The 57671-nt window shown below is 39.3% G+C and carries 57 protein-coding genes and 2 tRNA genes (1 of these 59 running past the window's edge); 49 read left to right on the top strand and 10 right to left on the bottom strand.

The window, feature by feature from the left end:
• Nucleotides 1-1015, bottom strand: partial view of a translation elongation factor 4 gene (gene lepA / locus G6Q00_RS04245; RefSeq protein WP_163532150.1) — the 5' portion only. Its footprint begins 779 nt before the window's first position; only the first 1015 of its 1794 coding nucleotides appear in the window; the start codon lies at nucleotides 1013-1015; its stop codon lies off the left edge, out of view.
• A gap of 26 nt (nucleotides 1016-1041) precedes the next feature.
• On the opposite strand from lepA, the gene G6Q00_RS04240 reads away from it, so the two are divergent.
• From G6Q00_RS04240 to acpS, 4 genes are read left to right on the top strand one after another with little or no spacing between them, the layout of a single operon-like run.
• Nucleotides 1042-1410 (top strand): hypothetical protein, encoded by a 369-nt coding sequence (locus tag G6Q00_RS04240; protein WP_240330980.1) that lies wholly within the window; start codon nucleotides 1042-1044, stop codon nucleotides 1408-1410.
• Nucleotides 1410-2009, top strand: a complete 600-nt coding sequence (gene rsmD, locus G6Q00_RS04235) for a 16S rRNA (guanine(966)-N(2))-methyltransferase RsmD (protein ID WP_163532149.1) — start codon at nucleotides 1410-1412, stop codon at nucleotides 2007-2009. The genes G6Q00_RS04240 and rsmD overlap by 1 nt, the downstream gene beginning before the upstream one ends.
• Before the next feature lie 2 nt (nucleotides 2010-2011).
• Nucleotides 2012-2557, top strand: a complete 546-nt coding sequence (gene fliL, locus G6Q00_RS04230) for a flagellar basal body-associated protein FliL (protein ID WP_205426500.1) — start codon at nucleotides 2012-2014, stop codon at nucleotides 2555-2557.
• Entirely contained in the window at nucleotides 2554-2907 is a 354-nt protein-coding gene (gene acpS / locus G6Q00_RS04225; RefSeq protein ID WP_163532148.1) for a holo-ACP synthase, read from the top strand. Before fliL ends, acpS begins: the two co-directional genes overlap by 4 nt.
• A gap of 273 nt (nucleotides 2908-3180) precedes the next feature.
• Here the strand turns inward: acpS and G6Q00_RS08570 are convergent, their stop codons facing one another.
• Nucleotides 3181-3966: a hypothetical protein gene (locus G6Q00_RS08570; protein WP_240330979.1), complete on the bottom strand. Its 786-nt coding sequence runs from the start codon at nucleotides 3964-3966 to the stop codon at nucleotides 3181-3183.
• Between the two features lie 144 nt (nucleotides 3967-4110).
• On the opposite strand from G6Q00_RS08570, the gene G6Q00_RS04215 reads away from it, so the two are divergent.
• The 19 genes from G6Q00_RS04215 (at nucleotide 4111) to mfd (ending at nucleotide 26171) form a co-directional block, all read left to right on the top strand.
• Nucleotides 4111-5904: a M3 family oligoendopeptidase gene (locus G6Q00_RS04215; RefSeq protein WP_163532147.1), complete on the top strand. Its 1794-nt coding sequence runs from the start codon at nucleotides 4111-4113 to the stop codon at nucleotides 5902-5904.
• Nucleotides 5882-6352: a hypothetical protein gene (locus tag G6Q00_RS04210; protein WP_163532146.1), complete on the top strand. Its 471-nt coding sequence runs from the start codon at nucleotides 5882-5884 to the stop codon at nucleotides 6350-6352. The genes G6Q00_RS04215 and G6Q00_RS04210 overlap by 23 nt, the downstream gene beginning before the upstream one ends.
• Nucleotides 6349-7854: a DUF5644 domain-containing protein gene (locus tag G6Q00_RS04205; RefSeq protein ID WP_163532145.1), complete on the top strand. Its 1506-nt coding sequence runs from the start codon at nucleotides 6349-6351 to the stop codon at nucleotides 7852-7854. The genes G6Q00_RS04210 and G6Q00_RS04205 overlap by 4 nt, the downstream gene beginning before the upstream one ends.
• Nucleotides 7855-7863: 9 nt before the next feature.
• Nucleotides 7864-8172, top strand: coding sequence for a hypothetical protein (locus G6Q00_RS04200; protein WP_163499209.1), 309 nt, complete (start codon nucleotides 7864-7866; stop codon nucleotides 8170-8172).
• Nucleotides 8173-8928, top strand: a complete 756-nt coding sequence (locus G6Q00_RS04195) for a TerB family tellurite resistance protein (protein ID WP_163532144.1) — start codon at nucleotides 8173-8175, stop codon at nucleotides 8926-8928.
• A gap of 419 nt (nucleotides 8929-9347) precedes the next feature.
• On the top strand, nucleotides 9348-9479 hold the full coding sequence (locus G6Q00_RS08725; protein WP_275896766.1) for a hypothetical protein: 132 nt from the start codon (nucleotides 9348-9350) through the stop codon (nucleotides 9477-9479).
• Between the two features lie 170 nt (nucleotides 9480-9649).
• A complete protein-coding gene (locus tag G6Q00_RS04190) occupies nucleotides 9650-12358 on the top strand; it encodes a UvrD-helicase domain-containing protein (RefSeq protein ID WP_163532143.1) in 2709 nt (902 codons plus the stop codon).
• A gap of 2 nt (nucleotides 12359-12360) precedes the next feature.
• A complete protein-coding gene (gene nhaA / locus G6Q00_RS04185; protein ID WP_163532142.1) occupies nucleotides 12361-13674 on the top strand; it encodes a sodium/proton antiporter NhaA in 1314 nt (437 codons plus the stop codon).
• Between the two features lie 43 nt (nucleotides 13675-13717).
• Complete coding sequence (gene yajC / locus G6Q00_RS04180) at nucleotides 13718-14029, top strand: preprotein translocase subunit YajC (protein WP_163532141.1); 312 nt, start codon at nucleotides 13718-13720, stop codon at nucleotides 14027-14029.
• A gap of 6 nt (nucleotides 14030-14035) precedes the next feature.
• Nucleotides 14036-15646 carry a protein translocase subunit SecD gene (gene secD / locus G6Q00_RS04175; RefSeq protein ID WP_205426499.1) on the top strand — a complete coding sequence of 537 codons (1611 nt, stop codon included), beginning with the start codon at nucleotides 14036-14038 and terminating at the stop codon, nucleotides 15644-15646.
• On the top strand, nucleotides 15633-16598 hold the full coding sequence (secF, locus tag G6Q00_RS04170; protein ID WP_163532140.1) for a protein translocase subunit SecF: 966 nt from the start codon (nucleotides 15633-15635) through the stop codon (nucleotides 16596-16598). The genes secD and secF overlap by 14 nt, the downstream gene beginning before the upstream one ends.
• A gap of 18 nt (nucleotides 16599-16616) precedes the next feature.
• Nucleotides 16617-16958 (top strand): DUF6394 family protein, encoded by a 342-nt coding sequence (locus G6Q00_RS04165; protein ID WP_163499204.1) that lies wholly within the window; start codon nucleotides 16617-16619, stop codon nucleotides 16956-16958.
• A complete protein-coding gene (gene leuS, locus G6Q00_RS04160) occupies nucleotides 16958-19399 on the top strand; it encodes a leucine--tRNA ligase (RefSeq protein WP_205426498.1) in 2442 nt (813 codons plus the stop codon). Before G6Q00_RS04165 ends, leuS begins: the two co-directional genes overlap by 1 nt.
• A complete protein-coding gene (lptE, locus tag G6Q00_RS04155) occupies nucleotides 19396-19902 on the top strand; it encodes an LPS assembly lipoprotein LptE (protein ID WP_163532139.1) in 507 nt (168 codons plus the stop codon). The genes leuS and lptE overlap by 4 nt, the downstream gene beginning before the upstream one ends.
• Nucleotides 19899-21089 (top strand): bifunctional folylpolyglutamate synthase/dihydrofolate synthase, encoded by a 1191-nt coding sequence (locus tag G6Q00_RS04150; protein WP_163532138.1) that lies wholly within the window; start codon nucleotides 19899-19901, stop codon nucleotides 21087-21089. The genes lptE and G6Q00_RS04150 overlap by 4 nt, the downstream gene beginning before the upstream one ends.
• Nucleotides 21079-21981 carry a M23 family metallopeptidase gene (locus G6Q00_RS04145; protein ID WP_205426497.1) on the top strand — a complete coding sequence of 301 codons (903 nt, stop codon included), beginning with the start codon at nucleotides 21079-21081 and terminating at the stop codon, nucleotides 21979-21981. The genes G6Q00_RS04150 and G6Q00_RS04145 overlap by 11 nt, the downstream gene beginning before the upstream one ends.
• Nucleotides 21968-22906, top strand: a complete 939-nt coding sequence (locus G6Q00_RS04140) for a M23 family metallopeptidase (protein WP_163532137.1) — start codon at nucleotides 21968-21970, stop codon at nucleotides 22904-22906. The genes G6Q00_RS04145 and G6Q00_RS04140 overlap by 14 nt, the downstream gene beginning before the upstream one ends.
• Complete coding sequence (locus tag G6Q00_RS04135; RefSeq protein ID WP_163499200.1) at nucleotides 22819-23211, top strand: bactofilin family protein; 393 nt, start codon at nucleotides 22819-22821, stop codon at nucleotides 23209-23211. The genes G6Q00_RS04140 and G6Q00_RS04135 overlap by 88 nt, the downstream gene beginning before the upstream one ends.
• Nucleotides 23211-26171, top strand: coding sequence for a transcription-repair coupling factor (mfd, locus tag G6Q00_RS04130; protein WP_163532136.1), 2961 nt, complete (start codon nucleotides 23211-23213; stop codon nucleotides 26169-26171). Before G6Q00_RS04135 ends, mfd begins: the two co-directional genes overlap by 1 nt.
• On the opposite strand, the gene waaF is transcribed toward mfd, so the two are convergent.
• The gene (gene waaF, locus G6Q00_RS04125; RefSeq protein ID WP_163532135.1) at nucleotides 26149-27153 is read right to left on the bottom strand and encodes a lipopolysaccharide heptosyltransferase II; all 1005 of its coding nucleotides are present in this window, start codon (nucleotides 27151-27153) and stop codon (nucleotides 26149-26151) included. The two genes, mfd and waaF, sit on opposite strands and share 23 nt — an antisense overlap.
• Nucleotides 27154-27273: 120 nt before the next feature.
• On the opposite strand from waaF, the gene G6Q00_RS04120 reads away from it, so the two are divergent.
• The 3 genes from G6Q00_RS04120 (at nucleotide 27274) to G6Q00_RS08450 (ending at nucleotide 32037) form a co-directional block, all read left to right on the top strand.
• The gene (locus tag G6Q00_RS04120) at nucleotides 27274-27822 is read left to right on the top strand and encodes a YtfJ family protein (RefSeq protein WP_205426496.1); all 549 of its coding nucleotides are present in this window, start codon (nucleotides 27274-27276) and stop codon (nucleotides 27820-27822) included.
• A gap of 1102 nt (nucleotides 27823-28924) precedes the next feature.
• Complete coding sequence (locus G6Q00_RS04115) at nucleotides 28925-29617, top strand: outer membrane beta-barrel protein (protein ID WP_163532133.1); 693 nt, start codon at nucleotides 28925-28927, stop codon at nucleotides 29615-29617.
• A gap of 5 nt (nucleotides 29618-29622) precedes the next feature.
• Nucleotides 29623-32037, top strand: coding sequence for an outer membrane beta-barrel protein (locus G6Q00_RS08450; RefSeq protein WP_346265332.1), 2415 nt, complete (start codon nucleotides 29623-29625; stop codon nucleotides 32035-32037).
• 73 nt (nucleotides 32038-32110) lie between these two features.
• On the opposite strand, the gene G6Q00_RS04105 is transcribed toward G6Q00_RS08450, so the two are convergent.
• Nucleotides 32111-32287, bottom strand: a complete 177-nt coding sequence (locus G6Q00_RS04105; RefSeq protein ID WP_163532132.1) for a hypothetical protein — start codon at nucleotides 32285-32287, stop codon at nucleotides 32111-32113.
• Between the two features lie 54 nt (nucleotides 32288-32341).
• Nucleotides 32342-32920: a DedA family protein gene (locus G6Q00_RS04100; protein WP_205426494.1), complete on the bottom strand. Its 579-nt coding sequence runs from the start codon at nucleotides 32918-32920 to the stop codon at nucleotides 32342-32344.
• A 53-nt stretch (nucleotides 32921-32973) separates the two neighbouring features.
• Here G6Q00_RS04100 and G6Q00_RS04095 point away from each other — a divergent pair, with 53 nt between their 5' ends.
• The 3 genes from G6Q00_RS04095 to G6Q00_RS04085 are packed head-to-tail and all read left to right on the top strand — an operon-like array spanning nucleotide 32974 to nucleotide 34913.
• On the top strand, nucleotides 32974-33789 hold the full coding sequence (locus G6Q00_RS04095) for a flagellar hook-basal body protein (protein ID WP_205426493.1): 816 nt from the start codon (nucleotides 32974-32976) through the stop codon (nucleotides 33787-33789).
• 10 nt (nucleotides 33790-33799) lie between these two features.
• Nucleotides 33800-34438 (top strand): outer membrane beta-barrel protein, encoded by a 639-nt coding sequence (locus tag G6Q00_RS04090; RefSeq protein WP_205426492.1) that lies wholly within the window; start codon nucleotides 33800-33802, stop codon nucleotides 34436-34438.
• A 49-nt stretch (nucleotides 34439-34487) separates the two neighbouring features.
• Nucleotides 34488-34913: a DUF4149 domain-containing protein gene (locus G6Q00_RS04085; RefSeq protein WP_240330978.1), complete on the top strand. Its 426-nt coding sequence runs from the start codon at nucleotides 34488-34490 to the stop codon at nucleotides 34911-34913.
• On the opposite strand, the gene fliP is transcribed toward G6Q00_RS04085, so the two are convergent.
• A complete protein-coding gene (gene fliP, locus G6Q00_RS04080; protein ID WP_163532128.1) occupies nucleotides 34884-35636 on the bottom strand; it encodes a flagellar type III secretion system pore protein FliP in 753 nt (250 codons plus the stop codon). The genes G6Q00_RS04085 and fliP overlap by 30 nt on opposite strands.
• 75 nt (nucleotides 35637-35711) lie before the next feature.
• On the opposite strand from fliP, the gene glmU reads away from it, so the two are divergent.
• The 6 genes from glmU (at nucleotide 35712) to G6Q00_RS04050 (ending at nucleotide 41954) form a co-directional block, all read left to right on the top strand.
• On the top strand, nucleotides 35712-37028 hold the full coding sequence (gene glmU / locus G6Q00_RS04075; RefSeq protein WP_163532127.1) for a bifunctional UDP-N-acetylglucosamine diphosphorylase/glucosamine-1-phosphate N-acetyltransferase GlmU: 1317 nt from the start codon (nucleotides 35712-35714) through the stop codon (nucleotides 37026-37028).
• A gap of 64 nt (nucleotides 37029-37092) precedes the next feature.
• A complete protein-coding gene (locus G6Q00_RS04070) occupies nucleotides 37093-37773 on the top strand; it encodes a F0F1 ATP synthase subunit A (protein ID WP_163532126.1) in 681 nt (226 codons plus the stop codon).
• An 8-nt stretch (nucleotides 37774-37781) separates the two neighbouring features.
• Nucleotides 37782-38003: a hypothetical protein gene (locus tag G6Q00_RS04065; RefSeq protein WP_163499189.1), complete on the top strand. Its 222-nt coding sequence runs from the start codon at nucleotides 37782-37784 to the stop codon at nucleotides 38001-38003.
• Nucleotides 38004-38008: 5 nt separating this feature from the next.
• Nucleotides 38009-38566, top strand: a complete 558-nt coding sequence (locus G6Q00_RS08565) for a thiamine phosphate synthase (protein WP_163532165.1) — start codon at nucleotides 38009-38011, stop codon at nucleotides 38564-38566.
• A gap of 83 nt (nucleotides 38567-38649) precedes the next feature.
• Nucleotides 38650-40308, top strand: a complete 1659-nt coding sequence (locus G6Q00_RS04055) for an L-lactate permease (RefSeq protein WP_163532125.1) — start codon at nucleotides 38650-38652, stop codon at nucleotides 40306-40308.
• A gap of 89 nt (nucleotides 40309-40397) precedes the next feature.
• A complete protein-coding gene (locus tag G6Q00_RS04050) occupies nucleotides 40398-41954 on the top strand; it encodes a flagellin A (RefSeq protein ID WP_163532124.1) in 1557 nt (518 codons plus the stop codon).
• Here the strand turns inward: G6Q00_RS04050 and hemW are convergent, their stop codons facing one another.
• Entirely contained in the window at nucleotides 41955-43013 is a 1059-nt protein-coding gene (gene hemW / locus G6Q00_RS04045) for a radical SAM family heme chaperone HemW (protein ID WP_163532123.1), read from the bottom strand.
• A 65-nt stretch (nucleotides 43014-43078) separates the two neighbouring features.
• Here hemW and G6Q00_RS04040 point away from each other — a divergent pair, with 65 nt between their 5' ends.
• From G6Q00_RS04040 to G6Q00_RS03995, 10 genes are all read left to right on the top strand, one after another.
• Nucleotides 43079-43381, top strand: coding sequence for a c-type cytochrome (locus tag G6Q00_RS04040; protein WP_163532122.1), 303 nt, complete (start codon nucleotides 43079-43081; stop codon nucleotides 43379-43381).
• A gap of 103 nt (nucleotides 43382-43484) precedes the next feature.
• A complete protein-coding gene (locus G6Q00_RS04035) occupies nucleotides 43485-43955 on the top strand; it encodes an RNA pyrophosphohydrolase (RefSeq protein ID WP_163499184.1) in 471 nt (156 codons plus the stop codon).
• Nucleotides 43956-45158, top strand: a complete 1203-nt coding sequence (locus G6Q00_RS04030; RefSeq protein WP_163532121.1) for an aspartate kinase — start codon at nucleotides 43956-43958, stop codon at nucleotides 45156-45158. It begins immediately after the preceding gene.
• Between the two features lie 2 nt (nucleotides 45159-45160).
• Nucleotides 45161-45682: a HobA family DNA replication regulator gene (locus tag G6Q00_RS04025; RefSeq protein ID WP_163532120.1), complete on the top strand. Its 522-nt coding sequence runs from the start codon at nucleotides 45161-45163 to the stop codon at nucleotides 45680-45682.
• On the top strand, nucleotides 45679-46311 hold the full coding sequence (locus tag G6Q00_RS04020) for a DNA polymerase III subunit delta' (protein WP_163532119.1): 633 nt from the start codon (nucleotides 45679-45681) through the stop codon (nucleotides 46309-46311). Before G6Q00_RS04025 ends, G6Q00_RS04020 begins: the two co-directional genes overlap by 4 nt.
• Nucleotides 46311-47444: a dihydropteroate synthase gene (gene folP, locus G6Q00_RS04015; protein WP_163532118.1), complete on the top strand. Its 1134-nt coding sequence runs from the start codon at nucleotides 46311-46313 to the stop codon at nucleotides 47442-47444. The genes G6Q00_RS04020 and folP overlap by 1 nt, the downstream gene beginning before the upstream one ends.
• 94 nt (nucleotides 47445-47538) lie before the next feature.
• Nucleotides 47539-48783, top strand: coding sequence for an aromatic amino acid transport family protein (locus G6Q00_RS04010; RefSeq protein WP_205426491.1), 1245 nt, complete (start codon nucleotides 47539-47541; stop codon nucleotides 48781-48783).
• Between the two features lie 11 nt (nucleotides 48784-48794).
• Nucleotides 48795-50183, top strand: coding sequence for an L-serine ammonia-lyase (locus tag G6Q00_RS04005; RefSeq protein WP_163532116.1), 1389 nt, complete (start codon nucleotides 48795-48797; stop codon nucleotides 50181-50183).
• A gap of 42 nt (nucleotides 50184-50225) precedes the next feature.
• Nucleotides 50226-50300: transfer RNA gene (locus G6Q00_RS04000), tRNA-Gln, on the top strand.
• 4 nt (nucleotides 50301-50304) lie between these two features.
• A tRNA-Met gene (locus tag G6Q00_RS03995) sits at nucleotides 50305-50381 on the top strand.
• A 2-nt stretch (nucleotides 50382-50383) separates the two neighbouring features.
• Here G6Q00_RS03995 and G6Q00_RS03990 read toward each other — a convergent pair.
• A complete protein-coding gene (locus G6Q00_RS03990) occupies nucleotides 50384-50692 on the bottom strand; it encodes a thioredoxin family protein (protein WP_163532115.1) in 309 nt (102 codons plus the stop codon).
• A 98-nt stretch (nucleotides 50693-50790) separates the two neighbouring features.
• Between G6Q00_RS03990 and kdsB the strand changes: the two genes are divergently transcribed.
• Entirely contained in the window at nucleotides 50791-51507 is a 717-nt protein-coding gene (kdsB, locus tag G6Q00_RS03985) for a 3-deoxy-manno-octulosonate cytidylyltransferase (protein ID WP_163532114.1), read from the top strand.
• Entirely contained in the window at nucleotides 51482-52438 is a 957-nt protein-coding gene (locus tag G6Q00_RS03980) for a CpaF/VirB11 family protein (RefSeq protein ID WP_163532113.1), read from the top strand. The genes kdsB and G6Q00_RS03980 overlap by 26 nt, the downstream gene beginning before the upstream one ends.
• A gap of 238 nt (nucleotides 52439-52676) precedes the next feature.
• Here G6Q00_RS03980 and G6Q00_RS03975 read toward each other — a convergent pair whose 3' ends face one another.
• Nucleotides 52677-53507, bottom strand: coding sequence for a sulfite exporter TauE/SafE family protein (locus G6Q00_RS03975; protein ID WP_163532112.1), 831 nt, complete (start codon nucleotides 53505-53507; stop codon nucleotides 52677-52679).
• Nucleotides 53508-53709: 202 nt separating this feature from the next.
• On the opposite strand from G6Q00_RS03975, the gene G6Q00_RS03970 reads away from it, so the two are divergent.
• A complete protein-coding gene (locus G6Q00_RS03970) occupies nucleotides 53710-55461 on the top strand; it encodes a sulfatase-like hydrolase/transferase (protein ID WP_163532111.1) in 1752 nt (583 codons plus the stop codon).
• Between the two features lie 85 nt (nucleotides 55462-55546).
• The gene (locus G6Q00_RS03965) at nucleotides 55547-56602 is read left to right on the top strand and encodes an alpha/beta hydrolase (protein ID WP_205426490.1); all 1056 of its coding nucleotides are present in this window, start codon (nucleotides 55547-55549) and stop codon (nucleotides 56600-56602) included.
• Here the strand turns inward: G6Q00_RS03965 and G6Q00_RS03960 are convergent.
• Nucleotides 56547-57671: DDE-type integrase/transposase/recombinase (locus G6Q00_RS03960; RefSeq protein ID WP_163532110.1), on the bottom strand; the 1125-nt coding region annotated here is incomplete at its 5' end. The two genes, G6Q00_RS03965 and G6Q00_RS03960, sit on opposite strands and share 56 nt — an antisense overlap.

Genomic DNA, 57671 nt, shown 5'->3' with positions numbered 1-57671 from the left:
AACCAAAACCCAAAGCCATGCTACTTTCAGGTTCAAATTGTAAAGAAGAGTCGTTAAGCTGTAATTTATACAACGCATCGCGCAATTCTTCAAATTGATCGCTCTCTATAGGATAAAGCCCGGCAAAGACAAAAGGCTTAGCCGGTTTAAATCCTTCTATAGGGTTTTGTGTGGGGTTTGTAGCATCGGTGATCGTATCGCCTACGGTGATGTCTGTTAAATTTTTAGAGCCTAAAGAAATAATGCCAATTTCGCCACATTCAATGGTATCTGTAGGGATTTTATGCAAGGGATTAGGGTAGTAAAGAGCTAGCACTTGATGAATTTTTTGATTGCCCATGACTAATACCTCTTGGTTGGCACACAAACGGCCCTCTTTAAGACGCACCAAAGCCAAAGCCCCTAGATAATTATCAAACCATGAATCATAAATAAGGGCTTTAGTGGGGGCATTAGGGTTACCATTAGGTGGGGGGATTTTAGTAATAAGTGTTTCTAACAATGCTAAAATCCCTAAACCTGATTTTGCGCTCACACAATTAGCCTCACTACAATCTAACCCAATGGTATCTTCAATATCTTCTTTAACTGCGCTAATTTCAGCGTTAGGCAGATCAATTTTATTAATCACGGGTAGAATTTCTAGGTGGTTATCTAGGGCTACATAGACATTAGCAATGGTTTGTGCCTGCACGCCCTGCGTGGCATCTACAACTAAAAGTGCTCCCTCACAAGCAGCTAGTGAACGAGAGACTTCATAGCTAAAATCTACATGCCCGGGGGTATCAATAAGATTTAAAATATAATCTTGCCCTTGAAAATGATATTGTAAGCGCACAGATTGGGCTTTAATGGTGATTCCTCTTTCTTTTTCAATGTCCATAGTGTCTAACACTTGGCTTGTCATTTCCCGTGTGCTTATGGCTTTACAGGCTTGAATCAAACAATCAGCTAAAGTACTCTTGCCATGATCAATATGGGCAATGATAGAAAAATTGCGGATACGCTGTTGCATAGCCTCCCTTAAAAGTATTTTTGAACATGGAATATGCAATAATAGCATTTGGTGCGCAAAAAATGGAAACGATGAAGATTTTTATCAACTGTCGCTCTTTATTGTTAAAACAAGTTTTAGAGCGCTATTTGCATGATTTTTTATCCACTCAAGAGGCTTGTGATTTTATTTTAAGCGATTGGCCCCTTAAAAACCCACTAAAGGCCACTTGTTTGATTGGATCGCAAAAAGAGGCGCATATTCAAACCCCCTTTACAAAAGAAGAATTATTAGAAAAATTACAAGATTTCTACCAAAATAAAGCCCAAAGAGAGAGTTTAGAGTATAAGGTACAAACCCTGTTACAAGAGTACACGCATAAGTTGCTTGAATTATTGCAGGATTATAAACGCTAATGCCCCCCTCACTTTTAAAAATCTTAGGGGGGGTGTGCAAGGGTCTTTCTTTACATTTGCCCCCTAAACAAATCACGCGCCCCACTAAGGCTATTGTTAGAGAATCCTTTTTTAATGTGTTGCAAACTTCTATTATTCATAGCGTGTTTATTGAGGCTTTTTCTGGTAGTGCGAGCATGGGTTTAGAAGCCCTAAGTCGGGGCGCTTCTGAAGCCTACTTTTTTGAACAAAACCCCCATGTTTTTTTGGTATTAGAGCAAAATATCCAAGCCTTTAAAAATAGATTTAAAGAGGCACAGATTTACGCTGTTTGTGCAGATGTGTTTAAATTACTCCATTCTTATTTAGAAACATTAAAACCTAAAGGCTTAGTGGTTTTATACATGGACCCGCCCTTTATGGAGGGGATTTATACGCGTTGTTTGCATTTTTTAGAGAACTTAACAATTCCCCCGCTTCTTTTAGAGCATGGATTTTTAATTGTATTTGAGCATAAAAGCACGCAGAGCATGCCAAGAAATATAGCCGGCTTTAGTATAATCAAGCAAAGAAAGTTTGGTAAAACAAGCTTGAGTTATTATTTTTTATCAAAGGAATAAACATGGCTGATGAGGTTAAAGAGGCCAAAAAGAGCAGCAAGGCGTTTTTGTTTGTGGTGATTGGTGCGGTTTTGGTGATGCTAATTTTGGTGGGGGTGATTGCTATTTTATTACTCGGTAGAAATGAGAAAAAACCAGAGGGAGATACGGGAAATCGCATGCGCCAGATCAGAGAGGCCAGTAAACTCAATGATAATGGGGGGCAATCAGATTTAATGGTTAAATCATCAGATTATTTATCCTTAGGGCCTTTATATCCCTTAAGCGATCCCTTTGTGGTGAATTTAATTGCCCAAAATGGACGCCGTTATCTTAAAACTAGTATTAGTTTAGAGTTAAGCGATCCTAAGTTAGTAGAAGAGGTTAAAGTTAAAGAAACGGCGATTAAAGACACCATTATTGAAATTCTTTCTTCTAAATCTATTGAGGAGATCAGCACACTTAAGGGCAAAAACAAGCTTAAAGAGGAAATCCGTAGTAATATCAATAGCTTTTTAATTGATGGCTTTATTAAAAATGTTTTCTTTACCGATTTTGTGATTCAATGATTGGGGTTGATATTGTTTGTATAGCGCGCATTACAGACAATATATCCCGCCACAAACACCGCTTTTTAAATAAATTCCTTTCAGCTTACGAACAAGCTCTATTTATAAAACCCCAAAGTATTGCCGGAGCTTGGGCGGCTAAAGAGGCTTGTTCTAAAGCTTTAGGGGTGGGGATTTGTGCGCAGTTGAGATTTTTAGATATGTGCTTGTCTAAAAACACATTAGGCGCGCCTATTTTACAACTCACCCCTGAAAAACAGACACTTTTTAAGATCCAAAATTTACATGTAAGCATTAGCCATGATCGGGGTTTTGCAATCGCTGTTGTTTTAGTGCAGTTTCTTTCTTGATTTTAAAAAAGGGGCAAAAAATCCATGATTATTATTTTTAGTAGTAGTAGTAGGGGCTGTGAAAATGTGAATTAAGCCTATTTAAGTGCGCTACAAAGGGACTTGCTAGCATGGGGAAAAAAACTTCTTTGTTCACATGAGAGCACAAAGCATGTGCTAATGATAGGTTAAAAAGTGGGGTTTTTAACTTAAAATTGCAGGTTTTAGGCACATATAGGCACAAAAAGCAATCACTGTGCCTAACATGTGAATAAATGTGCCAATAGGTGATTATTAGTGTAAAGTATCCTCGTTTTGCATCGTATAAATCAAGCGATCAATGACATGTCTTTGTTGGTTTGTAAAATTATACTGGACGCGTACTAATTGTCTAATGCGCTCTAAAACATTGCTATCTACTAAGAAAAGCCCTAAGATTTTGCGATAAAAGGGCAAAAAGATAAATTTCTTTTCTTTATAAATTTCGGTACTATCAATGGCCTTATCAATGGTGAAGAGTAAAATATTTCTAAGATGATTAGATTTTAAGTGATTATCTTGTAGAGCCTGACTAAATCTTTTATAAATAGAGAAAGTGAGCATGCGTCTTGCATTAAAATAAGCGGCTTCTCTTGCATCACTATTTTGATCAGATTCTACCTTCGTATCGCTTATGCCATATCCAATGAGGAAACGATCAGATTTTTCAACATTTTTTGGTAGTGTATTTTGTGGCGGTTGTTTTTGTGCTTCTTGTGTGTTAAATTTAGCATCTAAGGCATCTACTTTTTCAGCATTCGTAGCTATAGCCGCACTGAGTTTTTTAATCTCTTCTGTTAAAGCGGTGTTAGATTCTGATCTTTTGGGAGTCTCAGGGGCTTTAGAAACGGGGATTTCTTTGTGGGGTTTGTTTTTCACATCTTTTTCTTTAGGGTGTTTGTTTTTGTCTTTGCTAGCTTTTTTAGCCTTTTCCTTCTTATAAATATTCTCAGAGGGTAGATCCGTACTCTCATACACACTACAAGCTATAAAAAAATACCCAACTAAAAATGTGAGTAACGCGGTGTACCTATTTTTCAAAATAGTCTCCTTAAAGTAAAAATGATTTAGATATTATAACACACGCTTTTTTTTCTAACTTCTTAATAACTTGGCTAGAATTAGAGCCAATCGAGCCAAACCATGCTAAAATATCCTTAGTTTTAACTTTAAAAGGAGTATGCCATGCCAAATAAACAAACCCAACCCTCTAAAGAGCTTGAAAACCAGTGGGATTTGAGTGCGCTGTTTGCAAACCAAGAGGCTTTAGATCAACATGTCAGTGAATGGGATCAAAAGGTAAAGGCTTTTGAAAAAGAACATGCGGGTAGTTTTGCCCAAGTACAACCGGAGGCTTTTGAGAAAATTTTGGAAGGATATGAAGTCCTAAGCGAGGGGATTTCTAGGGCGATGAGTTATGTTTTTTTGATTTTCTGTGTTGATTCTAAGCGCAGTGATTTGTATTCAAAATACCAATTATTATGCGCCGACATGGGCCAACACCTGCTCTTTGTGGAAAATGAATTTTGCGCTTTAGAAAGCGCTAAACAAGAGGCTATTATCAAGGCTAGCGCTAAATACGCTTATTATTTGCGCCTACTTCTGCACCAAAAACCCCATATGCTGAGTTTACCGGAGGAAAAAGTGCTACTGGCCACCTCTGGGGTTGGTGTAGAGGCCTTTTCTAATCTTTTCGATCAAGTGATCACCTCGCTAAAAATGCCTTTTCAAAATAAGATGATTAGCGAGGAAGAAATTTTATCTGAACTACACAATCCGGATCGCAAATTGCGCAAACTTGCCCAAAAAACCTTGACTAAGTCTTTAAAGAAAAATAGGCTAGTTCTAACTTATGTTTTAAACATGGTGCGCAAAGATTCACATATTGATACTAAGTTGCGCCACTATGAAAAACCTGAGAGCTTTAGGCATCTGTCTAATCAAATCCCCCAAGAAAGCGTAGATAGCATGCTAGAGATTGTGGAGGAAAATTATCCTTTAGTGCACCGCTATTATAAAAGTAAGGCCAAACTTCTAGGTTGTAAACTCAAGGATTACGATCGTTATGCCCCTATTGAGCAAAAAGAAACACCTCTGAGCTACAAAGAGGCATTAGATCTAGTTTTTAAGGCTTATCAAGACTTCTCACCTAAATTTTATGAGATTGTGAGTCGTGGGGTTAAAGAAGGTTGGGTGGATTCGCATCCGCGCCCGGGCAAACGAGGGGGGGCATTTAGCGATAGCACCGTGCCTAGTGCCCACCCTTTTGTGTTGCTTAATTTTACCGGTAATCGCCGTAGCGCCTTTACCATTGCCCATGAATTTGGGCACATGATCCACCAGACATTAAGTAGGCAAGTAGGCTATCTTAATGCTAATACCCCCCTAACCACCTCTGAAACCGCCTCTGTTTTTGGGGAAATGCTCTTGTTTGAAAGTTTAAAAAAGGATTTGGATAAGAAAGAATTGCGCGGGATTTATGCCGGCAAATTAGAGGACATGTTTTCTACTATGTTTAGGCAAGTGGTGATGACTAATTTTGAAAGACGCATCCATAGCAGTGGGGGCGAGTTTGAGGAATTAAAGGCTAAGGATTTTGATCGCATTTGGCAAGAGGAAAACGCTAAAATGTTTGGTAAAAGCGTTAAACTAAGCAAGAATTACGCCCGCTGGTGGAGTTATATCCCCCATTTTATCCACTCACCTTTTTATTGTTATTCTTATAGCTATGGACAGTTATTAGTTCTAGCTTTATTTGGTCTGTATCGCAAAAAGAAAACTACAGCAGAAAAACAGGCATTCGTGGATACCTATACAGCGTTTTTAAGCAAGGGGGGCAGTGTAAGCCCTGAGGAACTAGTGGGCATGTTTGGGTTTGATATTACAGATAAGGCATTTTGGAAAATTGGCATGGACGAGGTGGAAAAAATGCTTGAGGAATTTGAAGGGTTGCTTGATGGATGCGCTACAAAGGTATAAGGCAATGTCTAACCAGCATTGTCTGGATTGTTTGCATTTTTTATACCACCACCGCGTACACTTTAGCATTTTTTGCGATCTTTGCTGTGTGCGTTTTGAACCTCCCTTGCCACAAGAACAAATCGAGAGTTTTGGTAATTTTGTACTCTTTGTTTTAGCGGGCTATACTTTTGATAGTTTAAAAATCCATGGAGAAATCCCAGAAATTCACTTTGAGGCAGGGTTAGGCGATCACATTGAAACCACAGTTAAAATTGTTCTTGAGGGGATTGTACAGATCATCGTTAAGGATAAAAACGATTCAAATGTGGTGTTGTTTAACCGCTGTGATCCTAGCCTCATTTTTGTAGATAACACAGCCGAGCAACTCCAAAGTTCTAAAGATGCAATTTTATCCGATCCAAGAAACCAGCAAGTTATTGCAACCTTGCAGGGAAATTTGAAATGAGTCTTTTAAAATTACAAATCCGGGCGTTTCGCTTTTGTGCTAAAGAGGATTACAACCCTGCTTACCCGCTTTATGTGGTGGAGTACCAACTAGATTGGACTTTAAGAGATGTTTTAGCCCATATCCCCGATCTGAGCTATGATCAAACACATTTGGGTTTACGGATTAACCGGGTTGTTGTGTTTGAAAATTTAAGTATTGATACGCTGATTAATCGTTTTGGTAAAGAATGGACATTAGAACCCCTAGCTACCAAATATGTTTTAAAAGATCTGTTAATGGATACAGAGAACATGTTAAAACCCTACCAAAACTTTTTTAAAAGCGCATCTTTTGTAACGGAGGCAGAAAAAAGCGAATTAGTCCGCTACATTCATATCAATGCCATTACTCCTAAAAGCGATTCAGATTACTTTGGAGATGGCTTTTTTCTATACACTAAATGGCTCATGAGTCGTTACCCACACCGCACATCAGATCTATTACAAAGCCTAGCAGACAAACACCATGGGGCCATGCATTTTGTAAGTCTCAAACACTATATTTTTCCTAAGAATGATGTAATTGATACAGAAATCTATAGTTTGCAACAACAATTACTCAATACCTCCAATCCCTCAGCTAATAACCCTTGGGCTCACTTAGGCAAAATCAATTACACTTTTAACAAACCTCAAATCCCTAGTAAGCAAGCGCGCTTTTTAATGTATAACGCCTATAGCTCTGCTTTTAATAGCGCGCCTTTATTGCAAAGTAGCCGTTTGCTTTTGCAGCATTTGGGGGTGGATTTTTTAGAGTTAGCTTGTTGTTTTGATGGGGGTTATTGGGGACGATTTGGGGATTTAAAACAATTTCTAACGGCCAATGCTTATAATTTGAGTTTAGCGCATAAAGTGGGCGCGGTGTTGCTCTTATGCGATGAAGATGCTTACGCTAATGCGTGCTATGCTAAAGCTATTTTAGATCGTGATGAAAAATTAAGAGAAGAAGTACAGCAAAATTTAGCCACATACGATTTAGAGTATCACCCAGATATACAAATTGCCTATCTTAACCATTTTTTAAATAAACGAGCAGAATCTTTAGAAATTAAGCACTCTTTTAAAGATTTTTATACAAGTTTGTTTCAAGATTACCACCTAGATCAGCCCACAGATTGCAATGCTTTATTAACTAAACTTAATCTTCGCTGCAATAGCCCGCTTTTTACTAAGGAATCCTATGCGCATTTATTAGATATTGATATGGATTCTGCCTTGTATGAATCAGCGCGTATCCGCTATGAGGCTATTGATCTAGGGGTGGATTTTTTACTAACAAGCTCTGTAAGCCAATTTCATATGCTAGATACTTTGGCTAAAAAGGCTTCTAAAATTTATCAAAGAGATCATGACAGCACTAGCGTGTTATTTCTCCCACAGGTAATACTGCTAGCCTTAGGCCAAGATGATTCTAAAGCGCTAGGTTTAAACACCCATCAAAATGCCTTTACATTTCTCTAAGGTTTTTGTTTGAAAGCCGGGCTTAAAATCTTATTTGCAATGGCGTTGGGTTTTGCTTGGTATATTGTCAATGATGAGACTTCTGGGGAATTAGCCTTGATGATTTTCTTTTTTGTGGCCTTTATTTTGCTCATCAAGCCTCTTTCTTTCCAACCCCCTGAAAAACGCGAGGATTATATCAAACAACTTCAAAGGAGTTATGAGCGCAAGATGGATTTAAAAAACAAAGAGAAAGAAGAGAAACGGCGTTTAAATCAAGTGGCTAACGAGTGGGATTTTAAAAACCGCAAACAACAAAACCAAACAGGCTCACTTTAAATGTTAGAAGTGATTTTGATTTTAGGGGTGGCCGTAGTACTCATTTATCTTTATTACACTTTACAAGAATATCTCAAAAATCCTCTAAAAGACCCGCCTGAATTTAATAAGCCAAAAGAAGCGCTAGAGGTTTATGTACTCCCTAATCCTTTAGAAACTTTAAAAGCAAGTGAGGCGGGGGTATTAGCTAGTCTTATGGGTAGTTTTACTAAACATCTTGAACCCACAGCTCTTAGCCAAGCGCTTTTAGAGGTGTTTTTACAAGATTTAAGCCAGATAGAAAACAAAGATTTAGAATCTTTGCAAGAAATTTATCATAGCCCCCCTCCACCCCTAGATCAGATTTGTACACAGCTTTTAGAATGCGGGCATGGGGAGTATAAAAAGCGCTTAAAGTGGGTGGAATTTCTCTTTGTTTTGGCTTATAGTGATGGCAATCTAGGCACACAAGAAAAAGAGGCGTTATTAGATGTAGGGGCATTTTTAAACTTAGAAAATGTGGATTTTAATAATCTCTATGATGGTTTTGCAAACTTAAAATTAGAACCGCTAAATTTAGAGCCAACCCAAGTCAGTACGATTTTACGCGCAGAAAAAGTAGATTTTAAGGGATTTAAAGCACTAGTTCAGGAGTGCTATATCAATGTGTTAGAACCTAAAAATTGGAATAAAAGCTACTTGCCAGATACCATGAAAACTTTATGGCAATTAGAACAGGCTTATAATACGCTGAATTCTAAGGTCCAAAGCGATTAAAATTTACAAAGGTACTCAATAGAGTGTAAAATAAAATAGACAATTTCTAAGGACGTACAGACGATTCCGTACTTTTCTTGCTACTTTTTATAAACCCCTTGCACAAAGCTTTCATGCACACTGTTTAGAAGTTTAACTTCTTTGATAGCGCCATAATTGAAAATGCCTTAAACGAGGGCACAGGCATGAGTGTACTGGATCAAAAACTCTACGAAATACTAGCCAACTTGCGCTTTAATATTGAAAACTATAAGGGTCTAAGTGTGCGATCACTCAAGAGACTTTAAAAACAGAGGATGTGAAGGTAGTTCTATTAAGAATATTGGTAGAAATAGAGTAGATATAAAAAGTAAATTAACGGGCATTATGGAGTTATAAAGCAGGCTTTAACAAGCCAAAACAAGCTAAGACTAGTAACAATGTGGAAAAGCAAAGGAGAGATTGCGACCCCAGAAGTCCCTAATTATTGCCGTTTAGAAAAGATGTTAGATTTTACAAGAATTTACATGGAAAATGTGGTGGCAACGGATAAGCGTGCCAGTCTTTTATAAATGGGCTATATGCTCACCTTAGAACTTTAACCAGTGTACCCGTGCTACTATCAATCCAGCCTATTATGATTTTCCCTAAAAAGAATAACGCTTTTTTATAGAAATGATAAAAGTTAAGCCTACAAAATTACAATCTTTTAAAATAGTGGGTTTTTTGCTACAATCAAGGAATGAAAAAACAAGCCTATAACCAACCCTACTTAGCTTTAAAAGCTTCTGCTGGCAGTGGTAAAACCTTTGCTCTCACTTTGCGCTACATCGCCCTACTCTTTGAAGGAGCTAAGCCTAACACCATTTTAACCCTCACCTTCACCAACAAGGCGGCATCAGAAATGCGCGAGCGCATTTATAACACCCTTGCTAGTCTGCATACAGAAAGCCAGATTTGGGCTAAAAATAAAAAATATACCCCCAGTGATAGCAAAATCCAAGCTATCTTAGAGGATTTGCAGAAAAATTATAAGCTTTCTTGGAGTCAAATTGCCCCCAAAAGTGAAGATATTTACACGCAGTTTTTACAAGCAGACCCGGCAATTCAAACCATAGATGCCTTTTTTAAAAAAGTGTTGCGCAAATTTAGCTATTTTGTGGGGGTGCGATCCCAGTTTCAAGTGAGCAATGTTTCTAAGGAGGATAAACTCAGCTCTTTTTTACAAACCCTAAAGCCCCAAGAGTTAGAGAGAATCCGCTCCCTTTGTTTTTCTTTACTTGGTGATGGTTTTAGCGCTTTTTATGTCCTTGATCTTATTTTAGATTTGCTTGAAAAAAGCGGAATACGCGCTAACTCTCTTCCCTCTACAACAGCCTATGAAAAAGAGGCCATTATTTTTAAAGATTTAGCTTTTTTTCTTGATCGCTACAAAGACCATATAGTCCATCCTAACGCCCTTGATTTTGCCACTATCACTTTAAAAGTACAGCAACTTTTAAATAACCCCTTTGATATGGATTTCTTTTATTTTAGACTTGATAGCCAGATTCGCCATATTCTTATTGATGAGTTTCAAGATACTAGCCCCCTACAGTACCAAATTCTTAAGCCTTTAATTGAAGAAATTAAGGCGGGTAAGGGGCAAAAATGGGGGGATAGGAGTGTGTTTTTTGTGGGCGATAGCAAACAAAGCATTTATCGCTTTAGGGGGAGTGATAGCGCTTTATTTGAACAGATTTGTCAAGAAAATCCGAGCCAATTTTTAGAGCATAATTATAGAAGTACGGGCGCTGTATTAGATTTTGTTAATAAAACTTTTGCTGACTATCTGGAAGGCTATGAACCCCAAAGCCTGCCTAAAAGTAGGTTAGATTGCCAAGATCAAGGCTATGTACGGATCAAAACGATTAAAGTGGGGCAGTATAAGCAAAGCTCAAGAAGTTATGGCGAGAAGGGCGAGAAGGAGAAAGATAAGGCTATTTTTAAGGGGGTTTTAGAGGAAATAGAAATTTTACTTAAAGGGGGGGTATTTGCTGAGGATATTGCTATTTTATGCCTTAATAATAAAGATGTTAATGGGCTAAAAGATTTTCTTATAGAATCTAAAGAAAATAACCCACTCTTACAAAATGTACAAATTGTAAGTGAAACAGATTTATCGTTACTTGCCCAGCATGAAGTTAAAATTTTAGTCCACGCTTTGTATTGTGATCTAGAGCCTGAATACCAAAGTTACCACCTTGCTTGTATCTCTAAATTACTAGGCTACCCGCTAGATTACCCCTTAGAAGAAAAACTCCCCGCTAAAAATTCCCATTTAAGTACCTATATTTTAGATTTAATGCGCGCATTAAAGCTTTATAGCCAAAGTGCCCAGTACCTTTTAGAACTCTCGCTTAATTACTATGACAAACAAGAATTCTTAGAATATTTAGAAAAAGAAGATATTAAGATCGCCTCAAGCCAAAAACAAGGTCTGCAAATCATGACTATACACAAATCTAAGGGAATGGAATTTGGGCATGTTATTTTAATGGATCGTTTGGCAAGCAGAGAACAAAGTGATAAAAATAAATTATTCGTTGATTCAAATGGGCGTGTTTTTTACAAGCCAAGTAACCAGAACAAGGAGAGCGATAAAAGAGCGGCAGTAGATCCAGAATACAAAAAAGCGCTGGAGGTCTATCAAAAGGAGATTGAAAAAGAGAAAATTAATAAGTTGTATGTGGCCTGTACACGGGCTAAGGAGGGTTTGAGTATTATTAAAAAAGATGGGAGTGTAATGGGTTCTAATAAGAAACCTACAAGCACTGAAAGTGCTTTTAAGATTACTAAGGATTTAAATCTTTTTCCAGACAACCAAGAAAGAAAAGAAGGGTGGCAACCTAAGACCTCTAGCCCACAACCACCCCCTAAAATCCCCGATCAAACCTGCCTGCTTCTTAGCCAAAGAGCCTTTGGGAAACAAGAGGATTATCAAAAACCAGAAGAGTCTTTAAAGGCGAGTAGATCTGCGCGTTTCTTTGGAATTGCCATGCACAAGGCTTTAGAGTTTTTCTATGGCTATGGTATACCTCTTGAAACAATCAAAGCTTATTTAACGCACTATTACAGCTTACAAGGCGTTTTAGTGGAGGGGGTTTTAAAACGACTCTTAGCCCTAGATAATTTTCCAGAATTTCAAAATCTTTTAAAACAAGGGCGCATCGCAACCGAAATTAGTTTTAAATCCCAACAATCCTACATGCGCTTAGACATGCTAGTTTATCAAGATACACAGTTTTATATCCTTGATCACAAAAGCGGTAAGGGAAATGAGAAAGCATATAAAACACAGGTTAAAAACTACGCCACCGCCCTTAAAAAAATCTATCCACAACAGGAAATAAAAGCCTACTTAATTTATGCTCTTAAAACACATATAGAAATACAACCTATCAAAGAATAAAAATGCATTTTGTTAAAAAGAATATTTTTTTAGATTTTGTTAAAAGTGAATCTTTTGGGGGTATTTTTCTCTTTATTAGCGCAGTGTTAGCGATGATCTGTGCTAACTCTGCTTTAGCGCCCTATTATTTTGAGTTATGGCATACCCAAATAGGGTGGGTTTTTGGAAAAACCTTTGTGGGGTTTTCTTTGCATGAATGGATTGATGATGTATTCATGGCCTTCTTTTTTCTATTAGTTGGGTTAGAAATTAAGCGAGAGGTAATGTATGGGGAATTGTGTGGTTTTCAAAAGGCAGCTTTCCCGGTTATTGCTGCTTTAGGGGGCATGCTTGTCCCCGGAATAATTTATTATAGCCTTAATGCTAACACAAGTAGCGCGCATGGATTTGGTATCCCTATGGCTACTGATATTGCCTTTGCCTTAGGCGTTATTTTATTATTAGGCAAACGGGTACCCACTTCTTTAAAAGTATTTTTAGTTACCCTAGCTGTAGCAGACGATCTAGGTGCAATTATTGTTATTGCTATTTTTTATAGCACTAATTTACAAATAGCTTGGCTTTTAGGTTCGGGGGTTATTTTAGCCATGCTCATTGGTTTAAATAAAATAGGGGTGCGCCATTTATTGCCCTATTTATTATTAGGGGTTTTACTGTGGATCACAACCTATAATAGCGGTGTCCACGCTACTATCGCCGCTGTAGCCCTTGCATTCACTATTCCTATCAAAGTTTCCCAACAATCTGAGTTGCTCCAAACCTTTTATCAATCCTTACAGCGCTTTAAAGAGAGTTTAACGCATTCCCCCCCCCTTAATAAACCCCTAGATCAAGAACAACGCGATTCTTTATATGCCCTGCGGAGTGCCACTAGGTCTTTACAAAGCCCCTTAGAGCGCTTAGAGCGTGTTTTACACCCTTATGGCGCCTATTTAATCATGCCTTTGTTTGCCCTAGCTAATGCTGGGGTGCATATTGGAGCACAATTACATTTTGATGTAGATGAGATTTTATTAGGGGTGATGTTAGGGCTTATTGTGGGTAAACCTGCAGGGATTTTTCTTATCACCTTTTTAGCCGAGAAAATCAAGATCGCTAAACGGCCTGATGGTGTGAGTTGGTGGCAGATTTTAGGGGCGGGCATGTTAGCAGGCATTGGCTTTACGATGTCTATGTTTATTTCTAATATCGCCTTTAGCAACAAAGAAGCCATGGAGGTCTCTAAGATCGCCATTTTGCTAGGTTCAATGGCCTCAGGCATTTTAGGTACGCTTTATCTTTTAATCTTAGGGGCATTTTTAAAAGCCAAAAATTAGAAAAAGTAGCTATAATGCTAGGTTTATGCTATGAAGGAACAAAATGAATCAGAGCCGGGAAATTTTAACCTCTTTGTTGCCCTTATTGGTGCTTTTTTTGATTTTCTACTTTTTAATTATCCGCCCACAACGCAACCAAGCCAAAAAACACAAAGAAATGTTAGAGGGTCTGCAAAAAGGGGATAAAATTGTTTCTCAGGGAGGGTTGATCTGTGAGGTGATCAAACCGGAGAGTACTTTTTTTAAGGTGAAGATTAATGATACAACAGAGGTGAAACTCTCTAAAAACCATGTCGCCTACAAACTTGAGCAATTAGAGAGCGAAAAAACCACTTTGCAAAAAGGGAGCAATTGATTTTGAATGTCTCGAATCTTTAATGCGAGATTATTGGTTTTTATGCTGGCTTTTATCTTTGGGGTGGGCTTTTCTTTGCCTAGTTTTTTACAAACTAAGGGGCCTAAAATCACTTTAGGGTTGGATTTAAGGGGGGGGTTGAGTTTGCTTTTAGGGGTGCAAGTACAAGAGGCGCTTAAAAGCAAATACGCCTCTATGGCCACCTCTTTAGATTATGCTTTCAAACAACAAAATTTGTTGATCCAAGATTTGCGCTCTTCATTGCAAGGTGTTTCTTTTACTTTGCTAGATAAAGATGATGCTAAGGGCGTTGCGCATGTCTTAGAGGATTTGCGCAAAGATGGAATTGAAATTTTTGTCAGCCAAAATAGCTATAACTTGCATTTTTCCTTTGAAAAAGCCCAAGCGCTTAAACAACAAACCGTAACACAAGTTATTAGCACGATTAGAAACCGCCTTGATCAATTTGGTCTAGCCGAACCCACTGTTTTACAGCAAGGTAAAGATGCGATTTTAGTTCAGTTGCCCGGTATTAAAAGCATTGAAGAAGAACAACGGGCAAAGGATTTAATCACCAAATCCGCGCACTTGCAGATGATGGCTGTAGATGAACAAAAAAATGAATATTTAGATCAATTAAGCAGTGCAGAGATAGAAAAACTAGGCGATGTTGTGTTATCTTATACAGGCGATCGTGGTAAGTTATTATTAAAAGCCGTCCCTATTTTAGATGGGGAAATGTTAACAAATGCCCAAGTTGTTTATGATAAGGATAATCGCCCCGTTGTGAGCTTCTCATTAAATGCACAGGGGGCTAAAATCTTTGGGGATTTTTCAGGGGCTAATGTGGGCAAACGCATGGCCGTTGTGTTGGATAATAAAGTGTATTCAGCCCCCTATATCCGCGAACGCATCGGCGGGGGGAGTGGGCAAATTAGCGGGAATTTTACCGTAGCGCAGGCAAGCGATTTAGCCATTGCGCTTAGAAGTGGGGTTTTAAGCGCGCCACTTGTTGTACTTGAAAAGCGCATTATTGGCCCCTCTTTAGGGGCAGATAGCATTAAAACCTCTATTGTAGCCCTTATTTCTGGCTTTATTTTAGTAATGCTCTTTATGATTGCCTATTATGCTCTAGCCGGAGTCATTGCTAGCATGGCTTTAATTGTCAATTTATTTTTAATCGTTGCGGTCATGGCTATTTTTGGCGCGACTTTGACCCTACCGGGCATGGCTGGAATTGTACTCACTGTGGGCATGGCTGTAGATGCTAATATTATTATTAATGAGCGTATTAGAGAAGGGCTTAGGGCTAATGAGAGTGTAGCACAGGCTTTATTTTCAGGCTATGCCAATGCCTCGCGCGCTATTTTTGATTCAAATTTAACCTCTTTGATTGCCTCTTTATTACTCTATGCCTATGGTACGGGCTCTGTTAAGGGTTTTGCACTCACTACTGGCATTGGAATTTTAGCCTCCATTCTGACAGCTATTATCGGTACGCAAGGCTTTTATCAGGCTATCTTGCCTAAACTCTCACGCAAGAAAAACCTTTATCTTTGGTTTGGGGTAAGCCAAAGTATCAAACACTCTAAAAGGATAGCCCGTGGAACTCTTTAAACGGGTTAGAATTTTAAATTTTATGGAGTATTCTAAATGGGGCTTAGCGGCCTCTTGCATCGTTCTTTTGCTTTGTTTGGCTTTGATTATTTTTAAGGGTTTTAATTTGGGGGTGGATTTTGCAGGGGGGAGTGTAGCACAGGTGCGTTTTGAGAAAAAAGCGCCTTTAGTACAAATCCGCGAAGTCTTTGCAAAGGCTCATTTAAATGGAGTACAAGTAAGTGCCTTTGGCTCCGATCAAGAAGTGGTGATTAAAATTCCTGTAGGCAAACAAGAAATTAAAGATTTGGGTAGCAAAATTACAGAGATTTTAAGCCCCTTAGGCAAATTTGAAATCCGTAAATTAGATAGTGTAGGGCCTAAGGTGGGCGATGAGCTCAAACAAAGGGGTATTTTATCTTTGGTATTAGCTATTGTAGCGATGATGTTATATGTAAGTTTTCGCTATGAATGGCGCTTTGCCCTAGCTAGTGTCTTAGCATTAGTCCATGATAGCCTTATTACCGCCACAAGTGCCATTGTTTTTAACATTGATTTAAACTTAGAGGTGATCGCTGCGGTTTTAACCTTGATTGGTTACTCTATTAATGATACGATTATCATTTTTGATCGCATTAGAGAAAGAATGCTTGCTGGCCGTTCTAATGATCTTAATTTTGTGATTAATGAGGCTATCTCTAGTACCTTGACTCGTACGCTGCTTACTTCTTTAACCGTCTTTTTTGTACTGTTAGTACTCTATCTCTTTGGGTCTAGGATTTTAATCGGTTTTTCTTTGCCCATGCTTATTGGTACTGTTGTAGGGACTTATAGCTCCATTTTTTTAGCGCCCCGTATTGCGGTGCTCTTAGGCTTTGATTTGGCCAAATACCATGATAATGAGCTCAAAAAAGCCAAACGCAAACAAGAAAAGGAACGCTTACGGCGCTTGTATGAACATGGAAGAGTCTAAACCACAGAAAGGATAGCCATGGATTGGGGTCGGGTTGTTTTTACGGTCTTTAGTTTGGCTAGCACCACCTCTATTGCGGGCTTTCTTTATGAACCTAATGTGGTGGTTTTATTTGTGGCTATGGCGCTTAATTTCATTGTTACAACCCTTAAAATCGGGGTACAAAAACAATTTGCTTCTGAGTTAATGGGGGGGTCTTTGGTAGCGCTTCTTCATCTCATGCCTGCCTTTGTATTTTTACAAATTTTAAATAATCTAATTCTAGCCTACACTCTTATGATTGGGGCGCTAATTAGTAATGTCTTTTGTTTGATATTACTCATCATTGATAGCATTAAAAATACAGATGTGGAATACTAATGCAAACCTATAATCCTAAAATCATTGAAAAAAAATGGCAAGAAATTTGGGCTAATGATTTGGCATTTGAACCTAGTTCTGATTTTTCTAAACCCAAAAAGTATATTTTAAGCATGATGCCCTATCCTAGCGGCGAGGTGCATATGGGGCATGTACGCAATTATGCAATCGGGGATGCTTTAGCGCGTTACTACCGCCAAGTGGGCTATAATGTATTACACCCGATGGCCTTTGATGCTTTTGGCATGCCCGCAGAAAATGCGGCTATCAAACACCAAATCCACCCTAAAATCTGGACAGAAAAAAATATAGCCAACATGCAAGAGGAATTTAAAGCGCTAGGGTTTTCCTTTAGTAAGACTCGCGAATTTGCTACCTGCGATCCTAACTACACCAAAGTTGAACAGCAATTTTTTATTGAAATGTTTTCTAAGGGACTAGTGTATCAAAAAGAGGCGTGGTTAAACTGGTGTCCTTTAGATCACACGGTTTTAGCTAATGAACAAGTTATTGATGGGAAATGTTGGCGTTGTGGTTCTGCTGTAATCCAAAAGCAAATGCCACAATACTACCTTAGAATTACAAAGTATGCTGAGGAACTTTTAGCCGAACTTAAAAATTTAGAGGACTCTTGGCCTACACAAGTGCTAAACATGCAAGAACAATGGATTGGCAAATCAGAGGGTTTAGTTTTTAGCTTTGCACTAGAATCTGAAAGTGTAGCGCGCTTAAACAGATCAGACTTAACACACATTGAAGTATTTACAACCCGTATTGATACGATATTTGGGGTAACTTTTGTAGCGCTCTCTCCCGGGCATGCATTGGTTCAAGCCCTATTAAAAACAGATTTACTAAGCATAGAGGATAGAGAAGAGATTTTAAGTATCCAAAATACCAACATGCGTACGCGTTCTTTAGAAAAAAGAGGGGTTAAATTACCGCTATCTGTTTTACACCCTTTAACTAATGAGTCTATCCCTGTTTATATGGCTAATTTTGTACTAGATAATTATGGGAGCGGGGCGTTAATGGGGGTACCCGGGTGTGATCTTAGAGATCATGCCTTTGCTATTCTTTTAAATATCCCCATTAAAGAACTCATTGTAGGAGGAGTGGCACCTTGTCCGGTGGGTGTTTTAAAAAATAGCGGGGAATATAACGGGCTTAGCACTACAGAGGCTAAAGAAAAACTTAGCACACTTTTTGAGCAAAAGGGATTAGGAAAGCGCATTATTAATTATCGCTTGCAAGATTGGGGTATTTCACGCCAGCGCTACTGGGGGGCGCTCATTCCTATGGTGCACTGTGCACACTGTGGCTTAGTGTGTGAGAAAGTAGAAAATTTGCCTATTTTATTACCCGAAGATGTGGTATTTGATGGCGAGGGCAATCCTTTAGATAAACATAAAAGTTTTAAACACTGTCTTTGCCCTAAATGCGGGCAAGAGGCGCGCCGAGAAACCGATACAATGGATACCTTTTTCCAATCTAGTTGGTACTTTTTGCGCTACACCACCCCGCCTAAACTTTGGGACAAACAAGCCTTTGATTCAAACGCGCTAGATTATTGGATGGAAGTAGATGAATATATCGGCGGGATCGAACATGCCATTTTACACCTGCTTTATGCGCGCTTTTTCACTAAGGCTCTTAGAGATTTGGGTTATCTTCATATCAACGAACCCTTTCAGGCTCTCACCACTCAGGGCATGGTGCTTAAGGACGGCGCTAAGATGAGTAAATCTAAGGGTAATGTGGTTACGCCTAAGCAAATTTTAGAAAAATACGGGGCAGATATTGCTAGGGCATATATCCATTTTGTCGCACCGCCTAATAAAGAATTAGAATGGAACGATCAAGCACTAGAGGGTGCAGCGCGTTTTTTAAAACGATTTTATGAAAAGTCATTTTTAGCAAAAACCTGCGAACAACTCCCCTTTTTAGATGTAAATAACCTAAGCGATGCAGAAAAAGAAGCGCGCAAAAAGATCTATTTAGCCTTACAAAAATGCCATGATATTTTTGATAAAGTCCAGCCACATTATCCTTTTAATACTTTGCTTGCCTTTTGCATGGAAGCACTCAACGCCCTAGAAAAAACCACAAATAGCGCCCTTTGGACTGAGGGGTATTATATTTTAACCCATGTTTTAGAACCCATTATTCCCCATGTTTGCCATGAAATTTCCAAACGGCTTTTTAATTTGAGTAATTTTAAAACCCTCCATGTAGATCCACGCGCATTAGAAGAAGATCAAATTACAATGGCTGTTACGATTAATGGTAAAAAAAGAGGGCAGATTGTGATCTTAAAAGATTTGGATCAAGAAGCGCTTTTAAAAGAGGCTAGAGCTAGTGTAATTAAATGGCTCAATCAAAAACGCGTGGTTAAAGAAGTTGTTGTACCCCATAAATTAGTGAATTTTGTCGTGCAATGAAGGCCATTAGCGCGCTTTTTGCATTGGTTTTATTAACAGGTTGTGGTTATAAACCCATTGCCGCCCTTTCAGATAAGGTTTTAGGCAAAGGTATATATGTGCGCTTAGTGGTGAATTTACCCAACCCTAAAAACTCTGTGGCTTTTAAGGACATGCTTAATCGCGTGATTGTACAGCGTTTCCAAAATACCCTAACTAGTGAAAAACAAGCCGATTCTATTATCACCATTGAAATCACGCGGGTAGCCGATACTTCCATTAGCCAAAATCAAGAGGGCTTTACTACTTTCTACCGCGCTACGGTGTATGTGGATTATACCTATGATAATAAAATGGGGGTGGTGAAAACTTTCCATGATAGCGGTTATTATAACTACGCTGTTTCATTACAAGACCCCCTCATCACTTACAATAACCGCATTTATGCAATCTCCCAAGCCCTAGATCAAACTCTTACCCAGTTTGTTTCCCAAATTGCCTATGAAGGTAAACTTAACAAATGAATTTAATAGACTATCTAGCATCTAAAACACAGGAGTACGCACCCTTTGATCCTAATCGTTTTAAGCGTATTTATACGATTTTTAATACCTACTACAAGGATCAAGTACCTAAAATCCAAATCATTGGTACAAATGGCAAGGGCAGTACAGGGCGTTTTTTAACTCTTAGCTTAGAACAAGCTGGTTTTAAAGTTTTGCACTTCACCTCCCCTCATTTATTAGATTTTAAAGAGCGCTTTTACACGCAAGGCAAGATCATTACAGATAGCGCTTTAGAAAAAGCACACCAAATCTTACAAACCCTACCCCTAGAACCCATTAGTTACTTTGAATACGCCACTCTTCTAGCTATCGTACTCGCCCAAGATTGTGATTATTTAGTGGCTGAGGCGGGTTTGGGCGGAGAATTTGATAGTACAAGTGTTTTAAATAAAAAAATCGCTCTTATTTATACACCCATTAGCCTAGATCACACAGAAAGATTAGGCCATAGCTTAAAAGAAATTGCTACCACTAAATTAAGAGCTATGATTAATCTAAAACCTCGCACTCCTATTTTACTAGCCCACCAAAACCGCCCCTTTTTAAAATTAGCCAAGCAAATAGCAGATGTATATTCTTTACAATTAACTTTAGCACCTCCCCCCTCTTTAGCTGTGCAAGCCTATGCTAACAAACACCACTACCCCCCCTTTTTGGCTAATAATCTCCAAACAGCTATGAGTGCTTTAGAAATCTTAAATATTAATTCCCCTATCCAAACACTTAAACCCTTAGATTTACCGGGTCGTTTTGAGTTTTTTACGCCCTCTATTATCTTAGATGTGGCGCACAATGTAGGCGGGGCTAGAGCTCTAGCCAAAGCCCTAGCAGATCAAAGGGTGGATTTGGTGTATAATAGCTATCAAAGAAAAGACGCTTATGGGGTTTTAAAAAGCCTTAAACCCCGTGTTAAGCGGGTGTGGATTTTAGAAGTATTAGAGACACAGATGATAGATAGGGGGGTTTTGGAGGGGTTTTTAGAAGAACTGAACATACCCTTTGCTCCCTTTAGCTGGGATAGCTTTAACCCCTTTTCTGGCTTGTTTGTAGTGGCTGGATCTTTTAGTGTTGTGCGTACATTTATAAAAGGCTATCAAGAGTATCAAGGATATTTTAGCGGTAGTAAGGGTTTGTGTGCCAGATAAATTTGTCTTAACAATTATTGATGAAAATGGGTCTAAACAACTCAGGCTTTCTAGGCATGTAAAACGGCATGTACTTTTAATTACCATGCTAGTTATCGGGTTATTATTAGTCGGGGGGTGGTTTTTAGGCTACTTGGTTGAAAAGATCAGTAAAATGACTTTAGAAAAAGGGATTTTAGAGACAAATTATAAAAACCTATATACTAAAAATCACACACTCAAGCTTGAGATTTCTCAAAAAACCCAAGAAATTGCCTTAGTTAGCCGTAAGATTAAAGATTTTGAAAATCTTGTACAGGTTAAAAAAAGTCAAGGCGATGATGCCTATAGCAGTGTGGATTTAAAACAACTCTCTATCCCTAATAAAGCCCTAGCTTTAGCACTTATTCCTAATGGAGAACCGGTTAAAACCTATAGCGCTAAAACCTTGATCAACTCCCCTAATAAAAGATCTTTAGGCCCCTACCATGGCTATATTTTTAATACAACGCCGGATACTCCGGTGTATGCAACAGCTAGTGGAGTGGTAGATGTGGTGCTGATTAGAAATTATCAAGGCTATGGCAAATTAATACGCTTAGAACATGCCTTTGGGTTTAGTTCAATTTATGCGCGCCTTAATAGCATTGTGATTAAAAGGCATGCCTTTGTACAAAAAGGGGAACTACTTGGTTATAGTAGCAATAATCTACACTATGAAATCCGCTTTTTAGGCCGTATTGTAGACATGCCAAAATACATGGATTGGGACATGGCTCACTTTGATTTAATTTTTAAAGACGATTCTCAAGTTAGCTGGAAAAATCTTTTCTACAGCATTAAGGATATGGCTCATATCCGCGAAAAACACCAAACTACAGAAAATCTAGGGGTTATGGGTGTGGCTGAATAAACGGCTCATTTTGATGTTGACTTATAAAGATGGGAGTAAGTCTATTAATGTACACATTGTTTACAAACAAATCATGTACTACATGCTTTTATTGGTGCTAGCTGTGTTCATGTTTTTAGGTATCGCGCTTTATGCCTTTGATATAGAAATTAAAACCACCAAAGCCCAGACTAAAAAACTCAGTGCAGAATATTTCAAGAGCTCACAAGCCCACGCGTATTTAAGCCAAAAAGTTCAAGGCTATTTAGAAGAGCTATTATTAGCAGGCGATCGCATCAGTGATTTAGAAGATTCTGTAGGGATTGAAGGGGAGGATACTAGCGATGCGCCTTTAAGCCAACGCCTAGATGTGGCTAGCATTACAGGGGCTCAAAAAACTTTTATCATGCGTTTTATCCCTAATGATAACCCATTAGAATCGTATCGCCGGATTTCTAGCCCCTTTGCTAAGCGTTTTCACCCCATTTTACACCGCTTATTTAACCATACAGGTGTGGATTTAAGTACGCCTATTAATACACCTGTTTATGCAACCGCTAATGGGGTGGTGGGCTTGGCTAATAGCGGGTGGAATGGGGGTTATGGCAGGCTTGTTAAACTTTACCACCCCTTTGGTTTCCAAACTTATTATGCGCATCTTAAAAAAATCGTGGTTAAAAATGGCGAATTTGTCAAAAAAGGCCAACTTCTTGCTTATAGTGGCAGTAGTGGCATGAGTACTGGACCGCATTTACACTATGAAGTGCGTTTCATGGACAAGCCGATTAATCCTATGTTTTTTATCACTTGGAATATGAGAGACTTTGATTATATTTTTACCAAAGAAAGGAATATTGCATGGCAATCTTTACTAACGATCATAAACAACCTACTAACGGATCAGCTACCATCATCGCCCAAGGCACTAAATTCAAAGGAGAGGTAAACATTGATTGTCATTTACACATTGATGGCCAATTAGAGGGGACTGTGCATTCTGAATCCACCGTTGTGATTGGCAAAAATGGTGTGGTTATGGGGGATATTTTTGCAGCAAGATTAGTAGTAAGCGGTAAATTTAATGGGAATGCACAAGCTGATGTAATTGAAATCATGCCCTTAGGCTATGTGGATGGTAAAATTGTGAGTTCAGAATTAGTTATTGAGCGCAAGGGGATTTTAGCTGGGGAGAGTCGCCCTAGAAATGAAGTGATCAAAGCTTTAGAAGAAAATAAAAATCCTAAAACCTAATGCAATCTAGCCTTTATTGCGCGCTCCCCTCTTTTAAAAGCACTCTTCTAGTAGTTTTGGATAACAAACAGGCTCAAGAAGCCTTGCAGGTGTGGCGCTTTTTTAAACCCCAAATCCCTATTTTTGTCTTACCCGAATTAAGGGCTTATTACCTTGATGACATGCGCGCTTTTAATACAGAACTCAAAGAGCTTTTAAGTGTATTGGGCTGTTTTTATCAATCTAAAGAAACAAACCCACAAACCCGTCTTATCGCCCCTTTAAGCGCACTTTTACACCCCTTACCCAAACCCTTATTACTCCAAAGTTTTAAAATAGAGTGTTTAGAAAGTTACTCTTTAGCAGAGTTAAAAGAAAGGCTTTATTATTATGGCTATGATTTTGTAGACATCATTGAATTACCCGGTGAGGCAAGTTTTAGGGGCGATATTGTAGATATTTTTATCCCGGGCCAGACTAAGCCACATCGCATTAGCTTTTTGGGGCAAGATTGTGAGGATATCCGCACCTTTGATCTAATAACCCAGTTAAGCGATTCAGAACTGCTAGAGTGTTTAAAGATCACGCCCGCACTCTTTAGTTTAAGCCAAGAAAACCACGCTCTTTTACAAACAAGGATAGAAAAACTAGAGAGTAGCGCATTGGTTAAAGATATAGAATCGCTTGGGTTTTGGGTTTTAGAGGATTTTGGGATTGATTTTTTACAGCACTATAGCGCCACCTTAAGCCAAGAAGCCCATTTAGAAGCAAAAGAAATTTTTGAGCTTGACCCTGCTACTAACCTCAAACATGCCCTAAATTTACCGGTGCTACAAACCCCCCCTAATTGCCAAGATATTCAGATTCATTTAAACCAATTAGACACATTTCTCCAACTCAACGCCCATAAACGGGTTACTTTGCTTGCTAAAAACATGGATTTAATCCCTACACACCATCTAAGCGCCCCCTTTAAAAGTGTTGTTTCTGATTGTGTGCTGCATTTTAGTACCCCTGATGTGATCTTTTTCTCTTTACACTCTTACCCACAAAAACACGCATTTTTACGCTCTAAACTCATCTTAGATGAATTAAGCCCGGGGGATTTTGTGGTGCATGAAAATTATGGGGTGGGGCTTTTTAAGGGGCTTGTGCAACAAAGTATTTTTGGTAGCGTGCGCGATTTTATCGCCTTAGAATACCAAAATGAAGACAAGCTGTTATTGCCTGTAGAAAATCTACACCTAGTAGAGCGCTACATCGCTAATAACTTCCCCGTTTTAGATAAATTAGGCAAAAGTAGTTTTATCAAACTCAAGGCTAAAGTCCGTGCTGAAATCTTAGAAATGGCCTCACAAATCATTAATTTAGCCGCTAAACGCTATTTATTAGAGGGGGAGAAAATCAATACAGATAGCGCTAAACTCAAGGCCTTTAAACAAGCCTGTGGTTTTACTCTAACCCCTGATCAAGAAAGCAGTATTACAGCCATTTTAGAGGATTTAGCTCAAGGGCGCGTCATGGATAGGTTGCTAAGCGGCGATGTGGGGTTTGGCAAAACTGAGGTGGCCATGCATGCTATTTATGCTATCTTTTTAAGTGGCAAACAAAGCGCTATGTTTGTGCCCACCACACTTTTATGTGCCCAGCACTTTAATACCCTCCAAGCGCGCCTAGAACCCTTTAATCTTAAAGTAGCCAAGCTAGATCGCTTTAGTAAGAACAAAAAAGAAGTTTTAGAGGGGATTAAAGAGGGGCATATTTCTGTAGTGGTGGGTACGCATGCGCTTTTAGGGGCAAAATTTAAAAACTTAGGGTTAGTGGTGGTTGATGAGGAGCATAAATTTGGAGTCAAGCAAAAAGAGGCAATTAAGGTTTTAAGCCACCAAGTGCATTCTTTAAGCATGTCAGCTACCCCTATTCCAAGAACCCTTAGCATGGCTCTTTCTAAAATCAAGGGAGTTAGCACTTTAACAACACCTCCAGCTAATAGAGAACCTAGCCGTACCTTTGTGAAGGAAAAAACAAACCCCCTACTCAAAGAGATTATTTTAAGAGAATTGCGCCGCAAGGGACAGGTTTTTTATATCCATAATCACATTGAGAGCATGCCCAAAGTCAAACAAAAACTTTTAGAGTTACTCCCTAATTTGCGTGTAGAAATTTTGCACTCTAAAACTCCGGCTAAAGAAGTAGAACAGATCATGATCAATTTTGCACAGGGGCATTTTGAAGTGCTCTTGTGTACCTCTATTGTAGAATCAGGAATTCATTTGCCCAATGCTAACACCATTATCATAGAACAAGCCGATCGCTTTGGTTTGGCTGATTTGCACCAATTAAGAGGGCGTGTAGGGCGGGGGAATAAAGAGGGGTTTTGTTATTACCTAATAGAGGATAAAAACACACTAGGAGAACAAGCCAGTAAAAGACTTTTAGCCTTAGAAAAAAATTCTTATTTAGGTAGCGGGGCTAGCATTGCCATGCATGATTTAGAAATTAGAGGGGGAGGGAATTTTTTAGGGGCAAATCAGAGCGGGCATATTAAAGGCATTGGCTATAAGTTATACACCAAAATGTTAGAAGAGGCCATTTCTCAAGAGAGTGGAGAGATACAGGAGAGTTTTAGCGTGGATTTAAAACTCCAAGTCAGTGGCTTTTTAAGCCCGGATTTAATCCGTAGCGATAGCCTGCGTTTAGAACTTTATAGACGGCTTTCTTTATGCCTTGATTTAAAAAGTGTGGCTACAATCCAAAGCGAGATTCATGCGCGTTTTGGCGCGCTAGATTTAATGACCATTCAGTTTTTACAAATTATCCGGATTAAAATTTTGGCTAACCAGCTTAAAATCCATAAAATTTCTCAATATGGGCAAAATATCACTCTCTTTTTTAAAGAGAAACAAAAACCTTTACAAGCCCCTAGTAAAGACGATGCATCTGTGTTACAAACCATTCTTACAGCTCTGCAGACTCTTTAGTTTCTAATAAGTGTGTGGCTACTTCAATGACTTCTTCAGGCTTAATTAAATCCATGCAGGCATGGGGTTTAATAGGGCCTGTTTTAAGCGGGCAGGTGCGTTTTTTACAAGGCGCACAAGGGAGATTTTTAAAAAGCAAGCGCGCTTTTAAGGGCTTATAAGGGCCTGTTTCATGCAAATCTGTAGGCCCAAAAAGAGCGATCAAAGGGGTTTGTGTAGCGGTGGCAATGTGCATAGGGCCACTATCATTACAAATAAGCAGATCAAGGGCAGCAATGGTATCTATTAAAATAGGGATAGTGGTTTGCCCGCATAGATTATAAAGATTGGCATGGGGTGGGATTTGATCTAAAATTTCTTGAATAACCATTTTGTCGTCTTTAGAACCTAAAAGATAGATTACATGCCCTTGATTTAATAAGGCTTGAATCAGGGTTGCAAAATAATTTGTACTCCAGCGTTTAGCACTCCCAAAGGCAGCTCCCGGACTAATCCCGATGTGTTTTTGTAAAGCAGATAATGTAAGAGGATTGGCCTTTAATTTAAGAGGCGAGGGATTATTTAAAGCCATTAGGGGGGATAATAAATGGTAGTAGCGCTCTACTTGGTGGCCACTATGGGGTTTTAAAGCATGGGTTAAAAGAAAAGAGCGGCAATTTTTGGCATACCCGATTCGAATAGGGGTTTTACTAAAATAAAGCAAAAGGGCCGCATATAAATTATTAGTTAGGGCTAAACCTATATCACAAGGGCCAATGTCTCTAGCTAGTTGGTAAGTAGCCCACATACGGCATTTAGCGCTTTTGGTTTTATCAATAACTAAGACATTGTGTAAATCGCGCTCAAAGAGTGCACACACACTACTAGGCCCAACAAGAACACAAGTAGCCTCTTTAAAAGTGGTTTTAAGAGTCTGTATAAGAGGTGTGGCCATCACGCCATCACCTAGCCAATTAGGCAAACGGATCAAAATTTTCATCATCACTCTTTATACTACTATCATCGCCAAAAGTGTTTGTGCTATTGTCAAATTAAGTTTTTAATATTTAAAAAGAGTTTAAATATTTATGATAGCATGTCTTAAACTTTTGTGAGGTGCGTGTTGAAAAAGATATTTGGAAGTTTGCTACTAACATTGAGCATGGTACATGGGACAAACATCGTTTTAAACAAACCCTTAGCAAGCGTGGTGGTACAAGATAAAGGGGAGCTTGTTTTAAACAAGGGTGATATTGCATACAAGGCTTGGAGTAGTCAAAGTTTACCCGGGAAAGTGCGTATTCTCCAGCATATAGCCGGACGCAAAAATGTGAAGGCAGAAAACCAACCTTTAATGGATAAAATCGTGGCACAACATTTTGATGCAAGTAAATACCAAACGACTAATATCATTAATGTAGACGATGCCATAATGGGAACGGGTCTTTTTGTGCGGGGGGAAACCAAAAAGGCTAAAAAAGAACACCCAGATAGCCAAGTGGTTATGGACAATGAGGGGGTGGTGCAAAAAGCTTGGGGGTTAAAAAAACAAGAAAGTTTGATTGTTGTGCTAGATAAAGAGGGTAAAGTTCGGTATGTGCATGAGGGTAGGCTTAGTAGTGCCCAAATACAACAAGTCATTGATCTAGCTAAAAAATTACAACAAGAGTAGTTATTTACCTACCTGTTTTAACCCCGCGCCCAAAGCTGGGGGTTTTAGGATCATCAAGGTCAGCTAAGGCTGGTAACTTTTCCTCTTTAGAATAGATACCCTCACTACAATCTAAAACTTTTAGCAAGCGTCTTAATTCGCTTAGCTTAAGCTTGTAGGTTTTTAGTTAGTGGTAGAACTAAAATAGATTAAGAGTTTTTGCATAAGTAACGCCTTTTCTCTAATAGCTTTGATAATCTTAATACAACGCTAAAGCGTCTAAAAACCCGTTTTGGATTTGTTTAGCGAGAATAAACATAACCATTTTAATACACTCCCCGCACCCAAAGCTAGGGGATTTTATAGATACCCCCACTACAACACAAAGCCCTTAGCTCTTATGATCTGTTAGCTTAATCTTGCAGACTTTTGGCGTTAGTAGTAAAACAAAAGTAGCTAATAAGAGGTTTTTACATAAGTGCCCAAAAACCCACTTTAGACTTGTTTAGCAAAGTATTCCCTACAACTTACGCCTGCCAACTACGCCACAAAGCCCCTAGCTTTAGATATGAGGATAAAGAGCGCCATGCCAAAGGTTTTGTTTTATAATCCTCAGAGTAAGGGCTTAACTCTAAAGAGTAGAGGCTACAGACCGACCTAGCTACCAAGCCTTGATGATTCTAATCAATCCTACAAGCTTAAGCTATGGGGAGTATGTCAAGAATGCTAAGCTAACCATTACCCTATAGGATTTTTAAAGAATGATTAATTTTAATCTCCTAGAGAATAAACATAGCCATTTAACACACTCCCCGCGCCAAAACTAGGGGATTTTATGGATACCCCCACTACAACACAAAGCCCTTAGCTCTTATAATCTGTTAGCTTAAGCTTGCAAGCTTTAGCTAGCGCTAAAGTGTTCCAATACTAAAGATTTTAGACTTTTTGGCTAGTTTTAGGGGTTGATTTCATGGAAGTTTGGGGTAGGAAAGTTGATTAAATAGCTATAAACCCCAAACATTGGATATAATTTATTAGATTTGTGCTACACTCAAAAGGCCGTTTCTAGGCAAATTTCTCAAGTTTTTTCTTGGAGTAATGGTTTTAGAATTTAGGTGATTTGATGATAAGGTTTTTAGCTCTATCCGTTTTTTTTTTTTTTGTAGTCGCAGACGCCCGCTCTTTTGCCTCTTATCTTAGTGGGGGTTTTTTCTCTTTGGGTATGAATCTTGGGGGCGGAAGTGTTTTAATCTCCAAACAACCCCCCTTAGAGCCAACAGGACATGGACGGTACAACTCTTTACAAATAGGCATGCAAACAGAAGGGGGGTATCAAAGATATTTCACGCCCTTTTTTGGGGTCTCTTATTATGGCTATTTTGGCTACCGCTATTTGTATATGAATAACGCCATGAAAATGGCTAGCGATTTAAATAATGTCAACCGCTACACCTTAGGTTTTGGCGCTAACATGCTTTTTAATGTCTATAGCAAGATCAAAAACGCAGACAAAGCCCACCCTAAAATGCAGGCATACGGCTTTTTTGGCGGCTTACTAGCCATGGTTAATATCTGGACTGAAAGCCTCTTAGATCAAAGCCATAGCTATGTCAACAACAACGCTAATCTCAACGCTACTTTAGGTATTAGTTTGCGTACCGATCATTTTAAATGGAGTTTAGGGGTTTATGTCCCGCTTACTAATCAAATCCGCGTGATTAAAATCCCTAATGGAAGCGGTGGGTTAGAAACCCTTGATATTATAGATAACTATAAAAGTACCCAAATTTTTATGAATTTTACACGGGTTTTTTAGATGTGATGTTAAGATTAGCTTTTCTTTTCTTTCTGCTATTTTCTTTTATCCAAGCCCACCCCTACTCCTCTTATTTAGATGGCCCCTTTCTTTCCTTTGGCATGGGAGGGGGACCGGGGGATATTATGCAAAGTAGCAATGCTAGCTCAATTAATACTCAAGCCCAGCAAGCCTACCAAGCCGAAATTAGCGCCTATGACAAAGCTATTTCCTCTTTGCAAGATAATAAAGAACAAACCATTACCCAGCTTAAAAAATTAGCGCAGCAACTCCAAGAGGCAAACCCCTCCTCAGTAGCCCTAGATCACCTTGTTGATAAATTAGACGCATTAGCTAAAAATCCAGATGTTAAAAATCTGCTGGCTAGTGTCAAGAGTTCTTTATCTGCCTACCAACAATACCTTAACAATACGATCAACTCCTATAACAAAGAAAACCAACAACTCATCAACAGCGCACAACAAGCGCTTAAACATGATGAGACTCAGATTAACCAAGCTTACACCCAAAATTTAAAGACACTTAAACAGGCTATCAGTACTTTTAACTCGCTAAATAGCATAAATGAGCAAATTGCTAAGGATTTATGCGAATCAATCCCACCCCTTCCTTCCTCATCTTCTAAGAGTCCATGCAAATACTACACCCCCCTATCTCTCCCCCCGCCTTTAAATACAAATGGTAGTAATATTTCTTCTCTAACCCCCTCTGAAGTTTCTCAAGCAATTATAACTCTCTCTAGCGATATTAATCAAATGGTAAGCACATATAGCCAAGATGCAACTACTTTAAATCAGGTAAACCAAGCCATTGTACGGACAAATACGCAAAATCTTGATAATTTAAATGCGATTAAAAATGCAGATATTACAAATGCCCTAAACCAAGTTTTGGATATATCCTACATACTGGGACGGGCTTTTCATAACCAGTGGGTGAACTATGCAGACGGAGTAACCTATTCTTTAAATAACGCCGCACACGAAAACTATATTGATGCTGGCGATACTTGTGTTTTTAATATTGTAATTTATGGTTCTACTTCATCAAGCTGTGGGGTAGCAGGTGGCACTACTGCAGCCCTCACCAACTTTAATAACGCACTTACAAAATATGGCTTAAGCTATAAAGATGTGTGGGATACACTCTTTGATCCTTCAAAATTACAAATAGGATCAGGTAAGTATTACATTGAGAAGGCTAATTACCATTCCTCTGAAATGGGAACTTTTTTTAATATTTTAAACAATTATGTAGGCGCTGCAGGGTTTAAGGGAAATTTTACAACAAGCTCTTATCTCTACACCTTGCTAGAGGGAGATTTAAATAATGGTAATTTCACGCAGGCAAATACTATTGTAGAAGCTTATGCTAATACTTTTATACCAGATATGCTAAATTTTTTTGTACTTAATCCTATATGGATCATGAGCGGTGTAGAACCTCATTATACTCCCCCGTATAAAGAGCAAGGCAAACCGTCTGTTCCATTACCCTCCTCTTATAAATCATTACCCAATGTGCAGTACTGCGATAGTAGCCCCACTGTAGGCATGAGCTTTTCACAAGGCTACGGTGTATGTTGGTATAACTCATGGGCAAATGCGATCTTTTTGAGTTATTTTGGATTCTTACCCAATACGGATGCAAATAGCAATACACAAAGAGTAGAAGAAGAAATTGATGCACAATTAGGTATTGCACAAACTAATATCAACACCGCTCAAACCGCTTATAATAATGCAAAAAATTTTCAATCTATCCCACTCTTTTCTATCCCCTCTATGCCTAATATCCCTACTTTAACCCCCACTACCCCTACCGGCATTATCCCTATTAGCACTAACGCGGCTAATCTGCCCCAAGTACAAAAACCCCAAGCACCATTAGTTACTTTTTCTACTAAAAACATGCGCTCAAACTCTTTAAGAATAGGGCTTTTTACAACTGCTGGGTATCAAAAATATTTTAATTCCTTTGTGGGAATGTCTTATTATGGCTATGCGGGCTACCGTTATTTGTATATGGGCACACAAAGCAGTATCAACAATCTTAACCGCTACCAGCTAGGCGTGGGGAGTAATTTACTTTTTAATATTTATAGCAAGATTAGCGTACCTAAAATGGGGCTTCCTAGAATAGGGCATGTAAAAGTTAGGGCTTATGGCTTATTTGCCGGGCTTTTAGGGGTGGTAAACTTTTGGAATGCGAATTATTTTGGGGGCTCGCTTATGCGCTATGATTTAAACATTGATGCAACGGTGGGCATAAGCGCACGGTTTAACCGTTTTAAATGGAGTTTGGGCGCACACATTCCGCTAGTTAATCAAACCCGTAGCCTTGATCCAAATGGTAGCCTTAAACTCATTGATAGTTACAAAAGTACAGATATTTTTATGGACTTTACCACCTTTTTTTAGCTGTAGCAAAATCCTAAGTAGGTAATTTGTTAAAAACAAGCAACACTAGCTAAAAATCTATTAGATTAGCTGTTTATTCTACTTGTTTAGGTTCGCCATCATTGGGGCATTGATCTGAGGGAGCTTGTTGGGCTAGACCTTTTGTAGCGACGGGTTTTTTATTTGAACAATTAGCCGTACTTGCAGTTTTAGTACAACCCATCACCAAAACACCACTCAGGATAGAAACAACAAACCACTTAATTTTCATGAAAATCTCCTTTAGTTGAGGCTTTAACGCTACACTTTTTAAAATAACTGCGTGTTAACGATTAATTTTCTTGCTTAATCTAACAATGAAAAGCCATAAAATGATGAGAAATCCTATAAAAATTAAGGGTAAAACATAAGAGTAGGCGCTACTTTGTTCTAAAGAGTGGCGCATCCAAGTACTAGCATAGTAGGCTAGTAAACTCAAGATCAAAGCCCAAAGCACACAAGAGAGAGCATTAAGCCATACAAAGCGTTTAAAATCAAACTTACTTAAACCAATGGCTAGGGGCACCATAGTTTTAACCCCATAAATATACTTGTTAATAAAGATCAACCACGCGCCGTATTTGCGTATCCAGATATAAATTAAAGCAAATTTGCGTCTGTGTTTGGTTAAATAGGCATGTAATTCTTTTTTTTGGGTACGCCCTACATAGACCAGTAAACAACTCCCCACAAAATTACCCAAACCCGCTACTAGCATGCTCATTTTAATATCCATGTGCCCCCCAGCGCTTAAAATCCCAGCTAGCACAATCCCCACATAGCCACTTCCAAGAGAATACACAAATAATAATAAATAACCCCATGTATTAAACATATCTTGGAAATGCTGGAGGCTTTCTTGCACGCTAGTCCTTGAGAATTTTAGGGTATAATAACACAAAAGTTTTAGGAGTCTATATGACAAATGGCTACTATGCTGCTACCGGTGGAATGGTTAATGAGTTTAATAAATTAGATCAAATTTCTAATAATTTAGCTAATTTAAACACCCCCGGCTTTAAGCGCGATGATGTGGTGGTGGGCGATTTTTTACGGCTTTATCAAAACTACCGCGATAAACTCCCCCTACACGATCAAACCAAACAAGCGGCTAAATACCTCAACCGTAATCTTAATCGCGTGCCTATTATTACCGAGCGCTACACCGATTATAGCCTAGGCCCTATGCAAAAGACAGATAATGAACTAGATTTTGCTTTAAGTGATTCTAACGCCTATTTTGCCGTGCAAACCCCGCAGGGGGTGGCTTTTACGCGAGATGGGAGTTTTACCATTGATTCACAGGGGTTTTTAAGCACCAAAGAGGGCTACCATGTACTAAGCCGTGGGGGTATTCAAAACCAAGCAGGGATTCAAATGTTGCCCGGATCTAGTGTAAGTGTTAATCCTAATGGGGCGGTATTTTTTAGACAGGGTGATGAGGAAGTGCCGGGGGGTAATTTAGCCATTGTAGGCTTTGAAAGCCAAAAGTTTTTAAAGAAAATAGGCAATAATTTATACACCTACCCACAAGAAAAAATGGCAGAAAGAGTAGAACTTAATGCGCCTATTGTGCGCCAACACTTCCTAGAAAAAAGCAATGTAAATGCTGTACTTGAAATGACTCGCTTAATTGAGGCTAACCGCCTAGTAGACATGTATTCTAAAGTTTTAAAAACCCATATGGATGACATGCATACAGAGGCCATTAATAAGTTAGCCCTGCGTGCATAAAGGAAATTTAATGCAATTATCAAAAACTTTAATTCTAGCCGGAGCACTAACTCTAATAGGGAATTTACAAGCAGAACAAAGCGCCTTTTTTGTAGGCGCAATGTATGAAGTGGGGGGTTCTACTTTTAAAGCGCGTATTTTACACGATCAAACCCCTAGCTATGCTGATCGTAGTGCCATCACTCAAGGTATAGGGGTGCATATAGGTTATAACCAGCTTTTTGGACAAAAGGGGTATTTTGGGTTGCGTTATTATGGCTTTTATAACTGGGGGCTAACTAACTTTGGTAAGGTTGTGTATAACAATGCCTCGTATTTTGGTAGAAATACCTTTAATTTATCCGGTTATGGGGTGGGAATAGATTTACTCATTAATTTATTCAATGGGGAGCGATCTAATTTTGGTGTTTTTGGCGGGGTGGCTGTAGGGGGCAATACTTGGTCTGCGATCAATGGGAGCAATGCCACACAATTTCAATGGATGTTTAATGCAGGGGCAAGGCTTGTGGTGGCTAGACATAGCGCTTTTGAGTTAGGGGTTAAAATCCCTATGCGTGTTACGCACATGTACACCCCTGTTATGGAAAATACTTATCTTTCCCTCAAACGCGATTGGGCTTTTACAGCCGCCTATTACTTTCTTTTTTAATCCTTTGTTAGCGCGTTCATGGGGGGTTTTAGTTCTTTTATTCATAGGTATGGGGGTTGGGATTGTAATTTTTACCGGAGCCTGTGTAGCCCCTATTATTTTTAAAACCTCTGGTATTTTACCCACACCTCTTACCCGCTATGATGCAGGTATTTTAATGAGTCATATTTTTATCCGCTCTAACTGGGTTTTAAACGCCCTAGCTTGTATCTTAGTGCTAGATAGTTTAATACTCAAAAAAGCCATTCTTTTACGCCTATCTCATCTAGCTAGTTCTGTTTTGATTTTTCTCTTTAGCTTTTATTACACGCCCTTTATTCTTAGGGCTCAAAGTCTAGGGAGTGCTTATACTACAACTCAAAAATTTGCCCAAATGCACACACAAAGCGAGATTGTTTTTAAAATCCTTCTAGTTTTGCTTTGTTTTTCATTTTGTAGCCGCGCTTTAAGAAATATGCCTAAAGCTAGCCACTAAATTTTCTACTAAGAGATTAAACCCGTCTACTAAAATAAAAACTAAAATTTTAAAGGGTAAGGAGATCATCACTGGGGGTAACATCATCATACCCATAGCCATTAAAATAGAACTCACCACCATATCAATTACCAAAAAAGGTAAGTAGAGTAAAAAGCCAATCTGAAAGGCCGTTTTAAGCTCACTAATCATAAAGGCGGGTACTAAGATATTTAAGGGCACAGCAGCAGCGTTTTTAGGATTTTCTAAATGGCGGATTCTAAAAAAGAGGGCTAAATCTTTTTCACGGGTGTTTTTAAGCATAAATTCTTTAAAGGGTACAATTCCCTTTTCAAAAGCCTCTGTATAAGAAATCTTTTCTGCTAAATAGGGTTTGATCGCGCTTTCATAGCTTTGTTTAGCCGCAGGTTCCATGATAAAAAAGGTCAAGATAAGCGCTAGAGAGACTAAAATTTGTGTGGGCGGGGTTTGTTGCGTGCCTAGAGCTGTACGCAGAAAAGAAAAAACCACAATGAGACGGATAAAACTTGTCATCACTAAAATAAGCGAGGGGGCTAGCACTAGAAGGGTTAATACCAACACAACATTTAGAGTTGTTACAAGCTGTGTAGGTGTATGGGGGGCAGTAAGTGAGAGATTAATCGTAGGGATTACTGGGTCTTTAAGCGTTGCAGCGCATGCTAGAGAAAAAGCCAAAATAGCCCAAAAGAAAAAAAAGCGCAACAATGGACCTTTGGAAGAGAGATGAGAAACTTTGAGTATAATAAGCCTGATGTTAAAATTGCCTAAAGGGGATTAATGGCGGTTTCGGTTGTGATTTTAGCAGCGGGTAAGGGGACTCGCATGCGCTCTTCTTTGCCTAAAGTTTTGCATAAAATTTGTGGGCAGGAAATGCTGCTTTGGGTTTTACAAGAAGCACTTTGTATTAGTGATGATGTACATGTGATCTTGCAACACCAACATGAGAAAATAGAGGCGGTGATTAAAAAGGCATTTAAAGATACGCCCCTCTCTTTACATTTACAAAATCCAGACTTCCCGGGTACTGGGGGAGCACTCATGAATGAAGATAAAAACCCCCTTGATACTGCCCACTCCCATGTATTAATCCTGAATGCTGACATGCCTTTAATCAGCAAAGAGGCGCTACAACCCTTTATTAACCAAACAAATAATGCTATTGGGGTTTTTAAACTAGAAAATCCAGCCGGCTATGGGCGTGTACAACTCAAGCAAGGAAAAGTCAAAGCCATTATTGAGCAAAAGGACGCCAATACAACTACTCTAGCCCTTGATACCCTCAATGCTGGGGTTTATCTCTTTAATCGCGCACTTTTAAAGACATTTCTACCTAAGCTAGATAATTCAAACGCACAAAAAGAATACTATTTAACCCAGTTAGTGCAGTTAGCAACTAAAGCAGGGGTAGAATTTACCCCTATATTTGTCAACCCAACCCACTTTTTAGGCGTTAACTCCCAAAGTGAACGCGCAAAAGCTGAGGAAGTGATGCTTAAGAGGTTACGCCAAAGGGCAATGGATTTAGGCGTGTGCATGCACTTAGAACACACAATCTATTTAGAAAAAGGCGTGGTTTTTGAAGGGAATTGTATTTTAGAACAGGGGGTGTGTATCATAGGGTCTTGTTATCTTAAAGATGCACACATTAAAGCCCATAGTGTGATTGAACAAAGTACAATCATAGCTAGCAGTGTTGGGCCACTTGCCCATATTCGCCCGGGTTGTTCTATCAAAAATAGCCATGTGGGTAATTTTGTAGAGATCAAAAACGCCCAATTAAGCGGGGTAAAGGCCGGGCATTTAAGCTATTTAGGGGATTGTCAAATCCAAAAGGGAACTAATATTGGGGCGGGGGTGATCACTTGTAATTATGACGGCAAAAACAAGCACTCTATCACCATTGGAGAAAATGTATTCATCGGTAGTGATACCCAGCTTATCGCCCCTCTAAATATCCCCTCCCATGTGCTTATCGGGGCGGGTAGTAGTGTGAGTCAAGAAATGAAAGAGGGGGATTTGGTGCTAACACGCGCCCCCCAAATTAATAAAGCTCAGGGTTACTACCGGTTTTTTGATAAACTCCCTAAAACATAATAGGTTAGCCTGTAGTAAGTTTGGATTTGGGTAATTTTGTTATAATAGAAATTTTGGAGAAGGCATGGATCATCGGGTTTTTACTTTTGCAGGTCTAATTAATGACGATCACAATTTTATCATCGGGTTTTATGCGGTGTTTTGCGCCCTTTTTACTCTAATCGTTAGCAAAATAGCCGCTCAAAGATTGCAAATGGTACCCTTTGGGCTACAAAATATCTATGAGGCTGTGATTGAGGGGATTTTATCTGTGGCTAAAGATGTCATTGGCGAGGAATTAGCGCGCAAATATTTTCCTCTAACCGGCACCATTGCGCTTTTTGTTTTCTATGCCAATATGATAGGTATTATCCCGGGTTTTGAAGCGCCTACGGCAAATTGGAGTTTTACACTTGTATTAGCCCTTATTGTCTTTTTCTACTACCACTTTGAGGGTATCCGTACGCAGGGTTTTGTGCGCTATTTTGCCCATTTTTTAGGGCCAGTTAAATGGCTCATGCCTATTATGTTCCCTGTAGAAATTGTTTCACACCTCTCGCGTATTATTTCTTTATCCTTTAGGCTCTTTGGGAATATTAAGGGCGATGATATGTTTTTACTCATCATGCTTTTACTTGTACCATGGGTTATTCCAGTTGCGCCCTTTATGGTACTCTTTTTCATGGGCATTTTACAAGCCTTTGTCTTCATGATTTTAACCTATGTTTATTTGGCAGGCGCTGTTTTAGTAGATGAGCAACATTAAGTTTTAACATGAGTAAAGATACACTGATTTCATGTTTAGATTTCTTTGCCGGGTTGTTTGCAGGGATTGCGCTAGCTTGCGGGGGATTGTGTTTTTTTATCTTTAGCGATTTTGGTTTAGTGGTCTCGATCTTTTTAAGTCTCTTTGTTTTTGCTCTTTTTAGCTTCTTTGCCTTGATCTCAAAATCCATATCTGCCATGCTTAAAGAAAACTCTAAGGAGCGCCTTTAAACAATCTGGAAGCTTATTGGATCACCCCTGCTTTTATCAATCATCTTTCTACAGAGGCTTTTCAAACCCTTTTACAATCTGTTTTTAAAACCCACTCCATTGATAGAGCATGCCTAAGAGTTACACAAATAGCCAATTCTCATTTAAAACTTTTTGTACAAACCTGCTATGCCCACCATGTTATCAGTTATCTTAACCTAGCTAGTCTTGAATTAAGTGTACAAAAGGCGTTAGAACACGGCTTTATGGGCGTGCATGTCAAGGGAGCAGAACTTGCAGGTATTATAACAATTCCGCCCACTCTAAGTAGTTTTTATAGTGCCCACAACGCCTTAGAAGTCATGCAAGCTTTAGATTTAGGGGCGCAGTTTTGCACCCTAAGCCCCATTCTTGCTACACCTAATAAAGCACCCCCACTAGGATTAGATTATTTAGATCAATTTTGCTTAGAGGTAAAACAACATTTATTTGCACTAGGGGGTATGCGCTTAGAACTAGCCACACTTCTAGCAGAAAAAGGTTTAAGGGGGTTTGCAGGCATGCGTTGCTTTTTGAATAAATAGCCCTATTTTTGATACAAGTGATCACGGCTAGCCCGCAGTTTATGTTATACTAAGCGGTTTTTAATTTAAGATAAAGGAAAACCATGCAATGGCATCAGGTTTATGCCCCCTTACTGGGAAATATTTGGCTTAGCGCGCTGGTTGCTGTCTTACCCATTGTGCTGTTTTTCATGTCCTTGATTGTCTTTAAGTTAAAAGGGCATGTAGCCGCGTTTTTAAGTGTTGCGCTCTCAGCACTCATCGCGCTTATTGTGTATAAAATGCCTATAGCGATGGTGTGGGCTAGCTTTGCCTATGGTTTTCTTTATGGCCTATGGCCTATTGCATGGATTATCATCGCGGCGATATTTTCCTATAAACTAAGTGTCAAATCTGGGTATTTTGAAATCTTAAAAGAAAGTGTACAATCCATCACCCCCGATCACCGCATTTTAGTGATTCTAGTTGGCTTTTGTTTTGGATCGTTTTTAGAAGGTGCGATTGGTTTTGGAGGGCCTGTAGCCATTACAGCAGCCATTTTAGCCGGACTAGGGCTAAATCCGCTTTATGCTGCCGGGCTATGCTTAATTGCTAATACCGCACCGGTAGCCTTTGGAGCGGTGGGCATTCCCATTACAGCAATGGCTGGAGCGGTGGGGGTAAGCGCGCTAGCTATTAGCGCTATGGCGGGTAAGCTTTTATTTTTCATTAGTTTACTTGTACCTTTTTTTATCGTCTTTTTAATGGATGGGCTGCGCGGGATTAAAGAAACTTTCCCCGCTATTTTTGTTGCTGCTTTTAGCTTTGCTTTAGTCCAGTATTTAAGTTCTAACTATCTAGGCCCTGAACTTCCCGGGATTCTCTCAGCCATCATTTCTTTAGTAGCTACAGCTGTATTTTTGCGCTTTTGGCAACCCAAGCACATTTTTAGAAGTGATGGACAAACCCAAAGCACCCACCACCAACACCCAATTTATGAAATTTTAATCGCTTGGACTCCCTTTATTATTTTGATTTTAGCCATTATTGTCTGGACACAACCTTGGTTTAAAAGTCTCTTTGCTAAGGGGGGATTACTCGCATTTTCTGATTTTTACTTTGAATTTACAAGCATTAGCCAAAAGATTTTTAAGAGCGCTCCCTTTGTCATGGAGGGTAAAAGCCCAACAGCCCCCGTTGTTTTTAAACTTCCCTTAATTAACACGGTAGGTACAGCTATTTTTGTTGCGGCTATTTTGAGTGTACTTGTGTTAAAAGTTAAGATGAGTGAGGCGGTGGGCGTTTTTGGCGAGACACTTAAAGAGATGCGCTATCCGGTTCTTACAATTGGACTTGTGTTAAGTTTTGCTTATGTTTCTAACTATAGCGGGATTTCAGCGACAATGGCGCTAGCACTCACCCATACCGGTAAAGCCTTTACTTTCTTCTCGCCTATTATTGGCTGGGTGGGTGTGTTTTTAACCGGAAGTGATACAAGTTCTAATTTACTCTTTGGATCGCTCCAACAACTCACCGCTAATAATTTGAAAATTCCTGAAATTTTAACCATTACAGCTAACACTGTAGGGGGGACTTTAGGCAAGATGATTAGCCCCCAAAGCATTGCAATTGCCTGCGCTGCGGTGGGTTTAGCCGGCAAAGAATCTGATCTATTTAAATTTACAGTGAAGTATTCTATTTTATTTGTGATTCTAATTGGAATCATCATTACCATTATTGCCTATGGATTTCCCCAAGTTGTACCGGTCCCTAAAATGGGTTAATTTTTAAATGGGGTTGAGTAAAAGCATTTTTAACCGATATTGCAAACGCCAAAGCAAGGAAGCTTTAGGAAGATTAACAAGGAGTTATCATGGCATTTCAGGTTAACACGAATATCAATGCGTTAAACGCCCACGCGGTGGGGCTAGTAACACAACGCGATTTGAAAGAATCGCTTGAACGCTTGAGTTCTGGTTTGCGCATTAACAAGGCAGCTGATGACGCTTCGGGTATGACCATTGCAGATTCATTGCGCTCTCAGGCTAAAAGTTTAGGGCAGGCTATTTCTAATACCAATGATGGTATGGGCATTATCCAAATTGCAGATAAGGCAATGGATGAGCAAATTAAGATTTTAGATACCATCAAAACTAAGGCTACACAGGCCGCTCAAGATGGGCAAAATACCCAATCCAGAAAAGCCCTTCAGGCTGATATTGTGCGCTTGATTCAAAGTTTGGATAATATCGGGACTACCACCTCTTATAATGGACAAACTTTATTATCCGGTGCGTTTTCTAATAAAGAGTTCCAAGTGGGGGCGTATTCTAATGAGACCATTAAGGCTAGTATCGGGTCAGCTACTTCAGATAAAATCGGGCAAACAAAGATTGTAACCGGTAGTCTTATCACCGCCGCTGGGGAGGTGGCCTTAACTTTCAAACAGGTTAATGGTACCCATGATGTAACTTTAGAAAGCGTGAAGATTTCTACTTCTGCAGGTACGGGTCTTGGTGTGTTAGCAGAGGTGATTAATAAAAACTCTAATACAACAGGTGTACGGGCTACGGCTAATGTGATCTCCACTTCAGATACGGCTGTGCGTTCGGGTAACCTAGATAACATAGTACTTAACGGTGTTCATATAGGTAATGTAGTGGGCATTAAGAAAAATGATAGCGATGGCCGTTTGATTGCTGCTCTTAATGCTGTAACCTCCCAAACCGGTGTAGAAGCCTATACAGATGCCAAAGGACGGCTTAATCTTAGAAGTCTTGATGGCAGGGGGATTAGTCTTAAAGCTGATGATGCAGGGGGCAATCAAAAGGGCGGTTCTGGCACTATGGCTGTAGATACCATGAATGGAGGCCAAAAGGTTACAAGTGGTTCTTTAAATTTTGGCCGTCTTTCTTTAGTGCGCCAAGATGCTAGGGATATTTTAATTGTTTCTGGGGCCAATGTAACCGATCCAAATGCCGGTTATAAAGCCATTGGTTTTGGTAAGGGAGAAACGGCTAATACTACGGTTAATCTTAGAGATGTCTTAGGTGAATTTAACCAAGCCGTGCGCTCTGCCTCAGGGGCTAACTACAATAAAACCATTGCTGCAGAAAATCTCACTTTAGGTTCTGGGGTTACCACTCTTAGGGGCGCTATGGTGGTGATGGATGTTGCTGAGTCTGCACAAAAAATGCTAGATAAAATCCGCTCTGATTTAGGTTCTGTGCAAAACCAAATGGTCAGCACTGTTAATAACATCACGATCACCCAAGTGAATGTAAAGGCTGCTGAATCACAAATTAGAGATGTGGATTTTGCCGAAGAGAGCGCTAACTTTAGTAAAAATAATATCTTAGCCCAATCTGGCAGTTATGCTATGAGTCAGGCTAACACCGTGCAACAAAACATTTTACGGCTCTTAACTTAGTTAGAGCAACCACAGGGCAATTTCATCTGCTAGGAAAAAATTCCTAGCAAGTAGCCTTTTATCTTTTATGATGCAGATTTTCTCTTTTAGAAGTGTTTGGACTTTTAAAGAATCTAAGCCTTCTAAGGGTGCGCCCAAAGCACAGCGCAAACCTAAAAACAACGATTCAAACCATAAATCTTTTTGGCTTAGATTTTCTACGCGTACTTTACAAGGGTTATCTATGTAGGTAACAACATCTTTAATTTTATACAGCCTTTGATCTTTTATCCTCCCTACAGCCCCCGCCCCACAACCAAAATACTCCAAACCCTCCCAGTAGCCTAAATTGTGGCGTACTTGATAATCTCTAGCATAATTAGAAACTTCATACTGTTTAAATCCCCTATCTTTTAGACATTCTTTAAGAAATGTGTCTAAATGGAGAAGTTCACAAGGGTTCATGTCTTTGGTCAACCTTGTATTATCCTCTAGGGTGAGGCTGTAGGCTGAAAGGTGATCAATGGGGAGTTGAGCGGCTTGTTTGCATTCTTCTTCTAGGCGCTTCTTTGTATCTAATGGGGTGTTATAGATTAGATCAATGCTTAAATGCTCAAAGCCACTTTTATAGGCCATATCAAGTGCTTTAAAAATAGCGCTGTGATCGTGTTCTCTTTGTAAAAGGCACAACTTATCAGGAAAAAAGCTCTGTACACCTATAGAAAGACGGGTAGCCCCTAGTTGTTTTAATGCATAGCACCACTCTTGATTAATTAAATCTGGATTAGCCTCCAAAGTGATTTCTATATCTGATTTTAAATAAGCGTATTTGTTAATCGTGTTAAAAATTTGCTCATAAAACTTAGGCTTAAGGCTATTTGGCGTACCCCCACCTACAAAGATAGAGGCAAGTACAGGGGAGGTTGCTAGACTTGTTTTGAGATCACAGATTAAAGCCTGTGTGTAGGCCTCTTTTAGCGTATCTAAACCCACAAAGGAATTAAAAGCGCAGTAGCCACATTTGCTTTGACAAAAAGGAATATGCAAATACAGGCTACTAGGGCACGGGGTTTTAAACATGGCTTAATCTTTAAATAGTATCATCTTAGCATGTTTTTTGATAAAAATAATCGTAAGGAGATTGTGTGAAAAAGTGCTTGCTTGTAGGCTTTGTGTTGGGGTTTAGCTTTTTAGGAGCGGCCGATCCATCTGCGCTTGTTAAAAGATGTGCCGGATGCCATGGGCCTGCTATGGATAAAAAAGCATTTGGCAAAGGGCATGTGGTTAACACTTTAGATAGCGCCACGATTAAAGAGGATTTAGCGGGCTATAAAGCCGGTACGCTTAATCGGTATGGGGCTGGTGGTGTGATGCATGCACAGGCACAGACCTTGAGTGATGAAGATATTGATGCGCTATCAAAATTTATCCCTACTCTTAAAAAATAATCCGATCATTTAGTTACAGCGGGGGTCTTTTCTGTCTTAGTTTTGTGTGTGCTATAATGTTCTTTAGTTTTCCTAAAAGGGTGCAAATAGCTAAAGGACAAGCATGGACACTAAGAAAAGTTATCGGCCTAATGTGGCCGCTGTTGTGCTTTCCTCACATTATCCTAGTGATTGTGAGTTTTTAATCGCACAGCGCATTGATATTCAAGGAGCATGGCAGTTTCCTCAAGGAGGCATTGATCAAGGCGAGACGCCTTTAATGGCACTATACCGCGAGCTTTTAGAGGAAATAGGCACAGATGCTATAGAAGTGATTGCTGAATATCCTAAGTGGATCACCTATGATTTCCCCCCAACTATGACTAAAAAACTTTACCCCTTTGATGGCCAAAGACAAAAGTACTTTTTAGTGCGGCTAAAAAATAACGCTCTGGTTAACATTAAAACCCTTTGTCCGGAGTTTGATCGCTATTGTTTTGTCAAAACTAAGGATTTATTCCATAGAGTGGTGTATTTTAAACGGCAAGTTTATAGGCAAGTCATTGGCTATTTTCGCAAGGAAGGGTATCTTTAAGTGCTAGTAGTCCAAAAGTTTGGGGGGACTAGTATGGGGGGCTGTGTGCGTATTGAGGCTGTGGCTAAACGGGTACTTGAGAGTAAAAAGCACTTTGAAGATCTGGTGGTGGTGGTTTCGGCTATGGGGGATAGTACAGATGATTTATTAAATCTAGCCCGCTATTTTGGTACGCGCCCCAATCAAAGAGAATTAGACAGGCTATTAAGTAGTGGGGAACAAATTGCGAGTGCCTTATTAGCCATTGCTTTAGAATCTTTAGGGCAAAAGGCTTGTTCTTTAAGTGGGAGAGAGGCAGGGATTCTTACAGATTCACACTATAGCAAAGCCCAAATCTTAGAGATCAACCCTTCTAAAATCCAAGAACTTTTAGCCCAAAATTTTGTAGTGGTGGTGGCTGGGTTTCAAGGAATAAGTGTACATGGGGAGATCACCACTTTAGGCAGAGGTGGGAGTGATCTAAGCGCGGTAGCCTTAGCTGGGGCACTACATGCCGATCTTTGTGAAATTTATACAGATGTAGATGGGATTTATACCACAGATCCGCGCATTGTACCGCAGGCTAGAAAAATCGATCAAATTAGTTATGAGGAAATGTTAGAACTAGCCTCTATGGGGGCCAAAGTTTTATTTAACCGCTCAGTAGAGTTAGCTAAAAAGTATCACATTCCGCTAGTTACCCGTAGTTCATTTAACACAGCAGAGGGAACGCGCATCACTTCAGAGGAGCAAATTGTGGAAAAACCTATCGTAAGCGCTATTGCTATGGATACAGATCAAGCGCGTGTAAATATCATAGATGCGCGCGATTATCCCGGAATTGCTGGAGAAATCTTTGGGCTTTTAGCAGATGCAAATATTAATATTGATTTAATCGTGCAGACGGTGGGGCGCAATGGCAAGACAGATATTAACTTTACGGTGGCTAAAGAGGATTTAGAGACTTGTAAACAGGTTTTAAAAAACCTACAAGATATTGGATCGGTAGAATGTGATGATCAAATCGCTAAAATCTCTGTTGTGGGGGTTGGTATGCGCTCTCATTCAGGGATTGCTAGCGCGGCCTTTAAAGCTTTAGCCAAAGAAAATATCAATATTTTAATGATTGGCACGAGTGAGATTAAAATTTCGGTTGTGGTAGATGTTGCCTTAGCACAGCTAGCTTTAAAAACACTGCATGCCGCTTTTAAATTAGAATTATAGGAATGCGCTTTTCTGAATGGTTGTATCCTATTTTACAAGATCAACCTTCTTTTTTAAGCGATTGGCTACAAAGTTGCAACTGGATTTCTTGTATTCAGGCGATCAAACATGTCATAGAAGGGGGGAGTATTTTAATGGATACAGATACAAAGCGTACATGGTTTAAACTTTATGTCCTCTCTGATTTAAATAACCACCCCTTGCGTCCTTTAATCCCTGTTTTTGAAATCCCAACAGCTCTTAAATCCCGTTTAGATCAGTCAGAAAATGCATTGGTAAGTGATACTTTAAATCTTGTTTATCAAAGCCATATTCTGTGGTATGTGGGGGCTTTTAACACCCCAATGGCTAATTTAGTCTTGCAAGAACGCGGGCTTTTATGGGCTTTTGATTCACCCCCTAGAGAGGAGATCATGAGCTTTAATTCTTTAGACCCCTTAAGCGATCACCAATTACTCCAACTCTATAGGGTTTTTGAGCGCATGTTATTAGACGCTTTATTAGGAAAGGTGATTTTAGCATGACAAGTAGCCTTATTTATGCAAATATACCTTGTGAGGAGGCTAAAAGTTACCAAGTGGAGTTAAAACAGTACTTTTTAGAGCAAAACACACCGGTTTTAATAGAGTTATTTGTAGAAGAAGAACTTAAAATTGATCATGCCCATGAAATTAAACGGCGCGCTACTCTAAGCGCTAGGGAAGAAAAAATCTTAATCATTGCGGCTAACACTTTTAATATCTTTGCCCAAAATGCCTTGCTTAAAATCTTAGAAGAACCCCCTGAAAAGACGCTATTTATTCTATTTGCTAAGCATAAACATGCACTATTGCCCACTATGCGCTCGCGTTTGCCATGTATAGATAAACGCAGCAAACCCACGCCTAAGCCCTTTGGATTAGATTTACGCACCTGTAGTTTAGATGAAATGTATCGCTACTTACAAAGAATTGATCAAGAAAATTGGAGTAAAGGGGAAACACAAATGCAAATTAGCGCTTTACTTGGAGAAATAAAACGGGCTAATATCACGCTTAAGAGTGAAGAGCTAGAATATTTTGAAAAGGCTATTTATGCTAATGCCCTTTATTTGCGCCCTAGTTATAATCTATTGCCTTTACTCCTAGCAATTTTTAAGGCTAGAGAAGTCTAATGTTTTTACAGCGTGTAAATCCTAAAAGTTTTTCTTTAGCTTTGCAAGAGATTAAAGTCCATAAAATCGGCCAAGAGATCATGGCAAAGAAGGGGCGACTCTTTAGTTTTAAAATTAAGGATTTGCCCCTAAGCGCTACCCTGATTTTAAAACAAGAAGCCTTGCGTGTAGGGGCCGAATTAGCCACGCCTAAAGACTGTATTTTGGCAAAAAAGAAAACCTATGATTGCCTTTTAGTGGGCACTCAAGATCAACTAGAACGGCTCAGCCAAAAATGTAAAGAACAAGATTTTGGCCTTAAAGACTTAGCCCAAATTTTAGAAAAACACCTCAAAGTGGCCCAAATTAAACCCGCTTTAATGGGTGTGATTAATCTCACTCCAGATAGCTTTTATCCTAATAGCCGCTATAGCACAAAAGAAGCCTTACAAACTATCCAAACTTTTTTAGAGCATAAGACTAGTTATATTGATATTGGAGCGGCTAGTTCTAGGCCTTCAAGCACTTATGTAGACTCTCATATAGAAATAGCGCGCCTAAAAGAGCTGTGTTTAGAAATTAAAAATCAAGGACTTTATCAGCACACTAAATTTAGCATTGATACTTATAACCCTAAAACGGCTGCTTTTGTACTTGAACATGGTTTTGCTGTGCTTAATGATGTTAATGGGTTTAGAGACGCACAAATGCTTGAAATTGCCAAACACTATAAGCCAGAAGTGGTTTTAATGCATTCATGTGGCGTACCAATGGATGGTACTTTACTCTCAAGTAAAGATTTATGGCAGGATTTAGAAGCGTTTTTCACTTCTAAAATTGAGGAGTTATTAAAATCTGGAGTGAATCGCATTATCTTAGATATTGGTTTTGGCTTTTCTAAAGGCACAACTGAGAATCTAAGCCTTATCCAGCATTTAGAACATTTTCTACACTTTGGTTATCCTTTGTTGGTGGGCTGTAGCCGTAAGGGGAGTATCGGGGAGGTGTGTAAACAAGAAGTACAGGATAGATTAGCCGGAACACTGGCTTTACATGGTTTAGCCTTAGCACATGGGGCTAGTATCTTGCGTGTTCATGATATACCTGCCCATGCAGATTTAATAGCTATCCATCATGCTTTATCTTGTTTGTAAGAGTTATGTGTTTTATAAGAATTAGGCATGAAAATTAGTATTATTATAAAATTTGTTGGTATCACAACGCTTTATCTTATATCAAAGGCAATTCATGGACGATTCGCGTAAATCTCTTAATCTTTTTGACATCCGCTGGATGTGGTCCATGTTTGGTACGGCTATTGGAGCTGGAATCTTATTTTTACCCATTAGAGCGGGTGAACACGGGTTTTGGCCTGTGGTGGTGATGGCGCTTTTGAGTTTTCCCATGACTTGGTTAAGCCATAGAGCCTTAGCGCGCTTTGTAAATGCCATTGGCAATGAGGATATTACCCATGCCGCAACACATTTAGGTAGAAAAGTTGGCTTTTTTATCACCCTTATGTATTTCTTTGCGCTTTATCCTATTTGTTTAGCCTATGGGGTGGGGATTACTAATACCGTTGATTCTTTTTTTAGTAACCAATTAGGCCTGCATTATTTTGAAAATAACCGCTTTTTTTTAGCCGAGCACCTCATCACTGGCATGATTTTTGTCATGATTTTTAATACCACTGTGGTTACCCGTATCTCTAATGCCTTAGTCTACCCCTTAGCTTTAATTTTATTAGTGTTTTCTTTATACCTTATTCCCTACTGGAAAACTTCCATGCTAACAGATGTGCCTACTTTTAAGGGTTTTTTTACGGCTCTGTGGTTTGCCCTGCCTGTTTTAATTTTCTCTTTTAATCATAGCGCCATTATCTCTACTTTTGCCCAAGCGGTAGAAAAGCACTATGGAGAACTCAAACACTACAAGACAAACCAAATTGAATTACTCAACACTTCGCTTTTACTATTCTTTGTGATGTTCTTTGTTTTTTCTTGTATTCTTTGTTTAGAACCAGCCGATCTAGCCAAAGCTAGAGAACAAAATATCCCTATATTAAGTTATTTTGCCAACACTTTAAATAACCCCATTATTGGCTATGCGGGGCCTATTGTGGCCTTTTTAGCCATCATTACTTCTTTTTTTGGGCATTATTATGGGGCTAAGGAAGGTTTAAAAGGTTTGGTGGTGCAAATTTTTACCAAAGACAAGCTTAATACCAAACGGCATAAGACTATTGATATTTGGATCACCTTATTTTTATGGATAAGCATTATTGGCGTATCTTATGCCAACCCTAGTATTTTAGGTTTTATTGAAAGCTTGGGGGGACCAGCTTTAGCCGCCGTTACTTTTATTTTACCCATTGTGGCGATGTATGTTTTGCCCTCTATGAAAGAATTTAGAAGCCCCTTAGCTGATATTTTTATCTTTTTAACCGGCGTGTTAACCGTTTTAAATGCTATTATTGAGATTGCTTTTAAATAAGGAGTGTATTTATGCCCTCTTCTAATAAATCTATGACAGCGATTTTTAAAATTGGAATTGGCCCTAGTTCTTCACATACTATTGGACCTATGGATGCCTGCGCGCGTTTTAGCGCTCTTTTATGCGATCAAGGTTTGATAGAACAAGTAGATCGTATGCGTGTGATCTTACATGGCTCGCTTGCTCTTACCGGTAAAGGGCATTTGACAGATTTAGCCTGTATTGTGGGTTTAAGCGGTGTGAGTGCTAGAGAAGTACGGCTAGATCAAAGAGAGGCTATTTTAAAACAAGCCATTCAAGATCATAAAATCCTTTTAGCCCAAAAAAAAGAGATCGCCTTTTCTTTGCAAGAGGATATTCTCTTTGATTCTAAAGCCCTACCCTTGCATGAAAATGGCATGCAAGTACAAGCCCTCAATCATGGAAAAGTACTAGCCCAAGAAATTTATTACTCCACCGGTGGGGGGTTTATCTACACACAAGAGGAATTGCAGCATAGAAAAAATAGCACTACACAAGAATGCCACACGCCCTTTGATTTTGCAAGCGCGCAGGAATTAGCAAAGTTATGTGAGAAGCACCACACCCACATTGCTAGCATTGTAGAAATGCATGAAAGCGTTCTTTTTAAAGAAAATTATGCGCGCACTTACTGTTTAGAAATTTATCAAGCTATGTTGGCTTGTTATGAAAGTGGGATTTGCTCTAATGAAAAGAGTTTACCCGGCTATATTGGCATGGCTTCTTTAGCCCCTAAAATCCATGCGCGATTAAGCCAATCACATAAAAAAGCCGATCCCTTAAGCCTAGTAGATTACATTACACTTTATGCGCGGGCGGTGAGTGAAGAAAATGCCAGAGGGCATAAAGTAGTTACCGCTCCGACTAATGGGGCTTGTGGTGTTGTACCTGCTGTGTTGTTTTATTGCCACCAGCATATCAAACCTTTAGAGACTAAACAAATTGTAGATTTTTTACTCACCTGTGCAGCCATTGGCTATTTATATAAAAGAAATGGATCGCTAAGCGGGGCTGAGGCGGGGTGTCAGGCTGAGGTGGGGGCTGCTTCCTCTATGGCTGCGGCTGGATTTGCCTTTGTGATGGGCGGAAGTGTAGAACAAGTTTTAAGCGCGGCTGAAATTGCCATGGAACACCATTTAGGCTTAACTTGTGATCCAGTAGGTGGTTTGGTACAAATCCCTTGCATTGAGCGCAATGTAGTAGGAGCGATTAAAGCGGTGTCTTCTGCGCGTTTAGCGCTTGAAGATGGCTATCAGGCTAAAGTAAGCTTAGATGATGTGATTTCAACCATGTATGAGGTGGGCAAATCTTTAGACCCCAAATACCGCGAAACCTCTTTAGGCGGCCTAGCCACCCATGTACACATTCCAAGATGTTAGCTTGACTTTTACATTGCAATTAGATAGAATGGGACTTTTTGTTGGGGTATCGCCAAGTGGTAAGGCACCAGGTTTTGGTCCTGGCATTCAGAGGTTCGAATCCTTTTACCCCAGCCAAAGACGCGGGGTAGAGCAGCCCGGTAGCTCGTTGGGCTCATAACCCAAAGGTCGGTGGTTCAAATCCATCCCCCGCAACCAAATCACAACAGCGCTTTTAAAGATTTTTCAATTTCTGCCTTGCTACTAGGCTCTACTAGCCTATTACCCACTTCTACCCCGTTTTTATAAAAAATAAGTGTGGGGATTCGTTTAATGCCTAGTTTCTCTTTTAAATCTATGCTTGTATCAAAATCTATCTTAAAAAACGCCACCTCTGTATAAGTTTTTTCTAAAACTTGCATAATTGGCTCAATGCGCCGGCAATCCGGGCACCAATGCGCGCCCACATTAATCACAACCGCTCCCTTAGCTATTTTGTTTTGATAATCATGGCTACTTAGTGTTTGCAAATAAATCCTTTCTTTAAAAATAAAATAAGAGCATAACCAAAAAAGCTAAGCTTGCTATAAAAGACTATAATAACCCATCTTAGTACTCAAGGCTATCCATGATTTTTATCCCCGCTAGATTAGAATCTAGCCGTTTTAAAAGAAAACTTCTTGTGCCACTTGGCGGGGTTCCTATGCTAGTGGCTACAGCCCGTAATGCTCAAAAGGTAGATGAGGTGGTGGTTGCATGTGATGATGTGTTGCTATTAAAAGCTTGTGAGGATTTTAAGATCAAGGCTATTTTAACAAGTGTGAATCACACTAGCGGCACGGATAGATGTGCACAAGCCTGCATGCTTTTAAATTTGCCTCCAGAAACCCCCGTAGTCAACTTACAAGGCGATGAACCTTTTTTAGAACCAGAGATCATCGCTATTCTCTTAGAAGAATCTAAAAACACGCCCTTCATGCACACATGCATTAAAACAATCACCCCAAAAGAAGCCCTTGATTCTAATTTAGTTAAGGTAGTATTAGGTGCAAATAAACAAGCTTTGTATTTTTCCCGCGCTATTATTCCTTATAATCGCGATGGAATTTCTGTAGAATTCTTAGGGCATATTGGTATTTATGGCTTTAGAGCCCATACACTTTTAGAATTTTGCGCGCTTGAAAAAAGCCCCTTAGAAGAGATTGAAAAACTCGAACAACTCCGCGCCCTGTATCACCATAAGATCATCACAACTAGCCATGTACAAACAAACAGTATAGGCATTGACACCCCAGAAGATTTAAAAAAAGCGCTTAGCCGTGTTAGCCCAACTCACCACCCATAAAGTTTTAAAAGCCCAGATCGCCCGTTTTATCCCCTATTTAGAAAGTGGCATTAGCGAACTAATTAGCAATACAGAGCAAGAACTGTGGCTTTATAAACTAGATGGATCGCGCCATAAAATCCATGACAGCACTTTTAGTAAAGAGTTTTTATTACATTTTTGTGAGCAACTGGGCAATTACCGCCATTTATCCTTTAATTTACAAACCCCTACGCTTAATTGTTCCATTCCCTTTACCCGCTATAGAGTGAGTGCTAATCACTTTAGTATCACCACTAATCACCAAATCAGTTTAAATATCCGTATTCCTAACCTACAAAAATTCCCCTTAGAAGCTTTTATCATAGCGCCAAATTGCCCTTATAATTATGGTGATCTTAAAAATATGGCTAAAGAGGGGTGTAACATTCTAATTAGTGGTGGTACAGCTAGTGGCAAAACCAGTTTACTCAACGCACTTTTAGAATACATTCCTAAGCAAAGCCGGGTTGTGAGTGTAGAGGATAGTCAGGAATTAGATTTAAGCGGGTTTGAAAACCATGTAGGGCTTTTAGTGGGCAAGAATGAACAAACTGCCTTTAGCTATGAAAACGCCCTTAACATGGCCATGCGCATGCGCCCTGATCGCCTCATGGTAGGCGAAATTGATACCAGAAACGCGCTTTTATTTTTGCGTTTAGCCAACACAGGGCATAAGGGCATGTTAAGTACTTTGCATGCTAATAGTATTTCTCAAGTTTTAGAAGCCATCGCACTCAATATTGAAATGGGGCATAAGGCTAAATTTGATTTAGAAATTGTAGAGAAGTATTTTAAAAGTGCGGTTGATGTGCTGATACAGGTTTGTAAAATCCAAAAACAACACTGCATACAAGAAATTATTTTAACTAAAGATTTAATAACCTTTGGCAGAAATCTCACTCGTCTTTAGCGAGTAGAAAATGCCACCTATTCCCACTTTTGTGGTACAGCACCCGCATACATTCGTATCTAGCGCAGGAAGTGCCGGAAGTTACGCCTTTGGCAGATAGATGAGTGAGACCTAGTGAATGCGTGGTAGCTTAAGCTCTGTAAAATCCCTACCATAGGGACACAGAGTGAGAACCAAACTCTCCCTACGGGCAACACAGATAGCAAGCCCAAATGTCTTTAGCATTTGGGCGCTTTACTTAACCTGTAATGAGTTTATAAAGCGTGGCTAAAATACTTAGCGCATAAATACAGAGTAATAAAACTTTATGGATTCTTTCATTAGCTAATAAAATCAGTTTAATCCCAATGCCAACACCTATTAGCGCGCCTAGTCCGGTGATTAATCCTGCTTGTAAGGCGTGGCTATTTAGTACGCCTGAGTGGGCTAAAGAGATCACCCCTGAGAGCGAGGAAAAGATCACAAAGAACAAGCCTAAGGGTACAATTTTTTGTGTGTCGTATTTTAAAAAATAGCCTAAGAAGGGCACCATTAAAATCCCCCCACCCATGCCCAGTGGAATAGAAAAAATCCCTGTGATCAAGCCTGCTAGGACTAAAATAGCATGTGTCTTACTCAAATGCCAATGGATAATAGGGATTTTTAAGGGGGCTTTTTTTGCGTGCATGTAAAAGTGCGCGTTTTGATAATGCCTTTCTTTGCGCCCAAAAGCATACTCAATAAAGGTATAACACACCACCACCACAAACACACCCATAAGTATACGATCATTGATCACTTTTAACAAAAAGCCCCCTAAGATCGCCCCTATTAATCCCCCACAAGCAGCAAAAATACCCTCTTGTAAATTTAACAAACCTTTTTTATAGTTAATCACTGAGCCCACTAGAGAAGAACAAAGCATTTGAGCCAGTGAAATCCAGACAGCATGGTTATAACTAAAACCTGCAAAGATAGCAGCAGGCACTACAACCTCGCCCCCACCAATGCCAAAAAATCCGGCTGTAATACCGGTTATTACCCCCACTACACATAAAACAAGGGTTTCTGAGTTTTCAAGTGCTATCATCATGGGCGTTTAATAATATGCTTTCTTTAAAAATAGGGGTTGGACAGCTTGCATAAAAATTAAATCACCTTTCTTAAAACCTTAATTATTAATAATAGCCAAAAAATGGTGTTATTATAGTGGTAGAACTTTGATCACTTGTGCTAAAATTGCAACTTTAGCTTGCTTGCAAAATTTGTCCTCTATTTTTAAAGGGTTTTATATGCCTGAAGTGATCTTAGATACGCGCTTTTTAGTGGCATGGCTTGCGCCTATTGTGGTTTGTTTTTTCTCTCCAGATGTGCATATTAGTGGCATGTTAAGTTATCTAGTGATTAAAGTAGCCTTCTATGGCTTTGCACTCTTTTATACTTTGTATTTTTTAATAAGTTTTCTCCCCCCAAAAATCAATGCAATTTGTAAAAATCTTATTGTTATCCTCTCTCTTAGCTGTGCTTTTTTAGATTTTTTTACCTCTTATTACTACCAAATGGGTTTAAACCAAGCTTTGATAGAAACCTTGCTAGCTACTAACGCCTCTGAAGCCTATGAATTTTTTCTTAGCGCTTACTCGCATTTTTTCCCTCTTTTAGCTATGTTGTTTGTAGTGGGCTTATTTTTACACTTTGTACGCTACAACCTTTTACTTTCTTTTAAACAAGCCCTTTTAGTTTTTGTGCCTTTTTTAATCGGATTTAGCGCGCACTGTATACGAACAAATTTAAATACACACAGAAATATTAACGCTCTTGCTAATACTGTGCATATCATTGCTCGCGATACTCCTTTGATTAAAGAGATGCTAGCTCTAATAGATACCTTGTATAACCACAAGCAAGCCCAAGAAATCTATCAAAACTTTTATAAACCCCTCCCACAAGACTATGTAAAACTAGAACCAGATAGTATACCTTTTGTGGTACTAATTATCGGTGAGAGTGCCTCTAAAAATTTTATGGGAGTTTATGGCTATGGTTTACCTAACACGCCCTTTTTAAGCGGCTTAAATGAGAGAGAGAGAGAGAGAGAGAGAGAAGACAAGCGTAGCTTGAATTGTTCTAGCCTAACCTGCCCTAATTCCTCCCCCCTACCTGTAAATCCTACCCTTAAAGGAAATTTATCCGTCTTTACAGATGTGATTGCGCCCTATGCCTCTACAGAGGCCACTTTCCAAGTCTTGCTTAATTATAGCGATGTAGAAAACCGCAATATCCCTTGGTTTAAAACAAAAAATCTAATTGATATTTTTAAAGGTGCGGGCTATAACACCTTTTGGCTAGATAATCAAGAACCCTCAGAAACTAGCAATGCTCGCAATTTAATTTCCAGACAATCTAGGTGGCGCGTGTACACTCCCCCCTCTCTTAAAAGGGTTTATGATGATTCTTTAATTGCCACCTACCACTCTCTTAAACCCCACTTAGGAACTAAAAATTTCATTTTATTCCATTTGATTGGAAGCCATGTTCTTTATAAAGATCGCTTCCCTAAGTCTTTTACTAAATTTAGCGCGACTCAAGTCCCTACTAAGCATTTGCACATAAAAGATAGCAAGGATAAGCAAATTGTAGCTGATTATGCCAACTCTCTTTATTACACTGATTCAGTTTTGCAAGAAATCTTTAAGCTTTTTGAAGATAAAGACGCTTTGATTCTTTATTTATCCGATCATGCTCAAGATATTTACCAAAGCGATTTTACCTATGGGCATAAATGTAGCGTTTATGGTGTAGAAATTCCTTTTATCCTCTATACCACCCCAACCTTTGTAAAAAAACACCCCGAAAAAATCAAGGCAATCTCTTTAGCCACCCATAAACCCTTTATGAGCGATGATCTAATCCATTCGCTTTTACCCTTAGTAGGTATCCACACCAAAGACAATATAGAAAGTAAAAACCTCTTTTCTCCGGCCTTTGATACCACAAGAAAGCGTATTTTCTGTGATGGGTTGGAGTATAAGAAAATCCCATGAATTAAGATAATGCATATCATTTACTCATTTACTCTTTATAGAAAAAAGCAAGCTACAATCGCCCACTTTTTATAAAGGTGAGAAAATGTTTAGTAGATTATTAATAAGTGCCATTTTAATCGGAGGTGTGGCTATGGGAGCTGATTATAGGAAAAACCCTTTTACATTTACCTATGAGGGGGCTATCACTCAGAATATGAAAGGAAAGGTACAAGTGCATACCGTGCATTATAAAGCCAATGGGGTAAAAGTTGTGGCCAATGTCTACACGCCGGCTAACTTCAATGCCCATCACAAATACCCTGCTATCGTAGTAGCCCACCCTAATGGAGGGGTTAAAGAGCAAGTAGCTGGGCTTTATGCGCAAAAATTGGCTGAATCAGGCTATGTAACCATTGCTTTTGATGCGGCCTATCAGGGAGGTAGTGAAGGGATGCCTCGCTATGTAGATAAGCCGGCTAATCGCATGGAAGATATTAGAGCAGCGGCGGATTTTATTTCGCAATTTAAAGGTGTAGATGCGCATCGTTTGGGTTTACTTGGCATTTGTGGGGGTGGAGGGTATGCCATTAAGGTAGCCCAGACAGATAAAAGGTTTAAAGCAGTGGCTACAATTAGTATGTTTAATTCCGGAGAGGTAAGACGCAATGGCTATTTAAACACCCAAAAAAACACGATACAAGATCGTTTAAAAGAAGCTTCGGAGGCTAGGGCACAAGAGGCAGCAGGGGGCGAGGTGAAATACACCCCCTCTATGAGTTCTATGAGTGAGGAGCAAATCGCCAAATTGCCTTTTGATTTGTATAAAGAAGGTTATGAGTACTATGAAAAGACTCATTTTCACCCCCACTCTCAAGCAAACTATACGGTGAGTAGTTTGATAGATTTAATGGGCTTTGATGCTAACACTAATGTAGACTTAATTAACCAACCGCTTTTAATGGTGGCTGGTGATAAAGCAGATAGTTTATACATGACAAAAGAAGTTTTTGCCAACGCAACGGGTACTAAAAACAAGGAATTATTTTTGATCAAAGGTGCGACTCATATCCAAACTTACTACAAACCGGAGTATGTCAAGCAAATTAGCGAAAAATTAACCCACTTCTATAATCAAAATTTAAAAGAGCAACACCTCTAAAAAGCCCTGTATTATCTAAACAACTAAAGCCCCTTAAAATTTTAGGGGGGGGTCTGCTTTTAAAATGGTGCAAGCTCATTGCCTGCGCGCCTAGATCGCTGCAAGTGGCCTTAGTAAGATATTGCATGGTTGGGGTGTATACATCTACTTCATTAGCATTATCTGGGTTTTCAACTACAATGAGGCTATCACCCATTTGGCATTTATCCCAAAAATGCGCGCTGGTGTAGATTTTATTATTAAAGTCTATGCCATAGGCTTGAAGTGTGCGGTGGTGTTGTTTGCCTAAGAATGCGCGTATCTTGGCTAGTTCTTGCACACTAGCTAAAGCGGGGGCGTGGGCTTTATAATCGTTGTATCTTTCTTTTAATTTTGCATCAATAAATGCTTGTAGCTCCTCCTCATAAAGAAGTTGGCTTTCATCAATACGCGTGGCTTTGCCGCTTAGCGTGTCTTTTTTAGAGGCGCGTTGACTCTCTATTTGTTGGCGTTTGGCCACATCGTTTCCAATATAGCCCGGTAGCCATGATAAAGCCCCTTGTAACACCCCAAAAAAGCGCTCAATTTTGCCTTTTGCGCGGCCTTCATAGGGCAAAGTGCGGGTACATTTAATTTTACAAGAGTGTAAAAAGTTTTGGTAGTGCTTGCTAGCATAATCGCTACCATTATCACAGCGAACAGAGTCAGGAATTCCCATGCGATTGAACGCATTGAATAATACGCGTACTTGTGCTGTTGAGTTATTCGTATCAATGAGTTCTGCATAAGCCGCGCCAGAGCAGCGATCAATTACCGCGCTTAGATTTTTGCGCGCAACTCTATAGCCCTTTTTAGCGCTAGGATCGGGGATTTTAACCATAAAGTCCATTTTGGTGCTATCAACTTGCCATTCCTCATTAAGATAGCTTTTAGGTCTAACTCCCACCGGGTAGTATTGTAATAGGCCATCTTTGCCTTTTTTAAGGTAGCGTTGTAACTGCCTATCCTTCTTAATTAACTTATCACACCATAACATGAAATTATTAAAGCTATGTTGGAAGTCAGGCCGTTTTTCTCTTTCAAGCTCCAT

Origin of the sequence: Helicobacter suis, from assembly GCF_902196125.1 — a bacterium.
Classification (GTDB): domain Bacteria; phylum Campylobacterota; class Campylobacteria; order Campylobacterales; family Helicobacteraceae; genus Helicobacter; species Helicobacter suis_B.
The sequence above is the reverse complement of the archived record's forward strand: the minus strand, read 5'-3'. Positions and strand labels throughout refer to the sequence as shown.

What these genes read in the sequence shown, in the direction of transcription:
- lptE (WP_163532139.1), top strand. Translation starts at nt 19,396, where the DNA reads ATGAAGGCCATTAGCGCGCTTTTTGCATTGGTTTTATTAACAGGTTGT.
- G6Q00_RS04205 (WP_163532145.1), top strand. Translation starts at nt 6,349, where the DNA reads ATGAGTCTTTTAAAATTACAAATCCGGGCGTTTCGCTTTTGTGCTAAA.
- G6Q00_RS04005 (WP_163532116.1), top strand. Translation starts at nt 48,795, where the DNA reads ATGCCCTCTTCTAATAAATCTATGACAGCGATTTTTAAAATTGGAATT.
- fliL (WP_205426500.1), top strand. Translation starts at nt 2,012, where the DNA reads ATGGCTGATGAGGTTAAAGAGGCCAAAAAGAGCAGCAAGGCGTTTTTG.
- yajC (WP_163532141.1), top strand. Translation starts at nt 13,718, where the DNA reads ATGAATCAGAGCCGGGAAATTTTAACCTCTTTGTTGCCCTTATTGGTG.
- G6Q00_RS03970 (WP_163532111.1), top strand. Translation starts at nt 53,710, where the DNA reads ATGCCTGAAGTGATCTTAGATACGCGCTTTTTAGTGGCATGGCTTGCG.
- G6Q00_RS04095 (WP_205426493.1), top strand. Translation starts at nt 32,974, where the DNA reads ATGACAAATGGCTACTATGCTGCTACCGGTGGAATGGTTAATGAGTTT.
- G6Q00_RS04190 (WP_163532143.1), top strand. Translation starts at nt 9,650, where the DNA reads ATGAAAAAACAAGCCTATAACCAACCCTACTTAGCTTTAAAAGCTTCT.
- G6Q00_RS04020 (WP_163532119.1), top strand. Translation starts at nt 45,679, where the DNA reads ATGACAAGTAGCCTTATTTATGCAAATATACCTTGTGAGGAGGCTAAA.
- G6Q00_RS03965 (WP_205426490.1), top strand. Translation starts at nt 55,547, where the DNA reads ATGTTTAGTAGATTATTAATAAGTGCCATTTTAATCGGAGGTGTGGCT.
- folP (WP_163532118.1), top strand. Translation starts at nt 46,311, where the DNA reads ATGTTTTTACAGCGTGTAAATCCTAAAAGTTTTTCTTTAGCTTTGCAA.
- G6Q00_RS04085 (WP_240330978.1), top strand. Translation starts at nt 34,488, where the DNA reads ATGGGGGTTGGGATTGTAATTTTTACCGGAGCCTGTGTAGCCCCTATT.
- G6Q00_RS04055 (WP_163532125.1), top strand. Translation starts at nt 38,650, where the DNA reads ATGCAATGGCATCAGGTTTATGCCCCCTTACTGGGAAATATTTGGCTT.
- G6Q00_RS04025 (WP_163532120.1), top strand. Translation starts at nt 45,161, where the DNA reads ATGCGCTTTTCTGAATGGTTGTATCCTATTTTACAAGATCAACCTTCT.
- G6Q00_RS04215 (WP_163532147.1), top strand. Translation starts at nt 4,111, where the DNA reads ATGCCAAATAAACAAACCCAACCCTCTAAAGAGCTTGAAAACCAGTGG.
- G6Q00_RS04165 (WP_163499204.1), top strand. Translation starts at nt 16,617, where the DNA reads ATGGATTGGGGTCGGGTTGTTTTTACGGTCTTTAGTTTGGCTAGCACC.
- G6Q00_RS04210 (WP_163532146.1), top strand. Translation starts at nt 5,882, where the DNA reads ATGGATGCGCTACAAAGGTATAAGGCAATGTCTAACCAGCATTGTCTG.
- hemW (WP_163532123.1), bottom strand. Translation starts at nt 43,013, where the DNA reads ATGTTTAAAACCCCGTGCCCTAGTAGCCTGTATTTGCATATTCCTTTT.
- acpS (WP_163532148.1), top strand. Translation starts at nt 2,554, where the DNA reads ATGATTGGGGTTGATATTGTTTGTATAGCGCGCATTACAGACAATATA.
- G6Q00_RS04150 (WP_163532138.1), top strand. Translation starts at nt 19,899, where the DNA reads ATGAATTTAATAGACTATCTAGCATCTAAAACACAGGAGTACGCACCC.
- secD (WP_205426499.1), top strand. Translation starts at nt 14,036, where the DNA reads ATGTCTCGAATCTTTAATGCGAGATTATTGGTTTTTATGCTGGCTTTT.
- G6Q00_RS04115 (WP_163532133.1), top strand. Translation starts at nt 28,925, where the DNA reads ATGATAAGGTTTTTAGCTCTATCCGTTTTTTTTTTTTTTGTAGTCGCA.
- G6Q00_RS04050 (WP_163532124.1), top strand. Translation starts at nt 40,398, where the DNA reads ATGGCATTTCAGGTTAACACGAATATCAATGCGTTAAACGCCCACGCG.
- G6Q00_RS03975 (WP_163532112.1), bottom strand. Translation starts at nt 53,507, where the DNA reads ATGATAGCACTTGAAAACTCAGAAACCCTTGTTTTATGTGTAGTGGGG.
- kdsB (WP_163532114.1), top strand. Translation starts at nt 50,791, where the DNA reads ATGATTTTTATCCCCGCTAGATTAGAATCTAGCCGTTTTAAAAGAAAA.
- G6Q00_RS04105 (WP_163532132.1), bottom strand. Translation starts at nt 32,287, where the DNA reads ATGAAAATTAAGTGGTTTGTTGTTTCTATCCTGAGTGGTGTTTTGGTG.
- G6Q00_RS08725 (WP_275896766.1), top strand. Translation starts at nt 9,348, where the DNA reads ATGTGGAAAAGCAAAGGAGAGATTGCGACCCCAGAAGTCCCTAATTAT.
- G6Q00_RS04035 (WP_163499184.1), top strand. Translation starts at nt 43,485, where the DNA reads ATGGACACTAAGAAAAGTTATCGGCCTAATGTGGCCGCTGTTGTGCTT.
- G6Q00_RS04240 (WP_240330980.1), top strand. Translation starts at nt 1,042, where the DNA reads ATGGAATATGCAATAATAGCATTTGGTGCGCAAAAAATGGAAACGATG.
- G6Q00_RS04070 (WP_163532126.1), top strand. Translation starts at nt 37,093, where the DNA reads ATGGATCATCGGGTTTTTACTTTTGCAGGTCTAATTAATGACGATCAC.
- glmU (WP_163532127.1), top strand. Translation starts at nt 35,712, where the DNA reads ATGGCGGTTTCGGTTGTGATTTTAGCAGCGGGTAAGGGGACTCGCATG.
- nhaA (WP_163532142.1), top strand. Translation starts at nt 12,361, where the DNA reads ATGCATTTTGTTAAAAAGAATATTTTTTTAGATTTTGTTAAAAGTGAA.
- waaF (WP_163532135.1), bottom strand. Translation starts at nt 27,153, where the DNA reads ATGATGAAAATTTTGATCCGTTTGCCTAATTGGCTAGGTGATGGCGTG.
- rsmD (WP_163532149.1), top strand. Translation starts at nt 1,410, where the DNA reads ATGCCCCCCTCACTTTTAAAAATCTTAGGGGGGGTGTGCAAGGGTCTT.
- G6Q00_RS04010 (WP_205426491.1), top strand. Translation starts at nt 47,539, where the DNA reads ATGGACGATTCGCGTAAATCTCTTAATCTTTTTGACATCCGCTGGATG.
- G6Q00_RS04135 (WP_163499200.1), top strand. Translation starts at nt 22,819, where the DNA reads ATGGCAATCTTTACTAACGATCATAAACAACCTACTAACGGATCAGCT.
- G6Q00_RS08450 (WP_346265332.1), top strand. Translation starts at nt 29,623, where the DNA reads ATGTTAAGATTAGCTTTTCTTTTCTTTCTGCTATTTTCTTTTATCCAA.
- mfd (WP_163532136.1), top strand. Translation starts at nt 23,211, where the DNA reads ATGCAATCTAGCCTTTATTGCGCGCTCCCCTCTTTTAAAAGCACTCTT.
- G6Q00_RS04065 (WP_163499189.1), top strand. Translation starts at nt 37,782, where the DNA reads ATGAGTAAAGATACACTGATTTCATGTTTAGATTTCTTTGCCGGGTTG.
- G6Q00_RS04090 (WP_205426492.1), top strand. Translation starts at nt 33,800, where the DNA reads ATGCAATTATCAAAAACTTTAATTCTAGCCGGAGCACTAACTCTAATA.
- G6Q00_RS04195 (WP_163532144.1), top strand. Translation starts at nt 8,173, where the DNA reads ATGTTAGAAGTGATTTTGATTTTAGGGGTGGCCGTAGTACTCATTTAT.
- leuS (WP_205426498.1), top strand. Translation starts at nt 16,958, where the DNA reads ATGCAAACCTATAATCCTAAAATCATTGAAAAAAAATGGCAAGAAATT.